Annotated in this window: 47 protein-coding genes (2 of these 47 running past the window's edge); 20 read left to right on the forward strand and 27 right to left on the reverse strand. The window is 67.0% G+C overall.

The genetic code is table 11. The features are described from left to right. Positions 1 to 366, reverse strand: the beginning of a protein-coding gene (locus tag IEX88_RS12735; protein WP_188851127.1) for a heme/hemin ABC transporter substrate-binding protein. The gene continues 528 nt to the left of window position 1, outside the view; 366 of the gene's 894 nt are visible here — the first part of the coding sequence; the start codon lies at positions 364 to 366; the stop codon falls past the left edge of the window. An 11-nt stretch (positions 367 to 377) separates the two neighbouring features. Then, positions 378 to 569 carry a hemin uptake protein HemP gene (hemP, locus tag IEX88_RS27050; RefSeq protein ID WP_188851129.1) on the reverse strand — a complete coding sequence of 64 codons (192 nt, stop codon included), beginning with the start codon at positions 567 to 569 and terminating at the stop codon, positions 378 to 380. 210 nt (positions 570 to 779) lie between these two features. On the opposite strand from hemP, the gene IEX88_RS12745 reads away from it, so the two are divergent. After that, entirely contained in the window at positions 780 to 2,993 is a 2,214-nt protein-coding gene (locus tag IEX88_RS12745) for a TonB-dependent hemoglobin/transferrin/lactoferrin family receptor (RefSeq protein ID WP_188851132.1), read from the forward strand. A gap of 49 nt (positions 2,994 to 3,042) precedes the next feature. Next, the gene (gene hmuQ / locus IEX88_RS12750) at positions 3,043 to 3,384 is read left to right on the forward strand and encodes a heme-degrading protein HmuQ (RefSeq protein ID WP_188851134.1); all 342 of its coding nucleotides are present in this window, start codon (positions 3,043 to 3,045) and stop codon (positions 3,382 to 3,384) included. A gap of 117 nt (positions 3,385 to 3,501) precedes the next feature. On the opposite strand, the gene IEX88_RS12755 is transcribed toward hmuQ, so the two are convergent. From IEX88_RS12755 to IEX88_RS12765, 3 genes are all read right to left on the reverse strand, one after another. Then, positions 3,502 to 4,518, reverse strand: a complete 1,017-nt coding sequence (locus tag IEX88_RS12755; RefSeq protein WP_188851136.1) for an ABC transporter permease — start codon at positions 4,516 to 4,518, stop codon at positions 3,502 to 3,504. Beyond that, positions 4,515 to 6,041, reverse strand: a complete 1,527-nt coding sequence (locus IEX88_RS12760) for a sugar ABC transporter ATP-binding protein (protein ID WP_373289583.1) — start codon at positions 6,039 to 6,041, stop codon at positions 4,515 to 4,517. The genes IEX88_RS12755 and IEX88_RS12760 overlap by 4 nt, the downstream gene beginning before the upstream one ends. Positions 6,042 to 6,172: 131 nt before the next feature. Further along, positions 6,173 to 7,126 carry a substrate-binding domain-containing protein gene (locus tag IEX88_RS12765; RefSeq protein ID WP_188851140.1) on the reverse strand — a complete coding sequence of 318 codons (954 nt, stop codon included), beginning with the start codon at positions 7,124 to 7,126 and terminating at the stop codon, positions 6,173 to 6,175. A 602-nt stretch (positions 7,127 to 7,728) separates the two neighbouring features. Here IEX88_RS12765 and IEX88_RS12770 point away from each other — a divergent pair. The 3 genes from IEX88_RS12770 to IEX88_RS12780 all read left to right on the forward strand — a co-directional run bounded on the left by IEX88_RS12770 (position 7,729) and on the right by IEX88_RS12780 (position 11,811). After that, positions 7,729 to 8,643 (forward strand): ABC transporter substrate-binding protein, encoded by a 915-nt coding sequence (locus IEX88_RS12770; RefSeq protein WP_244640130.1) that lies wholly within the window; start codon positions 7,729 to 7,731, stop codon positions 8,641 to 8,643. Positions 8,644 to 8,752: 109 nt separating this feature from the next. Further along, complete coding sequence (locus IEX88_RS12775) at positions 8,753 to 9,829, forward strand: quaternary amine ABC transporter ATP-binding protein (RefSeq protein ID WP_188851325.1); 1,077 nt, start codon at positions 8,753 to 8,755, stop codon at positions 9,827 to 9,829. A 5-nt stretch (positions 9,830 to 9,834) separates the two neighbouring features. Beyond that, positions 9,835 to 11,811: an ABC transporter permease gene (locus tag IEX88_RS12780; RefSeq protein WP_373289584.1), complete on the forward strand. Its 1,977-nt coding sequence runs from the start codon at positions 9,835 to 9,837 to the stop codon at positions 11,809 to 11,811. Positions 11,812 to 11,859: 48 nt separating this feature from the next. Here IEX88_RS12780 and IEX88_RS12785 read toward each other — a convergent pair whose 3' ends face one another. Both IEX88_RS12785 and IEX88_RS12790 read right to left on the reverse strand, forming a co-directional pair. Beyond that, positions 11,860 to 13,098 (reverse strand): D-arabinono-1,4-lactone oxidase, encoded by a 1,239-nt coding sequence (locus tag IEX88_RS12785; protein WP_188851146.1) that lies wholly within the window; start codon positions 13,096 to 13,098, stop codon positions 11,860 to 11,862. 10 nt (positions 13,099 to 13,108) lie between these two features. Continuing rightward, positions 13,109 to 13,876: an SDR family NAD(P)-dependent oxidoreductase gene (locus IEX88_RS12790; RefSeq protein ID WP_188851148.1), complete on the reverse strand. Its 768-nt coding sequence runs from the start codon at positions 13,874 to 13,876 to the stop codon at positions 13,109 to 13,111. Positions 13,877 to 14,165: 289 nt separating this feature from the next. Here IEX88_RS12790 and IEX88_RS12795 point away from each other — a divergent pair, with 289 nt between their 5' ends. Beyond that, the gene (locus tag IEX88_RS12795) at positions 14,166 to 15,326 is read left to right on the forward strand and encodes a fumarylacetoacetate hydrolase family protein (RefSeq protein WP_188851150.1); all 1,161 of its coding nucleotides are present in this window, start codon (positions 14,166 to 14,168) and stop codon (positions 15,324 to 15,326) included. Positions 15,327 to 15,404: 78 nt separating this feature from the next. Here the strand turns inward: IEX88_RS12795 and IEX88_RS12800 are convergent, their stop codons facing one another. Then, the gene (locus IEX88_RS12800; protein ID WP_188851152.1) at positions 15,405 to 15,953 is read right to left on the reverse strand and encodes a formaldehyde-activating enzyme; all 549 of its coding nucleotides are present in this window, start codon (positions 15,951 to 15,953) and stop codon (positions 15,405 to 15,407) included. A gap of 326 nt (positions 15,954 to 16,279) precedes the next feature. On the opposite strand from IEX88_RS12800, the gene IEX88_RS12805 reads away from it, so the two are divergent. Then, entirely contained in the window at positions 16,280 to 17,566 is a 1,287-nt protein-coding gene (locus tag IEX88_RS12805) for an MFS transporter (RefSeq protein ID WP_188851154.1), read from the forward strand. A 39-nt stretch (positions 17,567 to 17,605) separates the two neighbouring features. Here the strand turns inward: IEX88_RS12805 and uxuA are convergent, their stop codons facing one another. The 4 genes from uxuA to IEX88_RS12825 form a co-directional block, all read right to left on the reverse strand. Then, positions 17,606 to 18,799: a mannonate dehydratase gene (uxuA, locus tag IEX88_RS12810; RefSeq protein WP_188851157.1), complete on the reverse strand. Its 1,194-nt coding sequence runs from the start codon at positions 18,797 to 18,799 to the stop codon at positions 17,606 to 17,608. A gap of 6 nt (positions 18,800 to 18,805) precedes the next feature. Next, entirely contained in the window at positions 18,806 to 20,083 is a 1,278-nt protein-coding gene (locus IEX88_RS12815) for a TRAP transporter large permease (protein ID WP_188851159.1), read from the reverse strand. A 1-nt stretch (position 20,084) separates the two neighbouring features. Continuing rightward, positions 20,085 to 20,588 carry a TRAP transporter small permease gene (locus IEX88_RS12820; protein ID WP_188851162.1) on the reverse strand — a complete coding sequence of 168 codons (504 nt, stop codon included), beginning with the start codon at positions 20,586 to 20,588 and terminating at the stop codon, positions 20,085 to 20,087. A gap of 88 nt (positions 20,589 to 20,676) precedes the next feature. Then, a complete protein-coding gene (locus IEX88_RS12825; protein ID WP_188851164.1) occupies positions 20,677 to 21,663 on the reverse strand; it encodes a C4-dicarboxylate TRAP transporter substrate-binding protein in 987 nt (328 codons plus the stop codon). A gap of 155 nt (positions 21,664 to 21,818) precedes the next feature. Between IEX88_RS12825 and IEX88_RS12830 the strand changes: the two genes are divergently transcribed. From IEX88_RS12830 to IEX88_RS12840, 3 genes are all read left to right on the forward strand, one after another. Next, positions 21,819 to 22,544: a GntR family transcriptional regulator gene (locus IEX88_RS12830; protein ID WP_210319271.1), complete on the forward strand. Its 726-nt coding sequence runs from the start codon at positions 21,819 to 21,821 to the stop codon at positions 22,542 to 22,544. Positions 22,545 to 22,733: 189 nt separating this feature from the next. After that, on the forward strand, positions 22,734 to 23,891 hold the full coding sequence (locus IEX88_RS12835) for an iron-containing alcohol dehydrogenase (RefSeq protein WP_188851168.1): 1,158 nt from the start codon (positions 22,734 to 22,736) through the stop codon (positions 23,889 to 23,891). 151 nt (positions 23,892 to 24,042) lie between these two features. After that, complete coding sequence (locus IEX88_RS12840; protein WP_188851170.1) at positions 24,043 to 24,687, forward strand: alpha/beta hydrolase; 645 nt, start codon at positions 24,043 to 24,045, stop codon at positions 24,685 to 24,687. A gap of 59 nt (positions 24,688 to 24,746) precedes the next feature. Here the strand turns inward: IEX88_RS12840 and IEX88_RS12845 are convergent, their stop codons facing one another. Then, a complete protein-coding gene (locus tag IEX88_RS12845) occupies positions 24,747 to 25,679 on the reverse strand; it encodes a 3'-5' exonuclease (protein ID WP_373289579.1) in 933 nt (310 codons plus the stop codon). Between the two features lie 443 nt (positions 25,680 to 26,122). On the opposite strand from IEX88_RS12845, the gene IEX88_RS12850 reads away from it, so the two are divergent. The 5 genes from IEX88_RS12850 to IEX88_RS12870 all read left to right on the forward strand — a co-directional run bounded on the left by IEX88_RS12850 (position 26,123) and on the right by IEX88_RS12870 (position 32,501). Next, complete coding sequence (locus IEX88_RS12850) at positions 26,123 to 27,316, forward strand: MFS transporter (protein ID WP_188851174.1); 1,194 nt, start codon at positions 26,123 to 26,125, stop codon at positions 27,314 to 27,316. Between the two features lie 340 nt (positions 27,317 to 27,656). Then, positions 27,657 to 28,445, forward strand: coding sequence for an IclR family transcriptional regulator (locus IEX88_RS12855; RefSeq protein ID WP_210319272.1), 789 nt, complete (start codon positions 27,657 to 27,659; stop codon positions 28,443 to 28,445). Then, the gene (locus tag IEX88_RS12860) at positions 28,442 to 29,134 is read left to right on the forward strand and encodes an SDR family NAD(P)-dependent oxidoreductase (RefSeq protein WP_188851176.1); all 693 of its coding nucleotides are present in this window, start codon (positions 28,442 to 28,444) and stop codon (positions 29,132 to 29,134) included. Before IEX88_RS12855 ends, IEX88_RS12860 begins: the two co-directional genes overlap by 4 nt. Beyond that, complete coding sequence (locus tag IEX88_RS12865) at positions 29,134 to 30,486, forward strand: NAD(P)/FAD-dependent oxidoreductase (protein WP_188851178.1); 1,353 nt, start codon at positions 29,134 to 29,136, stop codon at positions 30,484 to 30,486. Before IEX88_RS12860 ends, IEX88_RS12865 begins: the two co-directional genes overlap by 1 nt. Beyond that, a complete protein-coding gene (locus IEX88_RS12870) occupies positions 30,477 to 32,501 on the forward strand; it encodes a dipeptide ABC transporter ATP-binding protein (protein ID WP_188851180.1) in 2,025 nt (674 codons plus the stop codon). The genes IEX88_RS12865 and IEX88_RS12870 overlap by 10 nt, the downstream gene beginning before the upstream one ends. Before the next feature lie 33 nt (positions 32,502 to 32,534). Here IEX88_RS12870 and IEX88_RS12875 read toward each other — a convergent pair whose 3' ends face one another. Genes IEX88_RS12875 through IEX88_RS12915 form a run of 9 tightly spaced genes read right to left on the reverse strand, consistent with a single transcriptional unit; the run spans position 32,535 to position 43,639 of the window. Further along, positions 32,535 to 33,356, reverse strand: a complete 822-nt coding sequence (locus IEX88_RS12875; protein WP_188851182.1) for a sulfurtransferase — start codon at positions 33,354 to 33,356, stop codon at positions 32,535 to 32,537. A gap of 32 nt (positions 33,357 to 33,388) precedes the next feature. Next, entirely contained in the window at positions 33,389 to 34,363 is a 975-nt protein-coding gene (locus tag IEX88_RS12880; RefSeq protein WP_188851184.1) for an ornithine cyclodeaminase family protein, read from the reverse strand. Further along, a complete protein-coding gene (locus tag IEX88_RS12885) occupies positions 34,360 to 36,003 on the reverse strand; it encodes a hydantoinase B/oxoprolinase family protein (RefSeq protein ID WP_188851187.1) in 1,644 nt (547 codons plus the stop codon). The genes IEX88_RS12880 and IEX88_RS12885 overlap by 4 nt, the downstream gene beginning before the upstream one ends. Then, a complete protein-coding gene (locus tag IEX88_RS12890; protein WP_188851189.1) occupies positions 36,000 to 38,027 on the reverse strand; it encodes a hydantoinase/oxoprolinase family protein in 2,028 nt (675 codons plus the stop codon). The genes IEX88_RS12885 and IEX88_RS12890 overlap by 4 nt, the downstream gene beginning before the upstream one ends. A 3-nt stretch (positions 38,028 to 38,030) precedes the next feature. Further along, positions 38,031 to 39,026, reverse strand: coding sequence for a 1-aminocyclopropane-1-carboxylate deaminase/D-cysteine desulfhydrase (locus IEX88_RS12895; protein ID WP_188851191.1), 996 nt, complete (start codon positions 39,024 to 39,026; stop codon positions 38,031 to 38,033). A gap of 27 nt (positions 39,027 to 39,053) precedes the next feature. Next, positions 39,054 to 40,397 carry a M20 family metallopeptidase gene (locus IEX88_RS12900; RefSeq protein ID WP_188851193.1) on the reverse strand — a complete coding sequence of 448 codons (1,344 nt, stop codon included), beginning with the start codon at positions 40,395 to 40,397 and terminating at the stop codon, positions 39,054 to 39,056. Beyond that, positions 40,394 to 41,308 (reverse strand): ABC transporter permease, encoded by a 915-nt coding sequence (locus IEX88_RS12905; protein ID WP_188851195.1) that lies wholly within the window; start codon positions 41,306 to 41,308, stop codon positions 40,394 to 40,396. The genes IEX88_RS12900 and IEX88_RS12905 overlap by 4 nt, the downstream gene beginning before the upstream one ends. Positions 41,309 to 41,310: 2 nt before the next feature. Continuing rightward, positions 41,311 to 42,150: an ABC transporter permease gene (locus IEX88_RS12910; protein ID WP_188851197.1), complete on the reverse strand. Its 840-nt coding sequence runs from the start codon at positions 42,148 to 42,150 to the stop codon at positions 41,311 to 41,313. 1 nt (position 42,151) lies between these two features. Beyond that, positions 42,152 to 43,639 carry an ABC transporter substrate-binding protein gene (locus IEX88_RS12915; RefSeq protein ID WP_188851199.1) on the reverse strand — a complete coding sequence of 496 codons (1,488 nt, stop codon included), beginning with the start codon at positions 43,637 to 43,639 and terminating at the stop codon, positions 42,152 to 42,154. A gap of 153 nt (positions 43,640 to 43,792) precedes the next feature. On the opposite strand from IEX88_RS12915, the gene IEX88_RS12920 reads away from it, so the two are divergent. Together IEX88_RS12920 and IEX88_RS12925 are read left to right on the forward strand one after the other, a co-directional pair. After that, positions 43,793 to 44,503, forward strand: a complete 711-nt coding sequence (locus IEX88_RS12920; RefSeq protein ID WP_188851200.1) for an FCD domain-containing protein — start codon at positions 43,793 to 43,795, stop codon at positions 44,501 to 44,503. Continuing rightward, entirely contained in the window at positions 44,503 to 46,803 is a 2,301-nt protein-coding gene (locus IEX88_RS12925; protein WP_188851202.1) for a molybdopterin guanine dinucleotide-containing S/N-oxide reductase, read from the forward strand. Before IEX88_RS12920 ends, IEX88_RS12925 begins: the two co-directional genes overlap by 1 nt. A 221-nt stretch (positions 46,804 to 47,024) precedes the next feature. Here the strand turns inward: IEX88_RS12925 and IEX88_RS12930 are convergent, their stop codons facing one another. The 3 genes from IEX88_RS12930 to IEX88_RS12940 all read right to left on the reverse strand — a co-directional run bounded on the left by IEX88_RS12930 (position 47,025) and on the right by IEX88_RS12940 (position 49,869). After that, positions 47,025 to 47,474, reverse strand: a complete 450-nt coding sequence (locus IEX88_RS12930) for a hypothetical protein (RefSeq protein WP_188851204.1) — start codon at positions 47,472 to 47,474, stop codon at positions 47,025 to 47,027. Between the two features lie 154 nt (positions 47,475 to 47,628). Further along, the gene (locus IEX88_RS12935) at positions 47,629 to 48,855 is read right to left on the reverse strand and encodes a hypothetical protein (protein WP_188851206.1); all 1,227 of its coding nucleotides are present in this window, start codon (positions 48,853 to 48,855) and stop codon (positions 47,629 to 47,631) included. Between the two features lie 123 nt (positions 48,856 to 48,978). Then, positions 48,979 to 49,869 (reverse strand): helix-turn-helix domain-containing protein, encoded by an 891-nt coding sequence (locus tag IEX88_RS12940; protein WP_188851208.1) that lies wholly within the window; start codon positions 49,867 to 49,869, stop codon positions 48,979 to 48,981. 529 nt (positions 49,870 to 50,398) lie between these two features. Here IEX88_RS12940 and IEX88_RS12945 point away from each other — a divergent pair. Continuing rightward, on the forward strand, positions 50,399 to 50,611 hold the full coding sequence (locus IEX88_RS12945) for a hypothetical protein (RefSeq protein WP_188851210.1): 213 nt from the start codon (positions 50,399 to 50,401) through the stop codon (positions 50,609 to 50,611). 360 nt (positions 50,612 to 50,971) lie between these two features. Here IEX88_RS12945 and IEX88_RS12950 read toward each other — a convergent pair whose 3' ends face one another. Continuing rightward, positions 50,972 to 51,748, reverse strand: a complete 777-nt coding sequence (locus IEX88_RS12950; protein WP_188851212.1) for a ParA family partition ATPase — start codon at positions 51,746 to 51,748, stop codon at positions 50,972 to 50,974. Positions 51,749 to 52,089: 341 nt separating this feature from the next. Here IEX88_RS12950 and IEX88_RS12955 point away from each other — a divergent pair, with 341 nt between their 5' ends. After that, positions 52,090 to 53,718 (forward strand): FecR domain-containing protein, encoded by a 1,629-nt coding sequence (locus IEX88_RS12955; RefSeq protein WP_188851214.1) that lies wholly within the window; start codon positions 52,090 to 52,092, stop codon positions 53,716 to 53,718. A gap of 35 nt (positions 53,719 to 53,753) precedes the next feature. Next, positions 53,754 to 56,567: an EAL domain-containing protein gene (locus IEX88_RS12960; protein ID WP_188851216.1), complete on the forward strand. Its 2,814-nt coding sequence runs from the start codon at positions 53,754 to 53,756 to the stop codon at positions 56,565 to 56,567. Positions 56,568 to 56,730: 163 nt separating this feature from the next. On the opposite strand, the gene IEX88_RS12965 is transcribed toward IEX88_RS12960, so the two are convergent. Further along, on the reverse strand, positions 56,731 to 57,426 hold the 3' portion of the coding sequence (locus IEX88_RS12965; RefSeq protein WP_188851218.1) for a LysR family transcriptional regulator. 195 nt of this gene lie beyond the right edge of the window; the window shows 696 of its 891 coding nt (coding positions 196-891); its start codon lies beyond the right edge, outside the window — the gene reads right to left on this strand; it ends in the stop codon at positions 56,731 to 56,733.

Consider the following 57,426-nt stretch of genomic DNA (forward strand, 5'->3'; position numbering starts at 1 on the left):
CACATGCACGACGCGCACCCCGGCCTGGTCGAGCAGCGACACCGCCTCCGGCGGCCCTGCCCCCTCCTCCAGCAGGATGAGGTCGGGCGACAACGACAAGACGCCTTCCGCCGACAGCGCCCGGATATAGCCGACATTGGGATGCGCGGTCGCAGCCGCAGGGTAGACGCTGGTGGAATCCACGGCGGCGATCTCCTCGCTCTTGCCGAGTTCGTACAGCACCTCCGTCACCGCTCCGCCGACGGAGACGATGCGCTCGGCCTCGGCCGCCTCCGCCTCGGTCGACGCAGCGAGCGCCAGCGCCAGCGTGAAGCCGAGAAGCGAGCGCGTCACCACGCGGGCGGGAATTGCATCGCGATCAACCATGGTCCGGTTCCTCATTTTGTCAGGATCAACTTGCCCGCTCGGGTCAATCTCAAGCGATAGAGCGCGCCCTCGTGCATCAGGCCCACTTCCCGTTCAGCACCCAACAGATCAGAGGCGGGGACGATACGCAGAGGATGGAGCTGAACTGGCTCCCGGCCCGGGACGCGCTCTTGTCGTTGCCGACGATCGACGGGTTCATTCATTAGAACTGTTCCGATTTAGAAAGATTCCGAAGTAAAGCGCTGAATCTTCTTTATAGTTGACTCTCATATTCATGTTTGGATAGGACCGTCAACAGCAGCAGGGGACATCGGCGAACCGACCTCCCCATCCCTGCGGCAAAGCCAGCCAGCCGCCGATCCGGCGCCCCAGCCAGCCATGCCTGTCTCATTGTTGAAAACAGGAGAGTATTCATGGATCGCCGCGGGCGCCTCTTGGCCGGACTTGTCTCCGGCCTCATGATTTCCAGCGCCTATATCGCGCCGGTCCTGGCACAGGACGCGCCCGCAGAGGACGCCATCCTCCTGCAGCCGGTGACGCTGGTCGGCGGCGAAAAGCCCGCCACCGCGACGACGGCCGTGACGCCGCTGACGCGGCGCGTCACCCGGGAAGAACTCGACGCCGCGCAGGTCGAGGACGTCGACGACATCGCGCGGCTCGATCCGGCGATCTCGTTCAGCGAGGGCTCGCAGAGCTTCAACATCCGCGGCCTCGACCGGAACCGCACGCTGACGACGATCGACGGCATCCGCGTCCCCTGGATCGAGGATGGCGCCCGCGGCGTGTCGGGCGGCGTCTCCGCCTTCGACTTCGACACGCTGTCGACGCTCGACATTGTCAAGGGCGCCGATTCCAGCGTCTACGGCGCCGGGGCGCTCGGCGGCGTCGTCAACCTGCGCACGCTCAATCCCGAGGATCTTCTACCGGGCAACAAGACGTTCGGCGGTCTCACCAAGGGCAGCTTCGACTCGAAGGACCAGAGCTGGAGCGTCGACCAGGCGCTCGCCGCTCGCATCGACCAGACCTTCCTGCTGCTGCAGGGCGGGTATCGCGACGGCCATGAGATCGAGAACCAGGGCGACATCGGCGGCATCGGCACGACCCGCAGCGAAAAGCTGCCGCTCGACTACGACAACACCAACGTCCTGGCGAAGATCCGGCAGCATGTCGAGGGCGGCCATGTCTTCGGCGTGACCGGCGAATCCTACGACCGCGACGACGATATCGAGGCGCTGACGGAATCGCCGACGACCTACGACTACCGGGCCGGCGCCCCGTCCCGCGCCAAGAGCAACAAGCGCGAGCGTCTCTCGGCCAATTACGAATATGCACCGGAGAAGACCGACGGCACGATCAAGGCGGCGGAGGCGATCATCTACTGGCAGCGGCAGTCGCTCGACGACGACTTCTTCGGCAGCCGGCTGTCGATCCCGGCGGGCGACTACCGGCGCAAGGGCGAGCGCGAGGAGACGACCTACGGCGTCAACGGCAGCCTGCTCGCCGGCTTCGACACGGGCGCGGTGTCCCACGGCGTCAGCATCGGCGGCGAGATTTTCGGCAGCAAGGCGACGCAGTTCTCCAGCGGCGAGGATAACTGCCCGGCGCCGCCCTATACCGGCCGGTTCACCACCTGCAACTTCCTGCACACCAACCAGGCCGACATGCCGGAGACCGACGGCGCGACGGTCGGCCTGTTCATCCAGGACGAGATCGGCCTCTTCGACGGCAGGGTGCGGCTGACCCCCGGCCTGCGCTACGACTGGTATCAGCAGACGCCGCAGGAGACCGACGGGTTCGCGGACAACGCGACCTATACCGGCCTACCCGAGGAATCCAGCGACTCCGCCGTCTCCGGGAAGCTGCGTGCCGAGTTCGACGCGACCGACGACGTGATGCTCTTTGCCCAATGGGCGCAGGGTTTTCGCGCCCCCACCGCGACGGAACTCTATCTCAGCTATGGCGGCCCCGGCACCTATCTGTCGCTCGGCAATCCTGGCCTCGATCCGGAAACGAGCAACGGCTTCGAGATCGGCGCCCAGCTCGGTGACGAGACCTTCGGCGGCTCGGTCAACGCCTTCTACAACCGCTATGAGAACTTCATCGACACCGTCTCGGTCTCTGCCGCCAGTGTCGGCCTTCCCGCCGGCCTCTATCCTTTCGGCATCACCGGCTACGTCAACCGCGCCAATGTCGAGATCTACGGCGCCGAAGCCTCGGCGCACTTCAAGCTGGAGTCCGGCTGGCACGCCTCGGCATCGCTCGCCGCCTATGTGGGCCGCGATCGCGACACCGACGAGCACCTGAACTCGATCCCGGCGGTGAAGGGCATTCTCGGCCTCGGCTATGCCACCGACGTCTACGGCGCCGACGTGATGCTCACCGCCGCCGCCAAGCGCGACGATGTCGAGAACGACTTGTCGAAGACGCCGGCCTACGGCATCGTCGACCTCACCGGTTGGTGGGCGCCCGAGCAGCTCGCCGGAACCAAGGTCAAGGCCGGCGTGTATAACCTGTTCGACGAGACCTATTACGACGCGCTGGACATCCCGGACTCGACCACGCTGCCGAAGGAGTACTTCACCGAGGCAGGCCGAACCTTCAAGGCCACGGTCAGCTTCCAGTTCTGACCCCGGCCAGAAACACCCAGCGCCAGCCATTACCACAGGGAGACTATCCATGTTCATCGCCATGAACCGCTTCAAGGTCGCCAAGGATTCGACCGAGGCCTTCGAGAAGATCTGGCTCGAGCGCGAGAGCCACTTGCAGGGCCTGCCGGGCTTTGCCGAATTCCACATGCTGCGCGGACCGGAGCGCGAGGAATACGTGCTCTACGCCTCGCACACGCTCTGGAACACCAAGGCGGATTTCGAGGCCTGGACGAAGTCGGAAGCTTTTCGCGCCGCCCATGCCCGCGGCAACACCAGCGGCCGGGCGCCGACCTATATCGGCCATCCCGAGTTCGAGGGCTTCGAGGTGTTCCAGCACATCGTCGCCGACCGCGCCGCCGACGCGGCCTGATTGACGGACATTCGCGGGGAACCGTCACCCGCCGTCATCGTCGCCGGTCCGGTGCTCAGCACCGGGCCGGCGACGTCGTTTGAGGCGAGGCTCGCTCCGCCTCGTCTGCCCCCGGTCCTATCCCCGCGCCCGCGATTTCAGCCAGCGGTCGAAGGCGACCGCGCCGATGAGGATCAGGCCGATCACCACCTGCTGGGTGTAGGACGAGACGTTGTTGAGGACGAGGCCGTTGACGAGAACGCCGATCAGCGCCGCGCCGATCACCGTGCCACCGACGCTGCCTATGCCACCGAAGAGGCTGGTGCCGCCGATGACGACGGCCGAGATCACCGTCAGCTCGTAGCCGATGCCGGCCACCGCCTCGGCGGAATTGAGGCGGGCGGCCAGCACGAAGGCGGCAAGGCCGCTGAAGAAGCCGACGATCAGGTAGACCGAGACGAGAATGCGGTCGACGCGCAGGCCCGAGAGCCGCGCCGCCTCGGCATTGCCACCGACGGCGTAGACCGCCCTGCCATAGCGGGTGTAGCGCAGCACCAGATGGCAGAGCATGGCGGCGAGCGCGAAGATGATCACCGGCACCGGCACCGGGCCGATCATGCCATTGCCGAACCAGCGCATCGAGGCGTCGAAGCCCGAGATCGGTCCGCCGTTCGACAGCGTCAGCGTCAGGCCGCGAAAGATGGTGAGGCCGCCCAGCGTGACGACGAAGGGCGGCACCTTCAGCCGGGTGATCACAAGACCCTGCACGCCGCCGGCGAGCGTCCCCACGGCGACTGCGGCCAGGAGCGCGGCGAACCAGCCGAACCCCTGTCCGGCGCTGGCGCCGAGCGACAGCGTGTTGGCCGTGCCGCCCTTGGCGACGATGGCCGCGACCATGCCGGAAAAGGCGACGAGCGAGCCGACGGAGAGATCGATGCCCGCCGTCAGGATGACGAAGGTCATGCCGAGCGCGATCAGCCCGGTGATCGAGATCTGCCGCATCACGTTGAACAAATTGACCGGATTGAGGAAATTCGGGTTGAGGAGGGCGAAGACCAGCATCAGGGCGAAGAGGAACATCAGCGGCCCGAACCGCATCAGGATCTTGAAGAAGTTCGGTCCCGCCTGGCCGCGAAGGCCGCTCGTGGAGCTCATCGCGTCGCTTCCTTTCCTCTGCTGAGCGCCATCAGCGCCATCAGTCTGTCTTCGCTCGCCTCAGAAGCCGGCATCTCGCCGGTGATCCTTCCCGCCCGCATGGTGACGATGCGGTCGCTGACGGCGAGAATCTCGGGGAGTTCCGAGGAGATCACCACCACCGCGATGCCGCGGGCGGCGAGTTGGACGAGGATCTGGTGCACCTCGGCCTTGGCACCGACATCGACGCCGCGCGTCGGCTCGTCGACGATCAAGACCTTGGGATCGCGCGCCAGCCAGCGGGCGAGGATCACCTTCTGCTGGTTGCCGCCGGAAAGGCCATCGATCCGCTGCCCGGCATGCGCCATGCGGATGTTGAGGAGTTTTCGAAAGCTGCCGAGCTCGTCCTGCTCGCGCCTTTCCGCCATGACCCCCATCCAGTTCGAATAGGCGTTCAGCGAGGCGACGGAGAAATTGGCGAGGATGCCGAGGGCGGGAAAGATCGCCTGGTGCTTGCGGTCCTCCGGCACGAGGCCGATGCCGAGGGCGATCGCGTCCGCCGGCGATTGCGGCGCGATCATCTCGCCGTCGAGCCGGAGCGTGCCGGCGGCAATGGCGTCCGCGCCAAAAATGGCGCGCGCCAGTTCCGTCCGGCCGGAGCCGACGAGGCCGGCAATGCCGAGGATCTCGCCCGAGCGCACGTCGAGGTCGACGCCGTCGAGGACGATGGCGTGCGGCGCCTCGGGGTCGCGCACGGTCTTCAGGCCGCGGACCTCGAGCCGCAGCCTGCCGGGCGCGCTGCGCTGGCTCGGCCGGGCATAGAGCTCGGACGCGGCCCGCCCGACCATTTTTTCGATGATCGCGGGCAGCGGGATTGGCGCGCCATCTCGCACCAGTTCGCCGGCGAGGCGCCCGTCGCGCAGCACCGTCATGCGGTCGCAGATGCTCGACGCCTCCTCCAGCCGGTGCGTCACGAACATGATCGCGACGCCCTCGCCGCGCAGCAGGTCCATGATGGAAAGAAGCCGCGTGACCTCGCTGTCCGAGAGGGCCGAGGTCGGCTCGTCCATGACGATGACGCGGGAGGAAAGGGAGAGAGCCCGGGCGATCTCCACCATCTGCTGCTCGGCGACGGAAAGCGCGGAGACCGGCGTCTGCGGATCGAGCGTGAGGCCGACGCGCGCGATGATGTCGCGGGCAGCGCTGCGCATGCCGCGCCAGTCGACCAGGCCGAACCGCCCGAGCGGCGCGCGGCCGATAAAAATGTTTTCGGCGACCGAGAGCGTCGGGATCAGGCTGAGTTCCTGGTAGATGGTGACGATGCCGAGCCGCCGCGCCGCCTGCGGGCTTTCGATCGTCACCGCCTCCCCGTCGATCAGGATCGTCCCGCTCGACGGCGGCTGCACGCCGGAAAGGATTTTGAGAAGCGTCGATTTGCCGGCGCCGTTCTCGCCCATCAGGCCGAGAATTTCGCCGCCGCTCAGCGTCAGCGAGACGTCGTCGAGCGCGGTGACGCCGGAAAAGTGCTTGGCGATGCCGCGCATTTCGAGCAGCGGCCGGTCCGGCCGGACGGCCGAGCGTGCCGCCGTGGCAGGTGACGTCATGGGCAGAAGCCTCGAAGAGAGCCGCGGTGGGGCGCGCCGAAGGACGGCGCGCCCGGCATGCCGGAGGGCTCTTAGGTCGTCTCGCCGATGCGCTCGGCCTTGTCGAGATTGTCCTTGCCGATGACGATCGGGGTCAGGAGAACCAGCGCCTCGGCCGGCTTGGTGCCGGACTTGGCGAAGTCGACGGCGATGCGCAGGGCCTGGCGCGACTGTTCGCCCGGGAACTGCTCGACCGTGCCGGCGAGCTTGCCGTCGCGCACCGCCACCAGCGCCTCGGGAAGCGCGTCGAAGCCGTAGATCTTGATGTCGGTGAAGCCGGCGCTCGCCGCCGCTTCCATCGCGCCGAGCGCCATGTCGTCATTGGCGCAGACGATGACATCCGGCTTGCCGTTGGCCGCCAGGCCGGCCTCGGTCACCGAGAGGGCCTCGGCGCGGGCGAAATTGGCCGTCTGCTCGAAGACGATCTTGTACTTGTCCTGGCCGTCGAGAATGGCGTGGACGCCCTTGTTGCGGTCGATGGCGGGACCCGCCCCCGGCTGCCCCTGCAGGTGGAAGATCGTCGCGCCGTCGGGGAAGGCCGCCATGATCGCCTGCGCCTGCGCCTCGCCGCCCTTGGCATTGTCCGCGCCGACATGGGCGAGGATGCCGTCGACGCCGTCGACGCGGCGGTCGATGGTGACGACGGGAATGCCCGCCGCCACGGCCTGCTCGACCGCGGGGGCCAGCGAGTTGACGTCGAGCGGCGAGATGACGATGGCGCCGACCTTCTGAACGATGGCCGCCTCGACGTCGCCGGTCTGCTTGGGCGCGGAGTTCTGGCCGTCGCTCTCGATCAGGTTGATGCCGCCGATGGCCGTGGCCTCGACTTTGATCTGGTTCAGCATGTGGACGAAGAACGGAAAGCTGAGGCTCGGCACCGAGGCCAGCACGCTCAGATCACCGTCCGCTGCCCGGGCGACGACACCGGTCGCGGCGAAAACGCCGACGGCGGCCGAAGACAGCAGGAATGTACGCCTGTTCAACATGGATTTTCCTCCCCTGACGGACCGGGACGCGCTCTTCGGCGGGCCTCTCATGTCCTTCGGGAAGGTTAGCGACGGGCGAAGAACTCGGCAAGAGCGCTGCGTCGGGAGAACACGTCCCGCCGTTCCGGCCGGCCGGGCATCGTCCAGCACGGCCCGGCAAAAGCCTGGACGGAAAGAAATGCCTCTTCGATGCGCAGCCCCTGCCCCAGAGGAAACCATCCTGCCTTTGCCGCAGGCGAGAACGAGCCTGCGCACCGCGGAAAGCCCCCAACTGACCGCAAAATGCCGATTTGCCCAACGCATGCCATTGCGGAAGATTACTCTTGGTATATAAATTTTCTTCATATGAATGTCGCCCTGTCGCTTCGCCCGGGTTGCGGGTGGCTGGAACGGGACAACAGGCGACAAACGACAGAGAAATTCGGAGGATCGAGGGCCAAGCGTCTGCGAAAAATACTGCCGAGGGAAAGATGATCCGGACGTCCTGCGGAGCAAGACAGCCGGTACGGGCATGAATTTCAGCTTGCACCATGGGGAAATCTGGTATGTCTATTGTCTGCTCGTCTTTCAAAGGCTCGTTGGCCGCCCTTGGTCTGGTCGCCATGACAGGCCTTCCCGCAGCCCATGCCGAGGCGCCGGAATCGAACGATCCGATCAAGATCGCTTTGTTCGACTGGACCAGCGTCAACCTCAACGCCAAGATCATGGGCGGCATAATGGAGAAGCTCGGCTACACCGTCGAGTATCCCACCGCCGACTACCTCTCCAGCCTCACCACCGGCCTCACCAATGGCGACCTGACGCTCGGCGCCGAGTTCTGGGCGACGACGGCCGGCGAGGCGATGGCGGCCTCCGACGCCACCGGCGAGACCGAGAACCTCGGCCCCCTCGGCCCCAAGGCCAAGGAAGAGTGGTGGTTTCCGGAATACATGAAGGAAAAATGCCCCGGCCTGCCCAACTGGGAGGCGCTGAAGGACCCGGCCTGCGCCGAAGCCTTCTCCACCGCCGAAACCGCGCCGAAAGGCCGCTATCTCGGCGGCCCGGTGACCTGGGAAGGGTTCGACGACGAGCGCGTCGTCACGCTCGGCCTGCCCTTCACCGTCATCCACGCCGGCACGGATGCGGCGATGTTCGCCGAACTCGACTCGGCCTATCAGCGCCAGGCGCCGATCATCCTCTGGGTCTACTCGCCGCACTGGGCGCCGGCCAAGTATAAGGGCGAATGGGTCGAATTCCCGGAATATACCAAGGAATGCTACACCGACCCGAAATGGGGCAGCAATCCCGACGCCCTGTATGACTGCGGCAAGCCGTCTGGCGACATCTACAAATATGCCTGGGCCGGCATGAAGGAAAAGTGGCCGGTCGCCTACAAGGTCGCCAAGGCCTACACCGTCGACACCGACACGCTGAACAAGATGAGCGGCGAGATCGACCTCGAGGGCAAGGCGCCGGAAGACGTCGCGGCCGAGTGGATCGCAGCCAACGAGGCGACCTGGAAGGCCTGGGCGCAGTAGCGCGATGCTGCGCCGGCCCTATGCCGACTGGACCTCGGCGCTGCGCCTTGCCGATGCGGGCGCCGCGCCTCCTCCCTTCGAAGGCAAGCGAGATCCGCGCGTGAACGCCATGACCGACCAGGCCCGCCTCTTAATCCCATCGGCCGCCGCCGACGTCCGCCCGGTCAAGCTCGCCTGCCGCAATGTCTGGAAGCTCTATGGCGAAGGCGGCGGCGAGGAATTTTTGGCCTCGCGCGACGGAATCGCGAGTTCCGCTGACCTCGCCGCGGCCCAGCTGATCGGGGCTGTCCGCAAGGTCGACCTTGAAATCCGCGCCGGCGAAATCTTCATCATCATGGGCCTCTCGGGCTCGGGCAAATCCACCCTGGTGCGCTGCATGTCGCGCCTGATCGAGCCGAGTTTCGGCAAGGTCGAGTTCGAGGGCCGCGACCTGATGACCATCTCGCCGGCCGAGCTGATCGAGATGCGGCGCCACCGCATGGGCATGGTGTTCCAGAATTTCGCTCTCCTGCCGCATCTCACCGTCCTTCAGAACATCGCCTTTCCCCTCGCCATGCAGGGCGTCGCCCGGCCGGCGCGCGAAGCGCGGGCACGCGAGATGATCCAGATGGTGAGCCTTTCCGGGCGCGAGAATTTCTACCCGCGCGAGCTCTCCGGTGGCCAGCAGCAGCGCGTCGGCATCGCCCGCAGTCTCGCCACCAATCCCGAGATCTGGTTCCTCGACGAGCCCTTCTCCGCTCTCGACCCGCTGATCCGGCGCGAGATGCAGGACGAGCTCCTCCGGCTGCAAGCGATCCTGCGCAAGACCATCGTCTTCATCACCCATGACTTCGACGAGGCGATCCGCATCGCCGATCGCATCGCCATCATGAAGGACGGCGAGATCATCCAGATCGGCACGCCGGAGGAACTGGTGGTGCGCCCGGCCACCGACTATGTCGCCGCCTTCACCCGCGACGTGCAGCGCGCCAAGGTCGTCTCGGCCCGCCATCTGATGCAGCCCTGCAGCGGCGCCGCCGCTGCCGGCACCGTCGCGCCCGACGCCCGCATCGCCAGCTTTTCCGCCGGCATTGTCGCCGCAGGCCGTCCCTATGCCGTCCTCGATGCGAGCGGCACGCGCCTCGGCGAAGTGACGCCACAGGCGGTGATCGCGTTGCTCGCCGGCCTCGAGAGCGCTGCGACATGACGGTGATGGCGGGCAGCCCTGCCCTCCCTTTCAGGCCGGCGCGGCTTTGGCCCTTGGTCTGGGCCTGTGCCCTTCTGGCGGTGGCGGGGCTCTCTCTCGCCCGCGACCACCTCCCCTTCGCCGTCGCCTTTCCCGCCGATGCCGTCGTGCCCGTCGCCGAATGGATCGGCGCCCTCATGGCCTGGCTGAAGACGAACCTAAGCTGGCTGACGCGCGGTATCACTGCGGTCTTGGGCGTGCCGCTCGATGCGGCGCTGAATCTCCTGGCGAAGAACTTCAAGATTGGCCAAGGCCTGACCGCGACGACGCTGCCGCGCCTCTCCTGGGTCGGCGTCGTCGCCGCCGCCTTCCTTGCCGGCCGGGCCTATGGCGGCAACCGCCTCGGCTTTCTCGTCGGCGGCTGTTTTCTCTACATCGCGCTGTTCGGCAAATGGACGAGCGCTATGCTGACACTCGGGCTCATCGCCATCGCGGTGCCCTTCTGCATCGTCACCGGCGTCCTCGTCGGGATCTGGGCGTTCCGCCACCCCAAGGCGGACCGCGCCATCGTCTCGCCGGCGCTCGACCTGATGCAGACGATCCCGACCTTCGCCTATCTCATCCCGATGCTGCTCCTCTTCGGCAACAGCCCGGTCTCAGCGATGATCGCCACTGCGATCTTCGCGACGCCCCCCATGGTCCGCGCGACGCTTCTGGGGCTGTCGCGCGTGCCGCCCGAGATCGGCGACTTCAGCGACATGGCCGGCTGCACGCCGCGGCAGAAACTCTGGCGCGTGCTCCTCCCCTCGGCGCAGCCGACGCTGATGCTGGGCGTCAACCAGGTGATCATGCTGGCGCTGAACATGGTGATCATCGCCTCGATGATCGGCGCCGGCGGCCTCGGCTACGACGTGCTGCTGGCGCTCCGGGCACTGAAGGTCGGGGCGGCGATGGAGGCGGGCCTCGCCATCGTCGCGCTCGCCATCGCGCTCGACCGGCTGAGCCAGGCGATGGCGGCGCAGAACGCTCGCGGGCACCTCCATCGAGACGCCGCCGGCTTCCTCGGCCTGCGCTCGCCGAACCTCGTTCTGGCGCTCGCCCTCCTGGCGCTGACCACCACGGCGAGCCTTTTCGTCCCCGCCTTTGCCGCCGTCCCGAAGGCGATGACGCTGACCACCGCCCCGCTCTGGACCGGCGCGGTGAACTGGATCACCGTCAACTTCTTCGACGTCATCGAAGTGTTTCGCGTGACGCTGATCCTTTATGTGCTGAACCCGCTGCGCGCCTTCTGCGAGGGCTTTCCCTGGCTCGGCGCGGTCTTCCTGCTCGGCCTTGCCGGCTACCAACTGGGCGGCCTCAGGCTCGCCGTCACCGTGGCGCTGCTCACCGCCTTCTGCGCCGTCACCGGCCTTTGGGAAAAGACCATGGCGACGGTCTATCTCTGCGGCATCTCGGCCTTCGTCGCCTGCCTGATCGGCATTCCGATTGGCCTCTGGGCCTCGCGCAGCGACAGGGTCGCGCGCATCGTCACGCCGATCATCGACACACTGCAGGTGATGCCGTCCTTCTGCTTCATCATCCCGGTGGTGATGCTGTTTCGCGTCGGCGACGTCACCGCGATGATCGCCACCATCGGCTTCGCCGTCGTGCCGGCCGTGCGCTACACCAACCACGGCCTCCGCAACATCCCGCCGGCGCTGATGGAGGCCGCCATCGTCTCAGGCTGCACGCCGCGCCAGACGTTCTGGCGCGTGCAGCTGCCGATGGCCCTGCCGGAGATCATGCTGGGCGTCAGCCAGACCATTTTGATGGCGCTGGCGATGATCATCATCTGCGCCATGATCGGCACGCGCGATCTCGGGCAGGAAGTGTTCATCGCTCTGTCCAAGGCCGATGCCGGCCGCGGCATCGTCGCGGGCCTTGCCATCGCCTTCATCGGCATCATCGCCGACCGCCTCTTTGGCGCCTGGAGCGCCAGGGCACGGGCCCGCGTCAGCGCCTGACGCCATCGGCGGCCGCAGGCCGACCCGGCGCCGCGCTCGCTTGCGGCTTCACCCCAACAGCATCGCCACATGCTCGTTGAGGAAGCGCCCGTTGGGATCCAGCTTGCGCCGCAGCGCGCGAAAATCGTCGGCGCGGGGATAGAGGTTCGTGACGTCCTCGGTGTCGAGGAAATGCAGCTTGCCCCAATGTGGGCGGGCGTGAAACTGGCGCAGGATGGCATCGACGTCGCGCAAAAAGTCCCAGTAGTCGAAGCCGGGATGGCCGGAGACCGAGACGGTGACCGAATCCTGCTGGTGGAAGGGGCTGAGCCAGGCGCCGTCGCCGGCGGTGAAGCGGTATTCGATCGGGAAGATGCACTTGGTATGCTTGGTCAGCATCAGCTCGCGCACGGCCCGCACCGCCGCCTTGCCGTGCTGGACCGGCACGGCATATTCGAGCTCGTGAAAATTCGGCACGTATTCGATCGGGTAGACGTCCGAGGAATAGGCGATGTTTTCGAACGGCGACTGCATTTCCGGCAGGTCGGTGACGTCCATCACCTTCATCTCGCAGACGTCGGCGGTGTTTGTCGTCGTCGTCAGCGGCGCGTCGGCGGTGTCGCCGAGGCAGTAGAGATAGCGGCTCTCCGGCATCGGGCACCAGAAGAAGCCGAAATGCCGGTGCGTGGCGGCGAGCTCGTCGTGCCGCTCCATGCAGGTCTCGAAATCGTCGCGCCAGAGCTTTTCGTGCAGGTTGTAGGCCGGCAGGGTCTCCAGCGTCATCTCGGAGATGATCCCGAGCGTGCCGAGCGAGACCTGGGCCGCGGCCAGAAGGTCGGGATCGGAGCCGTCGACGACGAGGATGCTGCCGTCCGGCTGCACCAGCCGCATGCCGGCGACCTGCGAGGCGAGGCAGCCGAGCGTGGCGCCCGTGCCATGCGTGCCGGTGGAGAAGGCGCCGGCGACGGCCTGCGTGTCGATGTCGCCCTGGTTGGCGAGCGACAGGCCCATGCCCTTCAGGGCCCGGCCGACATCGCCGATCCGTGTTCCCGCCGCCACGGTGACGCGGTTGCCGTCGCGACCGAGGATGCCGCTCAGGCCGGCAAGCGACAGGCGCAGGCCGGAGGTCGCGACGACCGGCGTGAAGGAATGACCGGAACCGGCGACGCGGATGGAAAGATCCTGCGCGTCGGCCTCGTGCACCATCTCGGCCAGTTGCGCCTCGCTGGTCGGTGCCGCCTTATAGCGCGAAATGCAGGACTGGTTGCCGACCCAGTTGCGCCAGTGGCCGCCCTTTTCGAACTGCATGCTGTTCCCCTCAAACTGCCGTGAAACCATTGTCGACGAAAAGATGCGTGCCGTTGACGAAGCTCGCCGCATCGCTGAGCAGGAAGAGCGCCGCCTCGGCCACTTCCTCGGGCCGGCACATGCGCCCCTGCGCCGCGGCGATGGCGGCATCGGAGACGTCGACGCCAAGCTTGGAGAGCGCCTCGACCTCGCGGCTGCCGTGCGCGGTCTGGATGAAGCCGGGGCAGACGGCATTGCAGCGGATGTTGCGGTCGCGGAACTCGACCGCGATGGCGCGCGCGAACATGTGCACGGCGCCCTTCGTCATCCCGTACAGCACCTCCATCGGCGTCGCCGCCACCGCCGAGATCGACGAGGTGCAGACGATCCGCCCGCCGCCCGCCTCGAGCATGCCGGGCAGGACGGCCCGCGTCATCAGGAACATCGACCGCACGTTGACGTCCATCAGCCCGTCATAGTCCGCGTCGGTGGTTTCGAGAAACGGTTTCACCACGATCGTGCCGGCGTGATTGAAGAGGAGCGTCGGCGTGCCGAAACGCGCCTGCGCATGCGCCACCGCCGTCTCGACGTCTGCGCGCTGCGAAACGTCGGCGTAGACGAAGCTCGCCTCGCCGCCTTCGGCGACGATGGCTTCGGCCAGCGCGGCGCCTGCTTCCTCCTGCCGGTCGACGATGGTCACGCGAGCGCCTTCGGCAGCGAACAACCGCGCCGCGGCGCCGCCGCAACCCGTCGCGCCGCCGGAGATCAGGGCGCTGCGCCCGTCCAGTCGTCCGGGCATCGGAGCTTCCCTCGCAAGATGACGATGGTCCACTCTGACGGGATTGTGACCGGACTTCAACCGAGCGCACGGGCCTGCGACAAACCGGGCGCACCGCATCCGGGCGATGTCACCCGCCTTCGACGAAGGCCGCCGTCGGCCGGCGCGAAAATCCCGGTGCGACCGGCTTCGAGCGACCATCACCGGGCGTCCGCCTCTGGACGCCGGGCCCGTCAGAGGAAATAGTCGCCCTCCGCAGACCGGCGCCCCAAGCGCCACCCTCGGCTCACCAGCACAGGCAGATTTCATTTTGACCCCACATGACATTCTTCCCCACGACGCAGCCCAGGCCGTTCTCGTCGGCCGCCTCTACGACCCGGAAGTGAAGGGTCCGAGCGTCGTCGTCCTAAAGGGCGACCGCCTTGTCGACCTGTCGGCGATCGCGGCGACGATGGCCGACCTGCTGGAGGCGGAAGATCCGGTGGCGCTTCTGGCCGGCGCGACCGGGGCCAAGAGCTGGGACCTCGCCGCGGTGCTCTCGGCCAGCCCGTCCGACGTCTCGGCGCCGCATCTCCTTGCGCCCTGCGACCTCCAGGCCGTCAAAGCCTGCGGCGTCACCTTCGCCCGCTCGATGATCGAGCGCGTCATCGAGGAGCGCGCCAAGGGCGATTCGGCCCGGGCCAACGAAATCCGCGAGGAGATCGGCCGGATCATCGGCGGTGCCCTGTCCGACATCAAGGCCGGCTCGCCGGAGGCCGCCAAGGCCAAGGAAGTGCTGATCAAGGGTGGCTACTGGTCGCAGTATCTGGAAGTCGGCATCGGGCCGGACGCCGAGGTCTTCACCAAGGCGCCGGTGCTCTCCTCCGTCGGCCACGGCGCCGAGATCGGCATCCTGCCCGCCTCGGCCTGGAACAATCCGGAGCCTGAAGTCGTGCTGGCGGTGGACTCCAAGGGCCGGGTGCGCGGCGCGACGCTCGGCAACGACGTCAACCTGCGCGATGTCGAAGGACGCAGCGCGCTCCTCCTCGGCAAGGCCAAGGACAACAACGCCTCGTCGTCGATCGGCCCGTTCATTCGCCTGTTCGACGATCACTTCACCATCGACGACGTGCGCACGGCCGAGCTGACGCTGACGGTAACCGGGCCCGAGGGCTACGTGCTGGAGGGCCGCAGCTCGATGAAGGAGATCAGCCGCGATCCGCTCGACCTCGTCGGCCAGACGCGGAGCCGCCACCACCAGTATCCCGACGGTTTCCTGCTCTTCCTCGGCACCCTGTTCGCGCCGACCGAGGACCGCGACGTCAAGGGCCAGGGTTTCACCCACCGGGTCGGCGACCGGGTGGAGATCGCGAGTCCCCGGCTCGGGCGGCTGATGAACACCGTGACCCACACCGACAAGGCGCCGGAATGGGTGTTCGGCATCCGCGATCTCATGCGCAATCTCGCCGGCCGCGGCCTGCTGAACCGCTAGACAGCCGCACGATAGGACCGCAGACGCGGGCGGGCGCTCCGGAAACGGTGCCCGCCCGCGTCTGTCTGGGCGGGGAAGCTAGATCTTCCCGTCGAGCCCCATCTGGTGGTAGCGGTGCATGATCTTGTCCTGGTTCTCGAGCAGCCAGTCGATCGAGGGCTCGTTCGCCATGGCCTTGCGGATCGCCTCGGTGGTGCCGCGGCGGTGCAGGTCGAACAGGATCTTGTGGTCGAGATTGTCGTCGTCGACGACGCTCGGCGCCAGCCAGACCGAGCAGATGATGCCGAGCTCGTTCGCCTGATCCTTCGGGATGTAGCCGGCCCGCACCGCGTCGAGCACGCCGTTGGCGATGGCGAACTGCACCGTACCCATGAGTATGTTGGTGTAGCGCAGGCTGGTGACGGTGACCTTGGAGACGCAGAGCGTCACCGGCCGGACCATGATGTCGGTGTTGAGCAGCGCGAAGACGCGGGTGTGGCCGGCGACCTGGTCGCCGGTCAGGGTCGCCAGCGCGATGCCGACCGGGCCGTCGAGCGCGCCGATGACGATTTCGGGCTCCGCCGCCGTGCCGGGAGGGCCCCCGGCGATGAGGGCTTCGCCGGTCCGCATGACAATACGCTCGCTCATGGATCTTCCTTTCCAGGGTGGTGTCTTCTCAGCGGTACGCGCTCAGGGCCTCGCGGCCAAGCCTGATTGCCCGGCGACGCATCGCCGGCTCGGCCGGTCGGTCGCGGCGATCCCTGACGGAGGGGCGATCGCGGGGCCGCGGCGGATCGGATGCGCCAGGCCCGGCACGCCTCCCGGCATCTTCCCGCGGCAGTTTTCCATCGCCCACGAGGATGTGGTCAGCGCCGTCGACAAAGTCGCGGGCGTTCCCTTCCCGGCCAACAACCGTGTCACATATAGCCGGAGGGATCGACAGGGCTGCCCGGCCGCATTGAGAGACGGCCGACATGGCAGATGCAAGCTTCGCCCGCCCCGCGGTGACCGCCGGGGCGCGGCACCGTTCGGTCAAGGCGCTGTCGGCGCTGAACTTCTTCCTCGCCGACGTGCGCGACGGGCTCGGGCCCTTCCTCGGCATTTTCCTCATCGGCGAAGGCTGGAGCCCGGCGACGATCGGCTATGTCATGACGGTCGGCGGCATTGCCGGCATGCTGGCGACGACGCCGCTCGGCGCGCTCGCCGACGCCACGCGGGCCAAGCGCGCCATCGTCGCGGTCTGCGCGGTGCTCGCCATCATCGCCTCGGTCTTCATCCTGTTCGTGCCGACGGTGCCCTTCGTCGCGGCGTCGCAGATCGCCACCGGCATTGCGGGCGCCGCGATCGGCCCCGCCATCGCCGCCCTCACCCTCGGCCTCGTCGGCCAGAGCGGCCTGGCCGGCCAGCTCGGTCGCAACGAGGCCTGGAACCATGGCGGCAATGTCGTGGCGGCGGCGCTGTCTGGCCTGTTTGGCTATTGGTACGGCCTGCCCGCGGTCTTCCTGCTGATGACCCTGATGGCCGCCGGCTCGCTCGTCGCCCTCGCCCTGATCCGCCCGGGCGACATCGATCATGCCACCGCCCGCGGCCTCGAGCCGAGCCGCGACGAGACAAAGGCGAGCGCGCCCGAAGGCCTGCTGATGCTGTTGAAGAACCGGCGGCTGCTGATCCTGGCGGGAACGCTGATGCTGTTCCACTTCGGCAACGGCGCCATGCTGCCGCTGCTCGGCCTGCGGGTCGCCGCGGCCGGCGCGATCGATCCGGCCGCCTATACGGCGGCGACGATCATCATTGCCCAGCTGACCATGATCCCGCTGGCGCTGGTCGCGGCCGGCGTCGCCCGCCGACGCGGCTATTTCATCGTCCTCCTGGCCGCGCTGCTCGCTTTGCCGATCCGCGGGCTGATCGCGGGGCTCTGGGGTGATCTCTATTCGGTGGTGCCGGTGCAGATCCTCGACGGCGTCGGCGCCGGGCTGCTCGGCGTCGCGGTGCCCGGGCTCGTCGCGCAGATCATGCGCGGCACGGGCCGGGTCAATGTGGCGCTGGGCGCGGTCATGGCGGTGCAGGGCATCGGCGCGTCGATCAGCCCTTCCGTCGGCGGCTTCGTCGCGGCGCAATACGGCTATGCCGCGGCCTTCTTCACGCTGGGCGCCATCGCCGTCCCGGCGCTCGTTCTGTGGGTCGTCTTCGGCGCACTGTTTCGGCAGGCGGATGCGGAGCACGCCGCTGCACAGTCGATGCGGCCGGCGGCTGCAGGCTGACGATTGCAGCCCGGCCGGGCTCAAACCCGGCCCCGCCGCTCAGGCCCTGGCGGTCGCCGCGCGCCAGGACAGCGCCGCGGCGACGCCGCGCAGTTCGGCGAGGCCCTTCAGGCGGCCGATCATGGAATAGCCGGGATGGAACGGCCGGCCGATGTCGCCGAGGAGTTCGTGGCCATGGTCGGGTCGCATCGGGATCGCCGGGCCGCCGGCCGTCCTGCGCCGCACTTCGGCGTCGAGGATCGCGGCGGTGACGGCGACCATGTCGGTATCGCCGCCGAGATGCGCCGCTTCCTGAAAGCTGCCGTCCGCTTCCTTGGCGACATTGCGCAGGTGGGCGAAGTGGATGCGGTCGGCAAAGCGCCGGGCGATGGCGGCGACGTCGTTGTCGGGGCCGGAACCCAGCGATCCCGAGCAGAGCGTCATGCCGTTGGCCGGCGACGGGACGCGCTCGAAGAGAAAGGCGAAGTCGGCCTCGTTGGACACGACGCGCGGCAGGCCGAAGACCGGCCGCGGCGGATCGTCGGGATGGATGGCGAGCGAGATGCCGCACGCCTCCGCCGTCGGACAGACGGCCTCGAGAAAACGCACGAGATTGGCGCGCAGCTGCGATGGGCTGACCGCGCCGAAGCGCTGGATCAGCGGGCGTAGTTGCTCGACGCTGTAGCGCTCGTAGGCGCCGGGAAGGCCCGCCATGATGCTGGCGAGGAGCGTATCCCGATCGGCCTCGGTCGAGGCGTCAAACCAGGCCCTGGCGCGGGCCAGAACGTCGTCGCTGTAGTCGGATTCCGCGCCAGCGCGCTGCAGCATGAAACAGTCGAAGGCGGCGTGCTTCTCGATGGCAAAGCGCACCGTCCGCCCGCCGCCCGGCAGGACCACCGCCAGATCGGTACGGATCCAGTCGAGGAGCGGCATGAAGTTGTAGCAGATCGTCCGCACGCCGGCGCCCGCGAGGTTGCGCATGGAGAGGCGGTAGTTCTCGTAGAGAGGTTCGAGATCGCCTTCGCCCAGCTTGATGCGCTCGTGCACCGGCAGGCTCTCGGCGACGTTCCAGGACAAGAGGCCGCCCGAGCCCTCGTCGATCAGCCGGCAGCGCTCGGCGATGGCCTCGGGCGTCCAGACCTCGCCATAGGCGACGTCGTGCAGCGCCGTGACGACGCCGGTGGCGCCGGCCTGGACGATGTCGGGAAGGGCGACGAGGTCAGCTGGACCGAACCAGCGAAAGCTTTCTTGCACGTCGCCTCACATCAGAAGGTTGGGAAGGAAGAGCACCAGGCCGGGCGTGAAGGCCAGGAAGGCGATGAGGGCGAGAATCGTGGCGACGAAGGGCAAGGATTCCACCAGATATTCCTCGATCGGACAGTCGAGGATGCTGCAGACCGCGTACATCGCCACCCCCACCGGCGGGGTCATGCCGCCGAGCGTGACGATCGTCATCATCAGGATGCCGAAATGCACGGGATCGACGCCGAGCGGCGTGATGATCGGCACGAAGATCGGGGTCAGCAGCAGCACCAGCACGGTCGACTCGATGAACAGGCCGCAGATGAAGATGAACAGAAGGATCAGGAAGACGACGAGGATCGGCTCCTGCGTCAGCCCGAGCATGAGCGCGGCGATGCTCTGCGGCGCCTGTTCGAAGATGATGGCATAGCCGACCATGCCCGAGAGCAGGATGATCAGCGTGATCACGCCGATGTCGACCACCGCCTCGCCGAGCGCGTCCATGCAGGCCGAGAAGGTCAGTTCGCGGTGGACGAAGACGCCGATGACGACGGCATAGACCACGGCGAAGGCGCCGACCTCGGAGGGCGTGAAGATGCCGCTGCGGATGGCGACGAGCAGCGCCACGGGAAAGATCAGCGCCCATTTGGCATGCCACATCGCCGCGCCGATGGCCTTGCCCGTCGGCCTGACGCTGCTGGCGGCGCGGTAGCCGCGGCGGCGGGCGATGAACCAGACGGTGGTCATCAGCGCTACCATCATCATCAGGCCGGGGATCACGCCGGCCAGGAACAGCCGGCCGATCGAGACATTGCCGACGAAGCCGTAGAGGATGAGGCCGAGGCTCGGCGGGATGGTCGCGGTGATCAGCGACCCCACGGCGATCGCCGCCGAGGTGAAACCCTTGGAATAGCCGGACCGGATCATTTCCGGCCCGAGAATGCGCGCCTCCATCGCCGCGTCCGCCACGGCCGAGCCGGAGACGCCGCCCATGAAGGTCGACAGGAGGATGCAGACCTGGGCGAGGCCGCCCGACATCCAGGAGACCAGCACGTTCGAGCAGCCGATCAGCCGGTCGGTGATGCCGGTGCGGTTCATCATGTGGCCAGCCAGCACGAAGAGCGGCACTGCCAGCAGCGGAAAGCTCTGCGAGGCCGTCGCCACCTGCTGGATGCCGATCGAGGCGGGGATGAAGGGGCTCGTCAGGAAGAAGCTGAAGCCGGCAATGCCGATGGCAAACGCGATGGGCATGCCGAGGAGCATCAGGCCGAAGAACAGGACTGTCAGGAGGATCATCTCAAAGCTCCTGATGCAGGCTGTCGTCGGCCCGGCTCTTGGCGAAGACGAGGGTCTTGTCGCGCAGGGCGACGAACACCTGGGCCGCGAGGACAAGCGCCAGGATCGAGGCGCCGAGCGGGACCGCACCGGTGACCCAGGCATAGGACAGGCCGCTGTCGCCAAAGATGCGCTGCGCGTTCATCACCGTCAGCTGGAAGCCGAACCAGGCGAGCACCGCGAGGAAAACGACGGTGATGACCGCCATCGCGAGGTCGACGCCGCGACGCCAGCCGAAGGGCATTTTCTGCACGAAATAGTCGACGCCGATATGGGCGCGCTGGCGCAGCGCCTTCACCGCGCCGGTGAAGCAGAGCCAGACGAACAGGGCCTGGGCCATGTCGACCGACCAGATCAGCGGATAACCGGCATTGCGGGCAATGGCGGCAAAGAAAATCAAAAGGACGATCGCGGCAAGCAGCAGCTTGCCGAAGAGGTCCTCGATCCAGACGAGGATGGAGAGCATCGCGGGAACCCTGGGGAATGTGAGGGGCCATGGGGCCCGGGCCGTCCGGAGGACGAGGGGCGGTCTTCGACCGCCCCTTGCGACGCGCCTACTTGGCGAGGATGGCGTCGACTTCCTTCTTCAGCTCGCCGTAGCCGAGCTTGTCGTAGACGCCGGCCGTGGCTTCCTTGAATGGGGTGACGTCGATCTCGTCGATGCTGAGGCCCTTGGAGACCATGTCGGCATCGACGGTGGCGGTGGCGTCTTCCGTGCCCTTCGAGGCGGCGTCGCCGGCCGAGAGGGCCTCTTCCCTAACGATCGCCTGCAGGTCGGCCGGCAGGCCGTCGAACCAGGCGGCGCTGGTCACGAGGCCGGTGATCAGGCCGATATGGTGGGTCTTGGTGAGGTGCTTGACGACCTCATAGAGCCGCGCGCCGTGGGTGGCGGTATCCTGCGCCTCGGCGGCATCGATGACGTTCTGCTGCAAAGCGGGATAGACCTCGCCAAAGCCCATCGGCGTCGGCGTCGCGCCCATGGCGCTGATCGTCTCCATCCAGACCGGCGCGCCGGGGGTGCGCATGCGAACGCCGGCGAGATCGGCGGGCGTCGTCACCGGCTTCTGGGTCAGGAGGTTGCGCTGGCCCTGCCACCAGTTGAAGGACAGGATCTGGTGGCCCGAGGTGTCGTGCAGCTGCTTCGACCAGCCCTCGAACAGCGGCGAGGTCACGACCTTGCGCATGCCCTCAAAGCCGTCGGCGAGGTAGGGGCCGCCAAGAACGCCGAAATCCTTGACGAAGACGGCGAGGCGGCCGGGATCGACGAGCACGGCGACATTGGCGCCGGCGCGGGCCTGCTCGAGCACGTCCTCGTCCTTGCCGAGCTGCGAGCTCGGGAAGATGCGAACTTCGAGCTTGCCGGCCGAACGCTCGGCGACCTTGTCGCGGAACTGCTCGAGGCCCTTGTAGATCGGGTCCTCCGGCGTCAGCGCGGTGCTGACATTGAGCTGGTAATCCTGGGCTGCGGCGAGCGGCGCGCCGAGACCCAGCATCAGGCCGGCGACGGCGAGCGCGGAAAGACTCTTGCGTAGCGTGAACATGTGTTCTCCTCCCATGACGTGAGCCATGACCTCCCATGGCGAGAACCGCGTCGCCCCTCCCGGGCATGCTCGCCCTTTCGGGTCCAGCTTGCGGTAGTCGACTTGTATGGTAGTATGAAGGAATGAATTTGCAAGCGCCTTTTCAGAAGCCCGAAATGCTCGACCCCAAGCTCGCCAGCGCCCCGCAGATCTACGCGCTGTTGCGCAGCGACTGCATCCGCATGAAGCTGGCGCCCGGTCAGGCTCTGTCGGAAAAGGAGATCGCGGCGCGTTTTGGCACCAGCCGGCAGCCGGTGCGCGAGGCCTTCATCAAGCTCGCCGAGGCCGGCCTCGTGCGCATCCTGCCGCAGCGGGGCACCTTCGTCATGAAGATTTCGCAACGGGCCGTCGGAGACGCCCGCTTCGTGCGCGAAGCCGTCGAGGTCGCCGTGGCGCGCACCTGTTGCCGGCTCGCGCCGCCAGCGGCGATCGATTCCGTCGCCGCCATCATCGACGCCCAGAGTGCGGCCGCGGCGCGCGGCGACCACGAGGGATTCCTCGCCCTCGACGAGCAGTTCCACCGCGCCCTGGCGGAGGCGATCGACTGCGCCGAGGCCTGGCGGGCGATCGAGAACGGCAAGGCGCAGATGGACCGGGTGCGCTATCTCAGCCTGCCCGAGGCCTCGCCGATGACGCTCCTGATCGAGCAGCATGCCCAGATCCTCGGGGCCATCCGCCGCCGCGACGAGGCGGCCGCCGCCGGCGCCATGCGGGTGCACCTGCGCGAGATCCTCCTCGCCCTCCCCCGCCTTGCCCTCGAGCGCCCCGACCTCTTCGAGGCCGAGCCGCTGCCGATCCACGCGACGGACCTCAACCCGGCGACGCCGCCGTCGTCGGGCTGATCGGCGCCTATCGAGGGTATCCCTTTCGAAGGTCAGCGCAGTCAACGGCCGAAGAGCGCTTGGCGATCCGCTTGACCTGGAGCGGCAGTCCGTCGACGCTGTGAGGCATCGACCGGGCGCACCGCCGTGATCCGCAACACGCGGCCCATTGCGCTTGCGCTGCCCGGTTCGGTGCCCAGGGGAGACAGCATGCCACCGTTCCAGTTCGATACCACCGCCTCCATCGTCTTCGGCGAAGGCGCCGTCGCGCGGATCGGCGAGATCGCGGCGGCCCGGCTGGGGCGGCGGGTTCTCGTCGTCACCGATCCCGGCATCGTCAGGCTCGGCCTGATCGAGCCGGCGCTGGAGGCGCTGACGACAGCGGGCGTCGCCTTCTCGGTGTTTTCCGCGGTCGAGGCCGATCCGCCAGAGGCCGTGGTCATGGCCGCGGTGGCGGCCGCCGCCGACATCGAGGCCGAGGCGATCATCGGCTTCGGCGGCGGCTCCTCGCTCGACGTCGCCAAGCTCGTCGCGGTGCTGGCGCTGGGCAGCGAAACCCTTCCTGGGATGTACGGCGTCGGCAAGGTGAAAGGCCCGCGGCTGAAGCTGATGCTGGTGCCGACCACGGCCGGAACCGGCTCCGAGGTGACGCCGATCGCCATCGTCACCACGGGCAGCGCCGAGAAGATGGGCGTCGTCTCGCCGGTGCTGCTGCCCGATATCGCTTTGCTCGACCCCGAACTCACCTATGGCCTGCCGCCGCACATCACCGCCGCCACCGGCATCGACGCCATGGTCCATGCGATCGAGGCGCATGCCTCCGCCGGCGCCAACAACAACCCGATCTCGCAGGCCTTGGCGAAGGAGGCGCTGCGGCTGATGGGCCGCTCGCTTCTGAAGGCGGTGCAGCACGGCGAGGACCGGGCGGCACGGTCCGGCATGTTGCTCGGCTCTCTCCTGGCCGGCCAGGCTTTCGCCAATTCCCCGGTCGCGGCCGTCCACGCCCTCGCTTATCCCATCGGCGGCCATTTCCATGTGCCGCACGGCCTGTCGAACGCGCTGGTCCTGCCGCATGTGCTGCGCTTCAACGCCGGGACGGCGGCAGGCGCCTATGCCGACATCGCGCCTTGCGTCTTTCCGGACATGGAGGCGATCGGCCGGCCGGCGCGGGCCGCGCATTTCGCCGAAAGGATGGCGGCGCTGTCGCTGCAGTGCGGCCTGCCGCAGCGCCTGCGCGACGTCGGCATACCGGAGGATTTTCTGCCCCGGCTCGCCGCCGACGCGATGAAACAGACACGGCTTCTCGTCAACAATCCGCGTCCCCTGAGCGAGCAAGACGCCCTCGCCCTCTACCGTGCCGCCTTCTGAGCCCTTCCCCGGCTCTTCCTGCAACGCGCGGGCCGAGCCGGTCGGGATTTCCGCATTGGTCCCGGAAATTGGTAGAGCGTTCTTTCCCCTGTCCCGCGCCGTCGCCTAATCCTGGCCTGCAAGCCACGTCGGACGGACAGGGACAGGCGCCATGGTCACCACACTCATCATCCCGGGCTATCGCGGTTCCGAGGCTTCGCACTGGCAGCGCCACTGGGCGCGCGACCTGCCGGACAGCGAGGTGGTGGAGCAGGAGGATTTCGGCCGGCCGATCCTCAGCGAATGGCTGCATGCGCTGGAGGCGCGCCTGGCGGCGGCGCCGGGCGCCATCCTCGTCGCCCACAGCCTCGGCTGCGCCCTCGTCGCCCATCTGGCCACGCGCCCGTCTGCCGCCCATGTCGGCGGCGCCCTCCTGGTCGCGCCCGCCGATGTCGATCTCTTGGCGCGGGACCATCCGGATTTCGAGGATTTCGCTCCGATGCCGCGGGAGACCCTGCCCTTCGCCTCCATCCTCGTCGCCAGCCGCAACGATCCCTTCATGCGCTTCGGCCGGGCTGCGGCGCTGGCCGAGGATTGGGGTTCGGGGCTCGTCGATCTCGGCATGGCCGGCCACATCAACGTCGCCAGCGGCTTCGGCCCCTGGCCGGAAGGCGCGATCCTCGCCGCCGCGCTGCGCGGCCGCCGGCCATCGGGCGCCGGCAAGGCGGGCGCAATCGCCGGCGTGCCGACCGCTCGGGACAGCACGCCGATTGTCCGGCCAGCAACCATGGTGGACCGGCCTTCCATCGGCTGCTGACCGCCCACACTTCGACGGCGCAAGCGACCGGATGCCCCCCCGACCGCTGCCCGGACCGGCTACCGCTTGAAGCGCTCCGCCGCGCTCATCCATTGCACGAAGGGATCGACCGGCGCCTGGTAGACCTCGGTCTGCAGGAAGGCCCGCTCGGCGTCGAAATCGGCTTCGTCGACCTCCCGCCACCAGCTCTTGAGCTGGCCGTTGCTGCCGTCGCTCCAGCGATAGCCGCGCGCCTTCAGGAGATCCTTGGTGTGAAACGGGCTGCCTTCGGCCCAGATCCGGCAGCGCCGCCGCGCCGATTTTTCGACGAGTTCCGAGAAGGCCGAGGCGCGCCCGGCCGTGCTGGGACGGTCGAGCACTTCGAGCAGCGCATGGCAGTCGTCGACGGCGCGGTGGCCCTGGTGGAACCAGCCGCACTGGCCGACGATATAGCCAAGCTTGGCGCCCTCGAAGCCGCGGCCCGACCAATCGACCTCGGCGACCGAGCAGGCCCACGGCTTGACGTCGAAACCGCCGGTCAGGCGCTCGCAGAAGGGACGGTCGAAACCGGCATTGTGGGCAATGACGAGATCGGCGGGCGCGATGAAGGCGGCGACGGCCTTGAGATCGAGCACCTGCCCGGCCACCATCGCGTCGGTGATCCCGGTGATGCGGGTGATCTCCGCGCTGATCGGCTGGCCGGGCTCGCGCAGCGCGCTGAACACGCCGATGACCTCGCCGATCCCGGCCGCGTCATAGGTGAAGGCGACCATGCCGAGCTCGATGATCTCGTCTTTCGCCGGGTCGAGGCCCGTCGTTTCGGTGTCGAGAATGACGCCGATGCGCTCGCCGGCGCGCGGTGGCGCCGATGCGCGCGCAGCCACCGGTCGGGGCACGAGGCTGCGCAGGATTTTGAACCGCCCGGTCTCCTCCAGCCGCCGAGCTGCGGCATCCTCCTCGTCCTGCCGATTCGGGGTCGAGACGGCCTGCCGCGGCCCGCGGGCCGCGGACATCTTGGCGCCCCTTTGCGTCCGGGCAGGTTCGGACGGCGGCGAAGACGGGTCCTGCCATGGCAGGAACAGATCCGCCTGGGTCGCTCGCGAAAGGGTCATGGGCTGGACGTCTCACTGGAAGCTGATGGCATCGCGGGAGGATCGATCGGCGCGCACGCCGTCGGTGATCACCGGACAGAACAGGAGGCGGACGCAGCTGTCCAGAGGTTCACGTCCTCAGCCGCCGCATCACCCCGGTATTGACCAGATCTTGGCCCGTCGCGCCAAGTTGGACGAAGGCGGCATGCGGCTCTCCACGCAATCGCGGTCACGGCCTGTTCCGCCGTCGCCGCCGGAGTGCTAGGTGAATTTGCATGCCTCCCTTGGGGGTGAGACAGGAACTGCCGCCACCGCCATCGCACCGGTTTCGGCGCGAAGGCAGGTCGGCAGGACGGGAGCCAGGCATGACTACGATCGACACGGCTGCGGCAAAACTCCCCACCGCAACGCTCTCCGTTCTCCTCGCCGTCAGCGCCTGCCACATGCTGAACGACGTCATGCAGTCGCTGCTGGCCTCGCTCTATCCGTTGCTCAAGGCGAATTACGGCCTGGACTTCGTACAGATCGGCCTGCTCACCATGGCCTTCCAGGTCACGGCCTCGCTGCTGCAACCCGCGGTCGGCGTCGTCGCGGACCGCTGGCCGATGCCCTATGCGCTGCCCGTGGGCATGGCCAGCACCCTGGTCGGATTGCTGCTGCTGGCCAAGGCCGGCAATTTCGCGGTGTTGGTCGGCGCCGCCTGCCTCGTCGGCCTGGGATCGGCGATCTTTCATCCGGAGGCCTCGCGCGTCGCCCGTCTGGCGTCCGGTGGACGGCATGGCTTTGCCCAATCCCTGTTCCAGCTCGGCGGCAATGCGGGAACGGCGATCGGCCCGCTTCTCGCCGCCTTCATCGTTCTTCCCTACGGCCAGGGAAGCATCGCTTGGTTTGCCGGCATCGCGCTCCTGGGGATGGTCATCCTCACCCTGACGGGCCGTTGGTACGCCGCCCATCGCCGCCTGAATGCCGGCCGCCCGGCCGTGAGCCGCAGCCTGCCTTTGCCGCGGGGCGACATCCTCATGGCGCTCGGGATCCTGATCCTTCTGACCGCGACGAAGAACGTCTACATGGCGAGCTTTTCCAGCTACTTCACCTTCTACACCATCGAGCGCTTCGGCCTCAGCGTCCGCGACGCGCAGCTGATGCTGTTCCTGTTTCTGGGCGCGGCCGCGGCCGGCACTTTTGCCGGCGGGCCGATCGGCGACCGCTACGGCGCCCGCTTCGTGATCTGGTTCTCGATCCTCGGCGTCATCCCCTTCGCCCTGATGCTGCCCTATGCCAACCTGTTCTTCACGGGCGTGCTCAGCGTCGCGATCGGCATGATCCTGGCCTCGGCCTTCCCGGCCATCGTCGTCTTCGCGCAGGAACTGCTGCCGGGCCGCATCGGCCTCGTGGCCGGGATCTTCTTCGGTTTCGCCTTCGGCGCGGGCGGGCTCGGGGCCGCGCTTCTCGGCACGCTCGCCGACAGTCACGGCATTGCCTACGTCTATCAGGTGATCTCCTACCTGCCGATCCTCGGCGTCGCGACCATCCTGCTGCCCAAGCTCGCCCGTCCATAGGCTCGCCGCGCGCCATCAGCGCCGTTGCCTCGCTCGGCTCGAACCCCTGTAGGCCTCGGCTCGGCAAGCCGGGGCCGAGCGCCGTCTGGACCGATGGACGCACGACAGCGATGCGGCTCGGCGGCGCGTCCTGAGCGGGCTTGATGGAAATTCTTCGCACATAATCGAGACCGGCTCGTCCCTGAAGCACCTTCAGCACAGGCCGTGTCGAAGAGGCGGAGCCTTGGCGGCTTGGCCGTTCGCTTTCGCATTGGCCTATGTCCGCGCGATCCCAAGACGGAATTGACACCCAGGAGCCATTATGTGAAAGTTATCTGATTATCTCATAATGTGAAAATACGTGACGTCCGGAACTCAGCTGATCGACCGAGCGGTCGCCGTCATGGACGTTGTGGCCGCTTCAGGAGCGTCCGGGGCACAGCTCAAGGACATCGCGCTGGAGAGCGGGCTCAACACGGCGACGTGCCACCGCGTTCTGACCAGCCTCGTCAGCCATGGCCTTTTGTCCCGCGACGCGGCGCGCCGCTATGTCCTCGGCAACAAGCTGATGGTCCTCGGGGCCCGGGCGTCCAATGGTCCGGGACTTCGGGGCCTGTGCGCGCCGACGCTTGACCGGTTGCGCCAACACAGCGGTGAAACCGCCGTCCTGATGCTGCGCAATGCCGGAATGTCGGTCTGCGTCGACCGACGGGAGGGCGACATCGCCTTTCGCACCCTGACGGGATCGATCGGCGGCGCCGTCCCTCTGGGCGTGGGTCCCGGGAGTCTCGCCATGCTCGCCTTCCTGCCGGCCGAGGAGGTGGCGACCCTGATCCAGGCCAACGCCGCGCGTTATGCCGAGTTCGAGCGTCTCTCTCCCGCCAAGGTCCTCAACCTCGTCAACGAGACCCAGCGCCAGGGGTTTGCGCTGGACATGGGCGAACTGATCGACGGCGTCGGCGGCATGGCGATTCCCGTCCGCTCGCCTGCGGGCTCGCCGGTGGCCTCGCTCGGCCTGACTTTCCTGGCGACCCCGGCCAACGCCGCCCGCTTGCCCTCCTTCGAAGCCCTGTTGCGCGCCGAGGCCTCCTCGATCGAAGCGCAGCTCAGCCCGTTCGACCTGCCCTCCGACAATGGACTTCCGCGATGACCACTCCGCCCCCCGTCGCCATGATCAGCGGCGCTTCGCGCGGCATCGGCGCCGCCATCGCGGCGGCGCTGCGTGAGGGCGGATGGCGGCTCAGTCTCGGCGTCCGGAATCCCGGTGCCCTCGACGCCGCAGCGGGGGATCTCGTCTGCCGCTTTGACGCGCTCGACCCGGAGAGCGAGCGCGCCTGGGTGGCGGCGACCGTCCGCCATTTCGGTCGGATTGACGGGCTCGTCCACAATGCCGGCATCATGTCGTCGAAATCCGTGCTGGAAGCAGACGACGCGGATTTCGACCAGCTCTTCGGCGTCAACGTGAAGTCGCCGCTCCGCCTGACGCGTCTCGCCTGGCCGCACCTCGTCGCCTCGCAGGGCCGGATCGTCATCTTGGCGTCGCTCTCGGCCAAGCGCGTCAAGGCCCCGCGTTCGAGCCTCTATGCCATGTCGAAGTTTGCCGTTCTGGCGCTCGCCCATGGCCTGCGCCACTGCGGCAAGGAAGACGGCGTGCGCTCCACCGCCATCTGCCCGGGCTTCGTCGCCACCGACATGGCGGCGGCCGTCGACGGTGTGGACCTGGACGTGCTGACACGACCGGAGGACGTCGCCCGCATCGTGCGGATGGTGCTGGAACTCCCGGCCACGGCCAGCATCGCCGAAATCCCGATCAACTGGACGGTCGAGGACAGTTTTTGATGCGCGCCTATGGCGAGAGCGCCGACGGACCGCCGCTGGCGAGACTGCCCTCTTCCGATGCTGTCCCAGAGCGGTGCGACATCGCGATCATCGGCGGCGGCATCATCGGGCTGAGCACGGCACGCGAGCTGGCGAGGGCGGGGGTCTCGGTCGCCCTGTTCGAGAAGGGCGAGATGGCCGGCGAGCAATCGAGCCGCAACTGGGGCTGGGTCCGCCGCACGGGGCGCGACCTGCGCGAACTGCCGCTGATGCAGCTCAGCGGCGACATCTGGGACGGCCTCAATGCCGCCACGGGGCATGAGACCGGCTACCGCCGCAGCGGCATTGCCTATGCCGCCCGGTCGCTCGCGGCGGTGGAGCGGTATCGCCGCTGGGCGACGGCGGCGGCGGATTATGGGGTCGAGAGCACCGTCCTCGACGGGGCGTCCATCGCGGCGATGGCGCCGGGTCTGACGCGCGAGGTCGCTGGTGGTCTCTTCACCGCAGCCGATGGCCGGGCCGAACCGCAACTGGCCAATCACGCCATCGCCCGCGCCGCCGCCGCGCACGGCGCCCGGCTCTTCGGCAACTGCGCGGTCCGCACGATCGATGTCAGCGCCGGCCGCACGAGCGGCGTCGTGACGGAGCGGGGCCTGGTGCGCTGCGGCGCAGTCGTGGTGGCCGGCGGCGCCTGGTCGCGGCTCCTGCTTCAAGGAGTCGGCGCCACCCTGCCGCAGCTGAAACTCCTGTCCTCGGTGCTACGCACCGCGCCCGTGGAGGCCGGGATCGAGCCCTGCATGAGCTTTTCCGACTTCGCCCTGCGCCGGCGGCTGGACGGGGGCTATTCCGTCGCCACCTCGGCGGTCAGCGTCTCGCAGATCGTGCCGGATTCGCTGCGGTTTTTCCGGACCTTCCTGCCAGCCTATCTTGCCGAGCGCCAGAACATCAGACTGCGCCTCGGCCGCGCCTTCCTCGCCGAGGCGCTGGACTGGCGACCGGGCGTCGCCGACCGGACCTCCATCTACGAAGCCGTGCGCCGGCTTAGCCCCCGGCCGGACGCCGCAACGCTCACGAAGGTGCAGAAGGACCTGGCGAAGGCGCTGCCGGTTTTTGCCGGCGTTCCCGTGGTCCAGAGCTGGGCCGGCATGATCGACAGCACGCCGGACGCCATCCCGGTGATCTCGGAAGTGGCAAGCCTGCCCGGCTGCTTCGTCGGCACCGGTTTTTCCGGCCATGGATTCGGCATCGGGCCGGGCGCCGGCCGCGTGCTGGCACAATTGGCGACCGGGGCGACGCCCACGGTCGACCTTGCCGCCTTCGATCTCAACCGGTTCGCGGCGGACCCGAAACTGGAGTTGCAGCAATGGCTTTGACCGCAGAACGCCGCCGCGCGCCCGCCGCCGGCACCTCTCAGGCCTTGCTGACCATTGAGGGGCTGAACGTCGCCTTCCGCAGCGGCGACGATCTCGTGCCGGTTCTGCGCGATGTCGATCTCACCGTCGGGCGGGGAGAAATCGTCTGCCTCGTCGGCGAGAGCGGGTCGGGCAAGTCGCTGACGGCGCTGTCGATCGCGGGTCTTCTGCCCGACAGTGCGGTGACGCCGTCCGGCCGGATCGATCTCGGCGAGCGACGCCTGGTCGATGGCATCCGGCACGATTTCAAGAACATGCGCGGCAAGCGCATCGGCATGATCTTCCAGGAGCCGATGACCAGCCTCAACCCGGTGCTGCGCGTCTCCGAGCAGATTGCCGAGTCGCTCGTCCGGCATCGCGGGCTCGATTGGCGGCAGGCGGGCGCGGAAGCCGTGGCGCTGCTCGAACATGTCGGCATCGCCGATGCCGAAAGGCGGGCGCAGCAATACATCCACCAGCTGTCCGGCGGCATGCGCCAGCGCGTAATGATCGCCTCGGCGATCGCCGCCGAGCCGGAACTCCTCATCGCCGACGAGCCGACGACGGCGCTCGACGTCACCGTGCAGGCACAGGTGCTCGACCTCATCCGCAAGCTGCGGGACGAGCGGGGCATGGGTGTTCTGTTCATCACCCATGACCTGGGCGTCGTCGCCGACATCGCCGACCGAGTCTATGTCATGTATGGCGGCCGCGTGGTCGAGGCGGGATCAGTTCGCGATGTCCTGAAGCGGCCGCGAATGCCCTACACGCGGGGTCTACTTCGGGCGCTGCCGCACGAGGAGGGCCGGGTCGCCGAGCTCTACGCCATCCCCGGAACCGTCCCCTCGCCGCGCGACATGCCGGCGGGCTGCGGCTTTGCCCCCCGGTGCGAGCATGCTGAAGACGTCTGCCGGCTGGCCCTCCCGGTGCTGGAACCGGTGGCGGCGGGCCATGCCGTGCGCTGCGCACGCTGGCGCGATCTTTCGAGCGAAGTCGTGTCGCCGGTCCTTCTGCCGCCGGCCCAGGACAGGGCGGCCCCGGCGCTCCTCCTGCAGGTCAGGAACCTCGTGAAACACTTTTCCGTCGGCTCCGGCTTTGGCGGTGGCGGCACGGTGCGGGCGGTGGACGGCGTCAGCTTCTCGGTCGGCAAGGGCGAGGTCCTGGCGCTGGTCGGCGAGAGCGGATCGGGCAAGACCACCCTCGGCCGCTGCCTGCTTCGGCTGATCGAGCCGACATCCGGCGAGGTGAGCCTCGACGGCGTCGATCTGGTCGGCCTCGGCGACAGGGAGATGATGGCGATGCGGCGGCGCATGCAGATCGTTTTCCAGGACCCCTTCGCCAGCCTCAATCCCAAGATGACGGTCGGCGCCATCTTGTCCGAGCCGCTGAAGCTGCACCGGCTGGTGCCGTCGGCACAGGTCGCGGCCCGGGTGACCGAACTCCTCGGCCAGGTCGGCCTGCCGCCCGAAGCCGCCCAGCGCCGGCCTTCGGCCTTTTCCGGCGGCCAGCGCCAGCGCATCGCCATCGCCCGCGCGCTGGCGCTGGAGCCCGACCTGATCGTCGCCGACGAGGCGGTGTCCGCCCTCGACGTCTCGGTTCGGGCCCAGGTGACGAGCCTTCTGCAGGAACTGCGCCGCAGGCTTCAGCTGTCGATGGTCTTCATCACCCATGACCTGGCGCTGGTCCGGCAGGTCGCCGACCGGGTCGTCATCCTCTATCTCGGCAAGGTGATGGAGGAGGGCAATGTCGAGGAGGTCTATCACCATCCCCGCCATCCCTATACGCGGGCGCTGCTGTCGGCGGTGCCCCGGCCCGACCCCGATGCCGACCGGCAGCGCATCATGCTGGAAGGCGACATTCCCTCGCCCATCGATCCACCGTCCGGCTGCGTCTTCCGCACGCGCTGTCCGCGCGCGACCGCGGAATGCGCGGCCATCGTGCCGCCGACGATCGCTTTCGGTCCCTCGCACAGCGTTGCCTGCCTGCACCCGCTTTAAGCGGACCGTTCGCGATTGCAGGCGGCCGGATCGTCAGACGCCGGCGGCGACCGGCAGCCGCGGGTCACCGGCCCATTCGTGCCAGGATCCGACGAAGATCTGGAGGCGGCAGAAACCAGCGAGCCGCAGGCCATAGAGCGCCGTCGCGGCCCGGGCGCCACGGTGGCAATAGGTGATCACCGTCCGCTCGGGCGAAAGCCCGGCGGCGGCGGCGCGGTCGGCGATATCGGCCGGCCCACGGTAGTGCCCATCGATGAGGAAATCCTCGTAGAACAGGAATTTGGCATCGGGAATACGGCCCGGCCGGGCGCAGCAGTCGTGGACGAAACTGCCGTCGAATTCGCTGCGGCGCCGCACGTCGAGGAGATCGCAGGCCGCCGGATCGCGCCCGAGGACCTCCTCGGTGCTGGCGACGAGATCGCGGCGGAAGGCGACCGAGCGATGGCCGCCTCTGGCCGGCGCGACGACGATCTCCGGTGATGCCCCTGGCTGCACAGCGCCGCCCTGCGCCTTCCAGGCCATGAAGCCGCCGTCGAGAATGGCGCCGGTCGAATGGCCGAGAAGTTCGTGCATCCACAGGCCGCGGGGCGATCGCATGCCGGTCTCTTCCTCGAAAAAGACCACCTTCGAGGCGCGGTCGATCCCCGCTTGCGCGCAGGCCGCGGCAACGGCGGTGGCCATGGCGGCAATGCCCGCCTCGTCGGATTGCGCGATGAAGAAATCGTAGACATTGAGGCTGATCGCGCCCGGGATCGTCCCGGCGAGATAGTCGGCGTGCGGCCGCGTGTCGATCAGGACGCAGCCGGGTTCGGCGGGCCGCGCGACGAGTTCGGCGGCATTCTGGAGAAGGGTCAAGGCATTGTCCTCCGCTTCAGGGGGGATGAGTGTCAGAGCGGCAGCACGGTGCCGATCCCGGCCACCTCGGCGTCGCGCAGCACACGGGCGGCGAGCGCGATGTCGAAGAGGTTGAGGCCGAAACTGGAAAAATAGCTGGACGTGCCGGGCCTCGGGACGAACGCGCCGGCGGCAAGACCGGCCAGATCGACGGCGACGTCCCGCGGGTCGAAGCGACCGGCGCGGTACATCTGGAACAGGCTCTTGGCGCTCTTCTCTGCGAAATCGCCCCAGAGATCGACGGCGACGACGTCGCTCGCCGCGATCGCCTCGAAGCCCACCTCGTGAAACCCTGCCTGGATGATCAGCCGGTCGGGCCGCACGGCTTCCGGCCCGAGCAGCGGGGTCGGCGAAGAGGTGCAGCAGAGAACGACGTCTGCATCGTCGAGCGCGTCGGCCAAGCCGTCCACGGCACGGGCCTTGGCGGCGCCGGCAACCATGGCCCGCGCCGCTTCGCCCGTCCGGTTCCACACGGTGACCGACGCCAGATCGGGGAACAGCGCGCTTAGCATGGCGAAATGGGCTTTCGCCTGATCGCCCGCGCCGAGGATGGTGACGCGGGTCGGTGCCGCCGCCAGCAGGCCGCGCATGGCGAGGGCGGAGACGGCGGCGGTGCGCATGCGGGTCAGGTGACCGCTCTCGACGATGCCGATGGGGCGGCCGTCGCTCAGGCGATTGACGATGGTGAGGCTGCTGCTGCCCGGCTGGTCGCCGAGCGCGGCGGCGCGGTGGACCGTCCATTTCAGCCCGGCCGCATCGTAGGTCCCCGAGAGGCTCGCCGGCAGGCCGTAGGCCTTCTCGCGCGGATCGGCGCCGACCGGCATGACGCTTTCGGCGACCATCTGGGCGCGCCCCTCCCCCAGCAGCAGCAGGGCGGCCCGGATGTCGGCCAGCGCCTTTTCCCAATCGCCGCCACCGGCACGAAGCACATCCTGCCGGCCGAGATATCGAAGCTGCGCTCCCCTCACGGCAAAGCCTCGCCTCTCGCCTCGAGCCCCTGCCGGCGATCAGCGGCGCGGGCCGCCTCCGGCCGCAGCTCCCAGGATCCCGCGCCGCCACCGCCGGCGGTCCGCATGACCACCACGGTGCCGGCGGGAACCTCGACGGTGCACTTGCCGGAGAGCGTCGTCTCGCCGCCCTCGGAGCGCAGCATCGCGCTGGCGAAGGAGCCCTCGCTGCCGCCGTCCACGGCCCAGGGCCGGTGACGGGTGCGATCGAGATGCACGGTGAGCGTGGCCTTCTGCTCCATGCGGATCTCGCGGGTGAGGCCGTGTCCGCCGCGATGGCGCCCGGCGCCACCGGTTTCCGGCAGGATAGCATAGCGCAGGACCGTCATCGGGTAGGCCCGTTCCATCGTCTCTACCGGCGAATTGGCGGTGTTCGTCATGTGACAGTGCACGGCGTCGGCGCCGTCGCGGTCGGCAAGGGCACCCTGCCCGCCGGCATAGGTCTCGACATAGGAATAGGCGCGGCCGGTGCGGCTGTCCTCGCCGCCGATGATCAGCGCATTCATCGACCCGGTCGAGGCCGCCATCGCGGCTTCCGGCATCAGCAGATTGAAGGCGCCCATCAGGGCATCGGTGATGCGCATCGACGTGATCGAGGTGCAGAGCGCTACTGCCGCCGGCGGGCGCGCATCGACCAGCGTGCCGGCTTCGGTGACGATCTCGACCTGTCGAAACAGGCCTGCATTGGAGGCCAGACCCGGGTCGAGCATCGCCTTGGCGACATAGAGGAGGCAGCTCATGGTGAGCGGCCGCGCCGCGTTGATCGGCCCGCGCACCTGCGGCGCGGTTCCGGTAAAGTCGGCGGTCAGACGCCCGCCGGCGACGCTGAGGCGGACCTTGATCGCCAGATCGGCGTCGGCGCCGTCCTCGTACCATTCAAGGCTGTCCTCGAAGCGGGCGACGCGCCCTTCCAGCGGCGCGAGACGGTGCGCGAGGCGGTTTGCCGTCGCCGTGGCCAGAAAATCCACCGCGTCATCGAACCGGGCCTCGCCGGTGCGCTCGACGAGTTCGGCCAGCCGCGCCGCGCCGGTGGTGTTCGCCGCCACCTGCGCCAGGAGATCGCCGAGCACCATGTCGGGGGTGCGGCTGTTGATGCGGAAGAGCTCGACGATCTGCGGATCGACCTTCCCCTCGCGCATCAGGCTGAGCGGCGACACCCGCAGGCCTTCCGCGTAGATCTCGGAGACGCCGAGCGACAGCGAACCCGGTGCGACGCCGCCGATGTCGACCTGATGGGCCATGTTGGCGACATAGCCGATGCGCCGTCCGTCGCGGTCGACGGGGGCGATGACGACCACGTCGGGCAGGTGCGAACCGGTGATCCAGGGGTCGTTGGTGACCAGCATCTGGCCGACCGGGATCTTCTGGCCGAGCCGGGCCTCGGTCCGCTGCACGACTTCGGCCAGAAGTCCGAGATGCACGGGGATGTGCTCGGCCTGGGCCGCGAGGTCCCCCGCCGCGGTAAACAGGCCGCATGAGAAATCCCGGCGGTCGCGAATGTTGACGGAGTGCGCGGTGTTGACGAGGGCCGCGCCCATTTCCTCGGCGACGGCTTGCAGGCCGTGGCGGATGACTTCGGCAAGGATCGGATCGGCGCTCATGCAAGGACCTCGATGATGAGATTGCCGACGGCGTCGACGCGCGCCGTCTGGTGGCGCAGCAGCATGGTGGTGTCCTGCTGCTCCAGGAGAGCCGGGCCGACCAGCGACGAGCCGGGCACCAGCCGCGCCCGGTCGATGACGGGAACCACCACCTCGGTCCCGTCGATCGCGGAGAGGGTCGTGCCGATCTGCGGCTCGCCCTTGACGATCCTGGGCAGCGGCAGGGCCGCGGCCGGGGGCGGACTGGTGCCGATGATGCGCAGGTTGACGATCTCGACCGCGTGATCACGCCGGTCATAGCCATAGCTGCGGGCATGGACTTGGTGGAAGGCTTCGACCGCGGCCGCGACGTCCTCGACGTCGAAGGCCACCGAGAGGGCGTGACCCTGGCCCTGGTAGCGAAGGTCCGCCGTGAGGGAGACCTGAACCTGCTCCGGGTCGATCGTTTCCGCGTCGGCCTGGGCGTGAACATTGGCGATCAAGGGAGCGACCAGCCGATACAGGTCGGCCGTCGGAAGGTCGGCGACGGTGATCCCGAGGCTCAGCGTCTCGTCGTGCCGCCAGGGCGACAGCAAGAGCCCGATGGCACAGAGCAGGCCCGGCGACGGCGGGATGATGACGGTGCGCATCGACAGCGCCTCGGCCAGGTCGATCGCATGCATCGGCCCGGCGCCGCCGAAGGCGAGAAGCGCAAAATCGCGCGGGTCGTAGCCGCGCTCGACGGTGACGCGGCGGATGCCGCGAACCATCGCGGCGGTCACGACGGCGATGATCCCGGCGGCGCTCTCGCTGACCGACAGGCCGAGCGGATCGGCGACATGCTGGCGGATCGCCGCTTCGGCGGCGGTCCGGTCGATGCGCAGCCCGCCGCCGAGTGGCCGGTCGGGCCGCAGCCGGCCGAGCACGACATTGGCGTCGGTGACCGTCGGCCGCGTCCCGCCGCGGCCATAGGCGGCAGGTCCCGGCACGGCGCCGGCGCTTTCCGGCCCGACCCGCAACAGCCCGCCCGCGTCGACCGCGGCGATGCTGCCGCCGCCGGCGCCGAGCGTCACGATGTCGAACATCGGCACGCGCAGCGGCAGGCCTTCGAGATCGCCCTCGTAGCGGGTGACGACTTCGCCGTCGCGGATCAGGCCGATGTCGAAGCTGGTGCCGCCCATGTCGACGGTGACGACGTTGGCAAAGCCGGCCGCCCTGGCGAAAGCCCGCGCGCCGGTCAGGCCGGCGGCCGGCCCGGACAGGCAGGTCTGGACGCTCTTGGCGGCGCCGGCCGCCTCGGCGCTCATCAGCCCGCCATTGGATTGCATGATGACCGGGGGCTGGGCGAAGCCGAGCCCCGCCAGCCCCTCCGTCAGGAGCGTCAGATAGCGGCGCAACGGCGGCATGACATAGGCGTTGATGACGGTGGTCGAGGCCCGCTCGAACTCGCCCGGCTGCGGCAGGACGTTGACCGACAGCGAGACGTCGACATCGGGCAACAGCGCCTTCAGGAGCGCCCCGACGCGCCGTTCGTGCGCGTCATTGGCGTAGGAGTGCAGCAGCACCACCGCCACCGACTCGACGCCTGCGGCCTGGAGCGCCGCGGCGATCGGCTCCAGCGCCGCCTCGTCCAGAGGGCGGCTGACCGAGCCGTCGACAGCGATCCGCTCGGGCACCTCGAAGGTGAGATCACGCGGCACGATGGGCGCCGCGCGCCGCACCGTCGCATCGTAGAGATCCGGCCGGGTCTGCCGGGCGATCAGCATCAGATCGCGAAATCCCTTGGTCACCAGAAGCGCCGTCTTCGCGCCCTTACGCTCGAGGATGGCATTGGTCGCCACCGTCGTGCCGTGGGCAAAGCCTTCGATGTCGCCACTGCCGTGCCCGCACTGGGCAAGGGCGAGAGCCGCGGCCTCGACCACGGCGGTTGCCTGGTGCCCGACGGTCGTCGGAATCTTGACGAAGGTCGACACGCCCGTCCCGGTGTCGACGACGCAGAGGTCGGTGAAGGTGCCGCCGACGTCGCAGCCGATGCGCAACGCCATGGTTCAGTTCCCGACGAGCTGCTGGGTGAAGGGATAAAGCGCCGGCGAGCCGCCGCAGTGGACGAAGAGGACGTCGGAGCCGGCGGGGATCTTGCCGGACGCGATGATGCTCATCAGGCCGCCGACCGCCTTGCCGGTATAGACCGGGTCGAGCAGCAAGCCTTCCTTTTCAGCGGCGGCATGGATGGCGGCATTGCCGGCCTCGCTCGGCACGCCATAGGCGGGGCCGACGAAATCGGTCTCGATCCAGATGTCGTCCGACTGCCATTCGCGCGTGACGTCGATGAGTTTCGCGCCGGCATTGGCCATGACCGCGATGCGCTGGGTGAAGGGCACGGCGCTGCCGGTCACGGCAATTCCGACGACCTTCGTCTCCGGCCAGAACAGGCTGACGCCGATGGTGAGACCGGCGATGGTGCCGCCCGAGCCGACGGGCGCGACGATGAAGTCCGGCGCCTTGCGGCCGGTCTCGGCATATTGCTCCGACAGCTCCTTGACCGCCTGGACATAGCCGAGGGACCCCAGCGGCGTCGCGCCGCCGACCGGGATGATGTAGGCGGCCTCGCCGCGGGCCTCGGCGGCATCGGCATGGGCCTGCATGCGCGGGGCGATCTCGGTAAAGTAGGCGTCGGGATCGAGGAATTCGAGTTCCGCGCCGAACAGCCGGTCGAGCAAGAGATTGCCCTGAAATTCGCTCGGTCTGTTGCCGCGCAGGACCAGAACCGGGTGCATGCCGAACTTGCGGGCGGCAGCGGCGCACATGCGGGCGTGGTTCGACTGGTGGCCGCCGGTGGTGATCAGCACCTTGACGTTCTTGGCGATCGCGTCGGCCATCAGGAATTCGAGCTTGCGGACCTTGTTGCCGCCGCCGCCAAAGCCGGTGAAGTCGTCGCGCTTGACCGAGAGCGTCACGCCGAGCTCACGGCTGAGCCGCGGCATGGCGTCAATCGGGGTGGGCAGGAAGCCCAGCGGGATACGCGGAATGTCTTCAAGGCGCATGGGAAGTCCTAGCGGTTTCAGGAAAGGTCAGTCGGCCATCGCGCCGAGCCAGCGCGTCAGCGAGAGGAGAAAGCGCCCGTAGCCGTCGAGCGCGAGGAATTCGTCGATGCCGTGGGCATTGCCGCCGCGGCCCAGTCCGGCGAGCAGAAAACTGTCGGCATGGGGAGCGAAGGCATAGGCCGGCGCCGCACCGATGGCCCAGGGCCAGGTCTGCGGCGGCAAGGGCGCGTCACGATAGGCTTCGGCCAGCGCTGCCACGCCGTCCGCCGTTCCGCCGAAGCGGTGGCCGGCATAGCAATCGTCCAGCGTGATCTCGATCCCGTCGAGCCTGGCCCGGTCCAGCCGGGTTCGATAGGCGCCGAGAAGCGCGCCGGGATCGAGGCCGGGCGGCGCGCGCAGCTCGAAGCGGGCATGGGCGGCCTGGGGAATGACACCGTCGGCATCGGACGGCTCGGTCGACAGGCTCGACAGACTGCCGCTCGCCGTCGTCAGGACATGCGTCAGGAGCGCGCGCGGCGTGCCGGCGAGCGAAAAGGTCTGCGTATGGCGAAAGCGCAGTTCGGCGGCGGGATCGAAGGTCTCGGCCAGGGTATCGACGATCGCCGCAGCCTCTGCGTCGAGGGCGATATGGCCCAGGGCGCCGGTCGGCGCGGTGCCGAAGAGGCCGAGCGCCTCGACGAGGCGGCTGGCCGGATTGGCGATCCAGGGCGCATTGCTGGAATGGATCGCGCGCTGCGGCCCGCCCCAGGCGCCGCCGCGCGCGGAGATCGCGCCCTTGGCGATGCCGGAAAAGCCGAGATAGATGCGCGCCGGCCCGCCGCCATATTCGCAGAAGGACGGAAACAAGGCCGACCGTGCCGGCCGCACCCGGCAATCGGGATCGGCCAGATAGGCGCGCAGGCCGGCGCTGCCGCTCTCTTCCTCGCCCTCGACCAGGATCTCGACATTGACCCGCAACAGGCCGGCGTCGCGCAGGCTGGCCAACGCGCACAGCATGCCGGCGAGCGGTCCCTTGTTGTTCTCGGCGCCGCGCGCGACGAAGGCCGGACCGACGCCGTCGAGGACCACGTCTCCGCCCGTGAAGGGCGGCACGCTCCAGCCGAGGGGATCGGCGGGCATGACGTCGTACATGTTGTACAGGATGACCGTGTGCGCCGCCCCGACATCCAGCCGGGCGTGGATGACCGGCGCCCCTCCGGTCGGAGAGGCGATCGCGACGATCTCGGCACCGAGCCGGCCGATCAGCCAGCTGCGGATCGCTTCGACCTGCGCCGCGAGGGCCTGCCTGTCGCCCCTCACCGAGGGTATCCGGCACCAGGCGGCGGTCAAAGCCAGGGCTTCGGCCCGCAGGCTGTCGTGATCGAGCGTCACAGCCGGATCCGCGGATTGAGCCAGGCATAGGCCATGTCGACCAGGAAGTTGACGACGACGAAGACCGCTGCCGCAAACAGCACCGTCGCCTGCACCACGGCAAAATCCCGGTTCTGGATCGCCTCGACCGCCAGCCGCCCGATGCCGGGCCAGGCAAAGACGATCTCGGTGATCAGGGCGCCGCCGAGGAGCGAGGCGAAATACATGCCCTGGACAGTGACGACCGGGATCAGCGCATTGCGCAGCGCATGGCGGACGGTGATGCGCCATTCCGACAGGCCCTTGGCCCTGGCGGTCCGGACATAATCCTGGCCGAGCGCCTCGATCAGGCTGGCGCGCACGATCCTCGTGATGGCGCTCATATAGTAGGCGCCGAGCGCCACCGAGGGCATGATCAGCTGCTGGACGGTGCCGATGCCGCCGGTCGGCAACCAGCGCAGGTTCAGCGAGAACACGATGATCAGGAGCAGCGCCAGCCAGAAGACCGGGATCGCCTGGCCGAGCAGAGAGACAACGCGAATGGTGAAGTCGAGGGCGGAGTTTTTGCGCAAGGCGGCGACGACCCCGAGGCCGAAACCGAACAGCGAGCCCCAGAGCAGCGCGGCAAAGGCCAGCAGTGCCGTCGCCGGAATGCGCTCGAGGAGAAGGCCGAGCGCCGGGCGGTGATAGCGCAGCGACTGGCCAAAATCGCCGGAGAAGGCCTGACCGAGAAAGCGCAGATACTGCACCCAGATCGGGTCGTTGAATCCCATGGCGACGCGGAAGGCATCGATCTCGGCGCGCGAGGCGTCCGGCGACATCATCAACGCCGCTGGATCGCCTGTCAGGAACAGCGAGAAGAAGACGATGGCCGACACGCCGAACATCACCAGGATGCCCTGCAGCGCCCGGCTCAGGATGTAGGCGGCCATGCTCAGACGCCCCGGATGTCGTTCTTGCGCACCAGCCAGTCCCCGAGGAGATTGCAGGCGACGACGAGCGCGGCGATGACGATGCCGGGATAGAGCACCAGCCAGTTGGCGTTCAGGATGAAGCTGCGGCCCTCGCCGATCAGGTTTCCAAGCGTCGGCGTCGGCGGCTGGACACCGAGGCCGAGAAAGCCGATCGAGGCTTCGAGGATGATCAGCCGCGGCAGATCGAGCGTCAGGAGAACGGTCTGCGGCACCAGGATGTTGGGCAGCACGTGGCGGAACAGGATCGAGCGCCTGGGCAGGCCGATCGCCCGCGCCGCCTCGATGTATTCGAGCTCCCGCACTTCGAGCGTCCGGGCGCGCGCGACGCGGGCGAAGATCGCCCAGCCGGTGACGCCGAGGACGACGATCAGATTGACCAGATTGGGACCGACCACGGCGACGATCAACAGGATCAGGAGGATGAAGGGGATCGCCAGCTGGATGTCGACGGTGCGCATGATCACCGCGTCGACCCAGCCGCCGAAATAGCCGGCGATCATGCCGAGCGCCGTGCCGAGAACCACCGAAATGGCGGAGGCGACGACGACGATGCTGAGCGAGATCAGGGTCCCCTGACCCAGCCGGGCGAGAAGGTCCCGCCCGAGCTGGTCGGTTCCCAGCGGATGCAGCTCGGTGCCGATGGTGGTCATCGGCGGCTTGAACGTCGCGGTGAAGACGCCGCGAAGGGGATCGAGCGGCCAGAACAGCGGCACCCAGACGCACAGGGCGGCCACGGCTATCACCAGAGCCCCGACCAGGACGAGGTCGGCATTTGCCTTGAGCGTGCGCGCCAGGGCCATCTTACTTCTTGTCGATTTCGAACACGGGGATCCGCGCGTCCGGACGGCCGGTGAAGGTCACGTCCTTGGCTTTGCCGTAGATCGAATCTTCCTGGTAGAGCGTCAGAAGCGGCACCTCGTCGGCCGCCAGCTTCTGGATGTCGGCCAGAATGGCCGCGCGCGCCGTCGGATCGACTGTCGAGCGACTCTGGTCGAGAAGCGCGTCGAGGGCGGGGATCGAGACGGTCGAATAGGGCTCGCCGCTGCGCATGATGGCAAAGATCGCCGCATCCGCATCGAGCGTCTGGGTCGAGCCCCAGGCCAGCATGAAGACCGGTCCCTTGCGCGGCACCTGCTGGACGTAGACCGACCAGTCCAGCACTTCCAGCTCGACCTTGACGCCGACCTCGCCGAACATCTGCGCGATCGCCTGGGCGATCTCGCCGTCCTTCATGTAGCGGTTGGTCGACTGCATCTTGATCGAGAAGCCGTCGGGAAGCCCGGCTTCAGCCAGCAGCTGCTTTGCCTTTTCCGGATTGTATTCGGGCGCCGGGATGTCGACATAGCCGAAATCGGCGGGGCCGACCTGCGTGCCTTTGACGCTCGCCATGCCCTGCAGGATATTGTCGACCAGCGACTGGCGGTCGATCGCCAGATTGAGGGCCTGACGGACCTTCAGCTCGTCGAGCGGCTTTTCGCTCATCACCAGGCCGAGATAGATGGTGTTGCCGCCGTTCTTCACCTGGACGAGGTCGGCGTCGGGGCTTTCCCGGACCATCGGCACGAGATCGACCGGCACGTTCTCGATGATGTCGGCCTCGCCGGTAAGGAGGGCCGTGGCACGGGCCGTGCCTTCCGGAATGGCCTTGAAGGTCACCGTCTCGATCGCCGGCGCGCCGCGCCAGTAATCCTTGTTGGCTTCGAGGATGACGTGCTGGTCGGGAATGAATTCGACGAACTTATAGGCGCCGGTGCCGACCGGATGGGTCGCGAAGCCGTCGTTGCCGACCTCCTTCACGTATTTCGGCGGCACGATATAGGCGGGATAGCGGCTCATGCGGGTCGGCAGCAGCGGGTCCGGCGCCGAGGTCGTGATGCGGACGGTGGACGGGTCGACGATGTCGACCTTGGTGATGGTGCGGATGTAGGACAGGGTCGGCGACTTGGCGGCCGGATCGAGCACGCGATCGAGCGTGAACTTGACCGCCTCGGCATCGAAGGCCTCGCCATTGTGGAACTTGACGCCCTGACGGAGCTTGAACTCCCAGGTGTTGTCGTCGATCGACGTCCACGATTCCGCCAGGCCGGGGACGAGCTGCATCTTGTCGTCGCGCATGACCAGGGTGTCGAAGATGTTGTCGACGATCGTGGCGGATTCCCTGAGGAAGCCCGGATCCATCGCCACCGTCGAGGCGGCACGCGCGATCACGATGTCCTTTTCCTGCGCGAAGAGCGGCGAGGCCGGGAGCAGCACCGTGGCTGCCATGAGCAGGGCGAAGAGGCTTTTCATGCGACGGCACCTTCATTGCGGGGTTGTACCAAGACGCGCTGACGATCTCGGCCGGACACTTGTCACCGGATGTTCGATATAGGATATATTCTTTGAGTGCAACATCTAGGCGCTTATGGTAGGTGATGCAAAAGTGAGCATTGGATTGGAGCGATGGCATTGACGGTTGTTTTTCAGGCGGCACAGCGCCGAAGCCTTGTCAGCCAGGTGGAGGGAGAACTGCGCAGTGCTTTGATCGAGGGCCGCCTCAAGCCCGGCGCCCGGCTGGTGACGCGCGACATCGCCGAATCGCTGGGCACCAGTATTACCCCGGTACGCGAAGCCCTGGTTCGTCTGGTCGCTTCCGGCGCCCTGACGGCCGAGCCGGCGCAGTCCTTCCGCGTCCCTGTCCTCGCCCATGCCGACTATGCCGAGATCGCGGAAATCCGCAAAGCGGTCGAGGGATTGGCCGCCGGCAATGCCGCCCAGCGCATCGGCCCCGCGGATATCCGGCGCCTGGAGGCTCTGCTCGCCGACTATCTCGCCGCGCGCTCGGGAGAGGAGCCGGCCGAGGCCCTTCAGGCCAACAAGGCGTTCCGATTTGGTCTCTACAAGCTGGCCGACATGCCCAATCTGATGGACGTGATCGAGACCCTCTGGCTGAAGACGGGACCCGGCTTCAACTATCTCTTCCCGCAGCAGCGCAACGACTTCAACGGCCACCGGAACTACGAGGACCTGCTGAGCGCCATGCGCCAGCGCGACGCCGCAGCCGCCCGCGCCGCCATCGAGCACGCGATCGATGACGGCACCCGGGTGGTGCTGCGGGCTTTGGAGGAGCGCGACCGGTCGCCTCGGGACCCGCGCCCGGCTCAGGCGTTCTGATGGCATACACCACGGCGCATTGGGGCATCTACGAAACGCGGAGCGGCGAGGACGGGCTGGAGATCCTGTCCTGGCACGAGGATCCCGACCCCTCCCCCATCGGCCTGTCCATGGCGGCGCCCGAACTCGACGCCGTGCGCATCACGCGCCCGGCCGTGCGGCGCAGCTGGCTCGAGCAGGGCCCGGGCGCGAACCCTCACCTGCGGGGACGCGAACCCTTTGTCGAGGTCGACTGGGCGACGGCCACGGCGCTCGTCGGCGACGAAGTCCGGCGCGTGGCTGAGACCTTCGGCAACGAGGCGATCTTCGGCGGCTCCTACGGCTGGGCCAGCGCCGGACGCTTCCATCACGCCCAGAGCCAGGTTCACCGCTTCCTGAACCTCGCCGGCGGCTATGTCGGCCATGTCGACAACTACAGCCTGGGGGCCGGGCGGGTGATCCTGCCGCATGTGGTCGCCTCGACCGAAATCCTCCTCGACATGCACACCTCCTGGGATGTGCTGCAGCAATCGACCGACCTCTTCGTCGCCTTCGGCGGCGTTCCGGTGAAGAACGCGCAGATGTCTTCGGGCGGCGCAGCGCGCCACCGCGTGCGGCCTGCGCTCGACGCGATGGCGCAGCGCGGCTGCCGCTTCATCAACATCAGCCCGGTCGAAGACAGCGTCCCCGTCGCCGCCGAATGGATCGCGATCCGGCCGAACACCGATGTCGCGATGATGCTGGCCATCGCCCATACGCTGCTGGTCGAAGACAGGGCCGACCGCGCCTTCCTCGCCAGCCACTGCGTCGGCTTCGAGACCTTCGCGCGCTATCTCACCGGCGCTTCGGACGGCGTGGCGAAGACGCCGGGCTGGGCGGCAGAGATCACCGGCGTCGACGCGGACCGCATCGCGCGGCTCGCCCGGGAGATGCACGCCGCGCGCACGATGATCAACGTCTCCTGGTCGCTGCAGCGGGCGGTGCATGGCGAGCAGCCATTCTGGATGACGGTCGTGCTCGCCGCCATGCTCGGCCAGATCGGCCTGCCCGGCGGCGGCTTCGGCGTCGGCTACGGCGCGCTCAACTCGGTCGGGCACGGCAATGCCAAGTTTAAGGGGCCGACCTTTCCGCAAGGCGAAAACCCGGTGAAGGCGTTCATTCCCGTCGCCCGCATCGCCGACATGCTGCTCGATCCCGGCGGCACCTTCACCTACAACGGCAAGACGCAATCCTATCCCGACATCAAGCTCGTCTACTGGGCCGGCGGCAATCCCTTCCACCACCATCAGGATCTCAACCGCCTGATGACCGCATGGCAGCGGCCCGAGACGATCGTCGTCAACGAACAGTCCTGGACGGCCACGGCGAAGTTTGCTGACATCGTCCTGCCGGCAACGACGATGCTGGAGCGCGACGACATCGGCTCGTCCGGCGGCGAGGAGCATGTCGTGGCGATGAAGCAGGCGGTGACGCCCTTTGCCGAGGCCCGCGACGATCACGCCATCTTCGCCGCGATCAGCGCCCATCTCGGCTTCGGCGAGGCCTTCACCGAGGGGCGGACGGTCGAGCAGTGGCTGGCGCATCTGTACGAGGCCGCGCGAGACCGGGCCGGCGACAAAGCGCGCCTGCTGCCGCCTTTCGCAAAATTCTGGGAGCAGGAGCTCGTGGATCTCGCGCCCATGGCGGCGCCCATCGTCATGCTCTCGGCCTTTCGGGCCGACCCGCAGCGCCACCCCCTGCCCACGCCCTCCGGGAAGATCGAGATCTTCTCCGAAACAGTCGCCGGCTTTGCGCTCGAAGACTGCGCCGGCCACCCCACCTGGTACGCGCCCCCGGAATGGCTGGGCAGCCCGGCCGCGCAGACGACGCCCCTGCATCTTGTTTCCGACCAGCCGACGCGGCGCCTGCACAGCCAACTCGATGCCAGCCCGCACAGTCGGGCCGGCAAGATCGACGGCCGCGAGCCCATTGACATCCATCCCTCCGACGCCGCCGCGCGCGGCGTCGTCGATGGCGACTGCGTAGAAATCTTCAACGCGCGCGGGCACTGTCTTTCGACCGCCCGCGTGACGGCGGGCATCATGCCGGGTGTTCTGCGGCTGTCGACCGGGGCGTGGTTCGATCCGGATCCGACCAGCGGCCTCGAGCGCCACGGCAATCCCAATGCCCTGACGCTCGACCGCGGCGCCTCGACGCTCTCCCAGGGTTGCAGCGCCCAGACCTGTCTGGTGGATCTGCGGAAATGGGCCGGCGAGGCGCCGGCCACCACCGCCTTCGACCGCCCGCCTTTTGTGGCTCCGTCCGACCGTCGGCCGGGATAGGGCGGCACCCAAGCCGTAAGGCGGGCCTCGAATGACACGGCATCGCCCGAGACGGGCCGACGCGGAAGCCCTCCGCCGAGCGCTTCGACGGTCGCCTGCGCGACCGTCTGATCAAAACGCTGCTCTCGTCGCCGCAGCAAGCGCTGGCGATCCCAGCCCGGTGGCCGCCCGACGACAACACGCTTTGCCCCCATTGGAGCTCTCCGCTGGTCTCGCCATCGTCAGCGCCCGTACCGCTGGCGAAACCCCAGCAGCGAAACGTCCCGCTGCATCTCCATCACGTTGGCATTCTGGACTTCGACATGGGCCGTCTTGCCCCGCTCGAAGGCGTACAGGAATTTGCGAAAATGATCGCTGTCCCGTCCGAACGAGAAGCGACAGGAAGATCCGCTGTCGGAATACTCGCAGTCGTCCGTCGTCAAAATCCGGGAATGCAGCGGGATCGAGCTCCGGTCGATCCAGATCGAGATCTTCGCCCCGGGATTGCCCAGCCGACGCGTCGTCACCACCAGTTCGACAGGCTTTCGGTTCTTGTCCCGCTGGAAGCTGAACGTGACGTTCTGCCCGTTGCGCTCGCCGACCATCAGGTCGACGGAATCCGCCTTCGCCATGGAGAGAGGCGGCATCGACAGGATGGCGCAGAAGACAAAGAGTAGCTTGGCACTGTACATCTGCGATGGCCTTTCGTGTTGAGATGGAGAGATCTGCACCGCCTCGAGCCGAGGCTCCGCTTCTTGCCAGCCAGAGATATCGAAGCGCGGGCAACCGCGCTTCGATCCGGCAGGGCGTTCCATGGCGGGTGGGTCGGAGAGCCGCTGGCTGCCGCTAGTTCACGCGGTAAACCACCGGGCAGTTCACGATGAAGCCGAGAGGTTTTGGCGGGCCGCCCTCCAGGCTTTCGATGATGCCCTTGGCGCCGGCATCCTCGATGGCGATCGCGTCGGTCAGCTTCGTGCGATAGCCTTTTTCGATGGCCGCATCAGTCCACCTGACCGGGAACAGGCGCCACATCGGGCTGTAGTCGAGATTGATCGTCGGGATGCCGCCGAGGACGTTCAGGGGCCCATGGCTCCCCGCATCCGACAGCGCGCTGTTGACGCCCTGCCGGAACGGGTTGTCGATGCCCGTAGGGCCATTGGCGATGGCGTAGATGCGCTCGGCGGATTCGCCCGGCGCCGCATCTTCGAGCGCAAACGGCAGATCGCCGGTCGCCGGCGCCAGCGTCGCGGTTTCCAGGCTGGCGATCAAGGGATGGTTCGACTCGGTCGAGATGTAGAAGATGGGTTTTCCGAACGTGTAGCCGAGCGTCATCTGGAGCGTCACCGTCCCATCGCGCGGGCAGATCTTCCTGACCTTGTCGTGCACCTTCGCAAAATCCGGGCTGCCGTCGCACATCGTGTCCAACGTCTCGGCGGAGACGTCGAAGGCGATTGTCGGCATGTTGAAGACGGCATTCTTCGCGTTGTCGAGCGCGACCAGCGGCGAGTAGTCGGCATCGCCGACCGATCCAGGCTGGAAGGCTTTGGGCGGAAAGAAGTTCGGCGCCTCGCCCGGCGTTACGCTGTGCGCGGGCGAAAAGTCGACCTTGCCGGCATCGAAGGTGAATGTCCCGTCCCTCTCGAAACGGCCTGTGCGGGCCGCTTTCCCCGTGATGCCATAGGCCAATTTGGCCGAATAGTTGATGCCGTGGAGGTTGGCGAGATTTTCGTCCGTGACGTCTGTCAGGATCGACCAGACAAGCTCTCCGCTGGCGAGCTTGCCCTGGCGCAGCGGCAGCGTCACCGTTCCCGCTTCCAGATCGACGATGGCCGACTTCATCAGCAGGACCGGCCCCAGAAAGGACGGATTGACCTCCGACGGCGACGGCTGCGCCACCACGATGTGCTGATCGGGAAAGATCGATTTCGGCGCCGGGCGCGCCTCGTGCAGGGGCAGGCCCTCGATCCCTCGGTTGATGACTTCAGCCTCTGCGTTCTGAAAGGACGAGGCGATCCCCAGTCCCGCAAGGGCGATCAAACCAGTTCTGTGTAGACTTTCATGTCCAAGTTTCATGCCGCTATCCAGTCTCGATTGGACCACGCGTCACTTCGCGCCCCCCATAGCTAGCCGAGACAGGAAGGCCGCTATTCCAGGAAGATCCGGTCGTTTACGGATCTTTCCGGTGATCCTTTCGCTTCACGAGTTTATCAATGACAGCCAGGCGCCCGGCGGCATGGTGGTGACGCGGCGAAACATCGACGTGAAATGCTGCTGCGAGCTGAAGCCGCAATGGAAGGCCACATCGGCCAGGCGTTCGCCTTTGAGCATCAACTCCTTCGCCTTCTCGATCCGTCGCATCAACAGGTAGCGGTGCGGTGTCACGCCCATCGAGCGGGTGAAGGACGTACAGAAATGGCGGGGCGACAGACCGGCGACGCGTGCGATCCGCGCCAGGGGCACTTCGTCGGCAAGATTGGCTTCGATGAAGTCGAGAACGTCCTGCAAAACGCGGGACGGCAAGCCCCGGGCTGCGCGCCGCGGAGGGGCGGCCCGATTTGAGTGGTGGCCGAGGAGGTGAAGGGTCAGGAGCACGCCATAGCTCTCCGCCTCCAGAACAGAGGCCGGATTCTTGGTGTCGCCGGCGCGCCTGACATAGAGGTCGACCATTCTGCGCAAGGCCGGATCTGTCGCCAGAATGCGGTCGTCCCGCAGTTCGAGCCCGCTGGCGGAGGCGCCACTGTCCTCTTCATACACCGAGGCGACAAATTCCGACGTGAAGTAGATCTGGCAAATCGCGACGGCTGAATCTGCTCGGTAGCGCCGGGAAAGACCGCCGGGATACAGCATGAAACTATCGGGATGCGCTCCGCCCTTCCGGCCGGTAAAACGGCCATCCAGACGTTCCACAGGCCCCCCAGAGCGAACGAAGCTCAGGGAGGCGTGGTCATGGGGCCGGTAGGTGATGTCGAACCCGCGCCGCGCCCGCCACAGGCCGAAGGGCATAGTCCATCCACCCGGGATGCCGAACAACCCCTCAGCCTGCATCGAGGGGTGGTTCTTCAATAGATCCGATGCCTGGTCGGGCACTCCAGTGAATCCGACCCTCTTCATAGCAGCCGACCTCATTTTTCTCCTCGAAAGCCTCCCATGCTATGAGCTTCAGCGATGTTCGCCGAAATGATCTGCGTTCTGGGCCTGCTGCAACTTTGATCCATCGTTCAGAATCACCGGATGGACATGCCGTCGCGGCCGGCCAACTGACTCCAGTACGCGCCGCAAGGATCAAACGTTACAGAGATCAGAATTTTGAGCCGTTGCTTGTCGCAGCTCCGCAGATCTCAGCATGTCGCCAACGGGCCGAGTTTCGACTGTCTCCTGCTAAAGAGCCCTCGAGAACTGCTGCCCGTCTGCATACGACCCATCACGGCTGTTCAGCGGCCCGCGTGCTTGGTCCCAAAGCGCTCATTCGTTTGCCGTCGAGACCGTCCTTTTCGCCTCCGAAAAGGCAGCAGAGTTGGAACACGCGGCGCACCTGTTGCCGGCCACCGAATTTGCTCTCTGAATTGATAGACCCTCGGCCCTGGTCCGTGCTTGAAGCGCGGTCATGTCGAGTACAATGATCCTGCTCCTGGTGGTGGCAACGCCGATCGCCCTGTCGTCGCTTGCGTTCTTCTACGCGTCGCTCCAGCCCCGCCGCGATGCCCGCCGGTGGCGGAAGCGCGCGTCTTCATCGGACCGCTGGCCGGGCTTGCCCGAGACCGACGACAAGCCGCCGGAAGAGGCCGACGCCCCGCGGCCCCGTCACCGGCCACGTCACATTGATGAATGAGAAATCTGGTAGGCCCGGAGGGACTCGAACCCCCAACCAAAAAACCGTTATCCTGCAACCACTTAGCCTACGCCACCTTTTGCATGTTATGCAGTTTTCTCTGCAGTGCAAGGCCGATTAAGATGGTGCCACTCCCGTCTTCGCAACCGCCGTAGTCTTCGGACTCGAAGGTGTGTCGAACTACGAACTCCCAGGTTGCGCCTGCAAGAACGAACTCAAAACACCTGACTAACTGAAAATGCTGCCCAAAAAAAAATGAAGGCGAAACCATAAAAGACAAGTTTCGGGGCTACGGCAGCTCTGCGCCCATTTCGGCCCTCTATGGTTCTAAGGATGCTCCCGAACTCGCCATTCGAGACCTCAAGCGGCCACGCGTCGGTCGTGGCGAATGGTATCGGCAATGCGAGATGCGAGGATCGAGCCCGCGGAGTGTAGAACCCCGAGGTTCGCTGCCATCGCTCTTGCCTCGTCCTGCGCACGTGCAATACCTGGTGCGGTGTCGTCACTGAGCGTGAACAGGGTACCCCCGAACATGAATGGCGCTTCGTAGGCGGCTCGCTGCGCTAGGCCAACCGGAAAGCGCTCAGTTGTCGAGCGCTCAACTTCAGCTTCCACGGCCCTAGCGATGCGGCTCGGGATCTGTGCAATGGCCGTTGCCACGAAGCACCGTCGTTTGGTGGTGCCTTCCAGCTCCGTTGCCAGAAGCTGATCTGTCAGTGCAGCTGCGAACGCGGACAGCGGTGAGAAGCGTAGTGGAATCAGAACCGTGGCAGCCAGACGCGTTGCTGCCCGCAGCACCTCGGGCCGAGTGCCAGCATCGATGATCACCACTGCACGGCGTTCGATGCCCTCGCGGACCAGCCCTGCCAGTTGGTTCGTCTTTTCACATTTGGCGACCTCGATCTGGATTGGCTTGCCTGGCTTCGATGCCCAGGTCGACAGATCATGAGTGTTGCCCGCGTCAATCAGAAACACGGGCGTTCTAGTCGAAGCAGATGCCGATGCGATCGTAAGGGCCAGAGTCGAAGCGCCGGCGCTTTTGACCGAGCCGATCGAAATAACGGGGAAGGCTGTACCGTGAACTGAAGAGGCGGCGCGCTCCTGCGCCATCCGAAACCTGGAGGCAAAAGCTCTCATTCAAACAGGTCCTTGGCTGGGTTTTGGCTGTCTTTGAGTTTGCCCGGAGCAGGTGGCGCGAAGCTGACCTCACGCCGGGCCAAACCTAGCGACGCAGTTCGTCTTCCTGTCGGGCCCAGCCTGCCACGACAAACATTACCGGCCGCTGCCCGCAAAAGAGAGCAGCCTGGCCACTGGCCGGACTTTACTCCGCCGTACGGCGTTTCGCCGGCGCTCCTGTGGCCTGGGTTGTCACCGCCGTGCACACAGACCCGTGAAGCTAAACCTTTGGGCGCTCTCTTAATTGGCCATTAGAGACGAGTTTGTAAGGTCCAGCCATCTTCTCGAGTTGGTGGCCAATCATGACAAAGCTGTTTCCCTTCGCGGTTGCGATCTTGGTATCGCTGATATCCGCAACGCAGTGCTGGGCGCGAGAATGGGTAGTCGATCGGGTTTCGGGCACAGCCTACGTAGTTATGTCGGCAAGTGAGCGCATCGCGATAAAGCGCGAGATGACGATCGCTGAGGGACTGACTGTCGCAACCTCCAAGAATGGCCGCGTCCGCCTAGTCAGCGAGAGCAACGTGATGACGCTTTTGCCCAATACTGCGGCGGCGGTTATCCCGAAATCGTTCTTCAGCTCGAAGACGGAGGTTCTGCAGCGGACGGGCAGTATTGAGTTCGACATCCAGAAGCGCTTGCGGCCGCATTTTACCGTGCAAACACCGTATATGGCCGCTGTCGTGAAGGGCACGAAGTTTACGATCAGCGTCAACAAGACAAAGACGGAAATTGGCGTTGAGCGCGGCCTGGTGCAGGTAAGCGATTTGCGGACCGGCCAAAGCGCCGCCGTTGGTGCGGGCCAGAGCGCCGCCATTGCTTCCTCAAAGGGCGGGCTTCGCACTGGAGGTGTCCAGGCGCCAGCCATTACTCAAGGTAAACCCGACGCGGCTTCGGTCGCCCCGGTAGGGGTGACCCTGTCTGACTTTCGCGCGCAAAACGCTGACACTAAAGCCAGCGTCTCTATTGGACAGCCAGGATCGGGCGACACAGCCAGAGGCAGTGCGGCAGGCAAGAGCAGCGAAGGGAATGCCAGCAACGCGGCGGGCAACAGCGGCAACGCTGGCGACAACGGCAACGGCAGTGCCGGAGGCAAAGGAAACGACGGCAACGGCAATGGCAACGGCAACGCTGGCGGCAACGGAAACGGCGGGAGCAACGGCAATGCCGGGGGCAAAGGAAACGACGGCAACGGCAACAGCAATGGCAACGCTGGCGGCAACGGAAACGGCAGCGGCGGGAACAACGGCAACGGCAATGCCGGAGGCAAAGGAAACGACGGCAACGGCAACAGCAACGCTGGCGGCAATGGAAACAGCAGCGGAGGGAACAACGGCAACGGCAATGCCGGAGGCAAAGGAAACGACGGCAACGGCAACAGCAACGCTGGCGGCAATGGAAACAGCAGCGGCGGGAACAACGGCAACGGCAATGCCGGAGGCAAAGGAGACGACGGCATCGGCAACAGCAACAGCAACGGCAACGCTGGCGGCAACGGAAACGGCAGCGGCGGGAACAACGGCAACGGTAATGCCGGAGGAAACGGCGAGAGCGGCAACGCTGGTGGCAACGGAAACAGTAACGCCGGCGGCAACGGAGATGGCGATGGCGCCAATGGAAACGCTGGCGGCAACGGAAACGGCAATGCCGGGAACAACGGCGACGGCGCCGGTGCCGGTGCCGGTGGAAGCGACGACAGCGGCAACAACGGCGGCAACGGAAACGGCAACGCTGGGAACAACGGCAACGGCGCCGGTGCCGGGGGAGACGGCAACGGCAATGCTGGCGGCAACGGAAACAGCGACAGCGGCAACGGCAACGGCAACGGAGCCGGAGCCGGAGGTGATGGTAATTCGGCCGGCAACAACGGCAGCGCGGGCGGAAGCGGCGGTGGCGCCAGCGGCAATGGTGGCGGGAAAGGCAGATCTTAGCTCCATTGTATAGGCCAGTTGGTCCGGAACGAAAGGTGAAGCGGTCGCTGCGCCATGGGTGGAACGGCAAGCGCGTTCTTCGGAGCGCCTGGCTGGTTGTCGTCATCTCGCTCTGTCTCCTGGCGGCAGAGCTCGGGGGCCTGTTCAGCGCTCTGGATAGCCGGCTCTCCGAACTGCGTTTTGCCAGCCATAGCCGCGCCCCCACGGGGGACGTGGTGCTCGTCGACATCGATGCGCGGAGTATTGCGGGCATTGGAGTATGGCCTTGGCCAAGGCATCTCCACGCCGATCTCCTTTCGGCTGCAGCAAAGGCCGGAGCGGCGAAGGTCGCCTTCGACATCGATTTCTCGTCGGCGTCGACCGAGGCAGAGGACAACGCTTTCGCCGCCGCGCTTAGCGATGCAGGAGTCGAAACCTACCTCGCCACCTTCGCTCAACCGGCAACTGCAGGAGATAAAATCCTCCAGCCGGCAATGCCGATCGAAAAGTTGCTCCGCGTGTCGTGGCCCGTTAGCGTCGATGTGCCTCTGGATCCAGACGGAGTGATACGCCGGTTCCCGTATTCATCCGATTCGGCCGGCGAGAGACAGGACTCGATGCCCTCGGTGCTCGCCGGCCGCGATGGCGGAACTGGCCTGTTCGGGATTGACTACAGCATTGCCGCTTTGGACGTCCCGCGAGTTTCGTTTGTGGACCTTATCGCCGGGCGCATCGATTCCGAATTTCTCGCTGATAAATCGTTGATCGTCGGTGCGAGCGCAGTCGAGCTCCATGACTTCTTCACGGTTCCAGTGTTTGGCACCGTCTCGGGATCGCTTGTGCTCGCGCTGGCGACCGAGACACTCCTCCAGGGCCGGGAACTGACTGAACAGCCGATTCCTGCCTTCTGCCTTGGCATCTTCGGCCTCCTGGCCTTCTTCAGTACCGCTCGCCTCCGTACGGGACCGGCTGTCGTCCTGCTCGTTATGGCCATCGTCTGCACCGAAGTCGCGGCCCTAGCCCTGCAGCAGTACGGATCGGTCGTCATCGCGACCGCAAGGCTCGACAGTCTCGCCCTCGCCTCGGTTGTGTGGACGTTGCTGCGCGAGTTCGACCTGGGACGCATTCGGGTGTGGATCGCCCGGATCCAGGCCGCGAACTCTCACAGCATGCTTGAGCGCGTGATTGACGAAAGTTTCGACGGCATCGTCATTCTGTCCAGAGACGGGGCCATCGCACGGGTTAATGCCGAGGCCGCCGCGCTGCTCAATGTCCGCCGGAGTGCACTCAGGCACCTTGAGGATTTGCCTAACGCGTTGTGCCAGTCGATCCGCGCCGCTATTCAATCGGCTACAGCGACGGGCGCGCCGGAAGATCGAGCGTTACGCCAGATGACCCTTTCCGGCGACGGAGCCGACGGCGGCGGTCGAGTACTTGAATATACGATCGCGCCGTTCTGGATGAAGGGCATCTCGGCCGCCACGGACGGGACCGCTGCGGACGTCCTTCACCTGTGCCTGACCCTGCGCGACGTGACCATCCGCGAGCAGGCGCAGAAGCGGATGCGATATCTCGCATTGCACGACTCTTTGACCGGCCTCGGCAATCGGCGCTCGCTCGAAGAGGCCATCGCGGAGCTCGGAACCGGAACGGAGGCAAGCGGCGTTGCGCTGCTGGCTTTTGACTTGGATCGCTTTAAGGCGGTCAACGATGCCCTCGGTCACGCAACGGGCGATGCGGTTTTGGTTGAGACCGCTAGGCGAGCCCGTAAGGTGTTCGGAGCCAGGGCTTTTCATGCGCGCATCGGAGGCGACGAATTCGCCGTCCTTCTGGATAGTAGCACAGCAGACCAGGCGGTTGAGGCGGCGTCCCGCTTTCTTCATGCGGTGAACGAGCCGTACAACATTAGAGGCCACCGGATTTCGATCGGCACAAGCGTCGGCATCGGCTGGTGGCCCTCGAAAGTGCTTGATGCTAGCGACATGATGCGCCAGGCCGATCTTGCGCTCTACCGGGCCAAGGTGGCGCCGTCGGAGCGCGTCGCCGTCTTTGAGAGCGGCATGGAAGTCGACCGTATGGCTCGGCTTTCTCTGGAGCAGGACATCGAGGGGGCGTTAGACAAAGGTGAGTTTGAGCTTGTCTATCAGCCACAGGTGATACTCGATACGGCGCAGATCATCGGAGCCGAGGCCTTGATAAGGTGGCGGCATCCCCTGCGGGGCTACGTGTCCCCTGCCGCTTTCATTCCCGTCGCCGAGGAGATGGGTCATATCCATAGCCTGGGCGCCTTTGTGCTCGAGGTGGCCTGCCGAGAGGCCACCCACTGGCCGCGTGACGTGAAGATCGCGGTCAATGTCTCAGCGCTTCAATTCGAAGCCGGCGATATAGTCGGAGCGGTTCGCCGGGCCCTGGTGAATTCCGGGCTCGAAGCACGGCGATTGGAGCTCGAAATTACCGAATCGGCGTTTGCTACGGACACGGACCGGTTGCGAGAAACGTTCACTGACTTGCTGGCCTTAGGTGTCAGCTTTGCTCTCGACGATTACGGGACCGGGTTTTCCTCCCTTGGATACCTGCACCGCTTTCCGATATCCAAGATCAAGATCGACCGCAGTTTTGTGACCGACGCTCCTACCAGTTCCCAGTCGATGGCCGTCTTACGGTCCATCATCACTCTCGGGGACGGTCTGAAGATACGCACAATAGCCGAAGGAATCGAGACAATCGAGCAAGCGCAGGCGCTTCGGGCCATTGGCTGCACCGAGGGACAGGGCTACCTATACTCAAAGCCTATCAGCAGCGTCGCCTTCCGCACGCTGGTCACCAAGCGTCCGACTGAACCTGAATCTCTCTTACTTGCGGCTTCGTAGCCGCTTGTCACGCAGCGGACCAGGGTGATCCGTGCGCCTGACAAATAGTTTTAGGCAGTGACAGTGTTATCGTGGCGCGACCGAAAAGACGCGGAGCGGAAACGATTTCCGGTGCTGTTTCGGATCGGGAGTCGAAAGGCAGCTTTCACCGGAACTCTTTTGATCATCGGCCACCCTTGAGGACGTCGATGAAGGCCCGCAGCGCGGCCGGCACGTGGCGCCTTCCAGGGTAGTAGAGGCAGAGCCCGGGGTAAACCGGACACCAATCCTCCAGCACTTTGACAAGGCGCCCTGCCCGGAGATCGGCATCGGCAAATGATTCCCAAACGAAGGCCATGCCAAGGCCATCTGCCGCTGCTCGAACCATCAGACTATTGCCGTCGAGTGTCATGGAGCCTGGCACGTCGACGACGATCTCCACCCCCCGCCTCTCGAACTCCCATCGGTATAGTTTTCCGCTCGGCATCCGGTGGCGAATGCAACGATGTGCCCGCAGGTCGTCGGGCACGACCGGGCTTCCATGACGCTCCAGATAAGCGGGGGCTGCGACCACCAGGAAGCGGACGTCGCCGCCGAACGGAACAGCGATCATGTCCCGAGGCACAGTTTCGCGGAGACGGACGCCTGCGTCGAACCCCGCCTCGACAATGTCAATCATCCGTCCGTCGGTGACGAGATCCAGCGCGACCCCGGGACAACGCTCTGCGAAAGTCGGAACGGCCGTCTGCAGGAGCGCCTGCGCGGCTGCCTCGCCGCAATTTATGCGCAAGGTCCCGCCAACGGCGCCCGCTTCCCCCGTCACCGCGTCGAGGGCCTCGTCGAGATCCTGAAGCACCGGAACGATGCGGCGCAGGAGTTC

The sequence above is a fragment of the Aureimonas glaciei genome (assembly GCF_014643375.1).
In the GTDB taxonomy this organism is placed as follows: Bacteria; Pseudomonadota; Alphaproteobacteria; order Rhizobiales; family Rhizobiaceae; genus Plantimonas; species Plantimonas glaciei.

What these genes read in the sequence shown, in the direction of transcription:
- IEX88_RS12915 (WP_188851199.1), bottom strand. Translation starts at nt 43,639, where the DNA reads ATGAAAAGCCTCTTCGCCCTGCTCATGGCAGCCACGGTGCTGCTCCCG.
- IEX88_RS12755 (WP_188851136.1), bottom strand. Translation starts at nt 4,518, where the DNA reads ATGAGCTCCACGAGCGGCCTTCGCGGCCAGGCGGGACCGAACTTCTTC.
- IEX88_RS12820 (WP_188851162.1), bottom strand. Translation starts at nt 20,588, where the DNA reads ATGCTCTCCATCCTCGTCTGGATCGAGGACCTCTTCGGCAAGCTGCTG.
- IEX88_RS12950 (WP_188851212.1), bottom strand. Translation starts at nt 51,748, where the DNA reads ATGAGAGCTTTTGCCTCCAGGTTTCGGATGGCGCAGGAGCGCGCCGCC.
- IEX88_RS12780 (WP_373289584.1), top strand. Translation starts at nt 9,835, where the DNA reads ATGGCGGGCAGCCCTGCCCTCCCTTTCAGGCCGGCGCGGCTTTGGCCC.
- IEX88_RS12925 (WP_188851202.1), top strand. Translation starts at nt 44,503, where the DNA reads ATGGCATACACCACGGCGCATTGGGGCATCTACGAAACGCGGAGCGGC.
- IEX88_RS12845 (WP_373289579.1), bottom strand. Translation starts at nt 25,679, where the DNA reads ATGTCCGCGGCCCGCGGGCCGCGGCAGGCCGTCTCGACCCCGAATCGG.
- IEX88_RS12825 (WP_188851164.1), bottom strand. Translation starts at nt 21,663, where the DNA reads ATGTTCACGCTACGCAAGAGTCTTTCCGCGCTCGCCGTCGCCGGCCTG.
- IEX88_RS12760 (WP_373289583.1), bottom strand. Translation starts at nt 6,041, where the DNA reads ATGCGCGGCATCGCCAAGCACTTTTCCGGCGTCACCGCGCTCGACGAC.
- IEX88_RS12840 (WP_188851170.1), top strand. Translation starts at nt 24,043, where the DNA reads ATGGTCACCACACTCATCATCCCGGGCTATCGCGGTTCCGAGGCTTCG.
- IEX88_RS12790 (WP_188851148.1), bottom strand. Translation starts at nt 13,876, where the DNA reads ATGCCCGGACGACTGGACGGGCGCAGCGCCCTGATCTCCGGCGGCGCG.
- IEX88_RS12830 (WP_210319271.1), top strand. Translation starts at nt 21,819, where the DNA reads ATGCTCGACCCCAAGCTCGCCAGCGCCCCGCAGATCTACGCGCTGTTG.
- IEX88_RS12955 (WP_188851214.1), top strand. Translation starts at nt 52,090, where the DNA reads ATGACAAAGCTGTTTCCCTTCGCGGTTGCGATCTTGGTATCGCTGATA.
- hemP (WP_188851129.1), bottom strand. Translation starts at nt 569, where the DNA reads ATGAATGAACCCGTCGATCGTCGGCAACGACAAGAGCGCGTCCCGGGC.
- IEX88_RS12860 (WP_188851176.1), top strand. Translation starts at nt 28,442, where the DNA reads ATGACCACTCCGCCCCCCGTCGCCATGATCAGCGGCGCTTCGCGCGGC.
- IEX88_RS12890 (WP_188851189.1), bottom strand. Translation starts at nt 38,027, where the DNA reads ATGGCGTTGCGCATCGGCTGCGACGTCGGCGGCACCTTCACCGACCTC.
- IEX88_RS12935 (WP_188851206.1), bottom strand. Translation starts at nt 48,855, where the DNA reads ATGAAACTTGGACATGAAAGTCTACACAGAACTGGTTTGATCGCCCTT.
- IEX88_RS12865 (WP_188851178.1), top strand. Translation starts at nt 29,134, where the DNA reads ATGCGCGCCTATGGCGAGAGCGCCGACGGACCGCCGCTGGCGAGACTG.
- IEX88_RS12770 (WP_244640130.1), top strand. Translation starts at nt 7,729, where the DNA reads ATGACAGGCCTTCCCGCAGCCCATGCCGAGGCGCCGGAATCGAACGAT.
- IEX88_RS12850 (WP_188851174.1), top strand. Translation starts at nt 26,123, where the DNA reads ATGACTACGATCGACACGGCTGCGGCAAAACTCCCCACCGCAACGCTC.
- IEX88_RS12835 (WP_188851168.1), top strand. Translation starts at nt 22,734, where the DNA reads ATGCCACCGTTCCAGTTCGATACCACCGCCTCCATCGTCTTCGGCGAA.
- IEX88_RS12785 (WP_188851146.1), bottom strand. Translation starts at nt 13,098, where the DNA reads ATGCAGTTCGAAAAGGGCGGCCACTGGCGCAACTGGGTCGGCAACCAG.
- IEX88_RS12920 (WP_188851200.1), top strand. Translation starts at nt 43,793, where the DNA reads ATGGCATTGACGGTTGTTTTTCAGGCGGCACAGCGCCGAAGCCTTGTC.
- IEX88_RS12905 (WP_188851195.1), bottom strand. Translation starts at nt 41,308, where the DNA reads ATGGCCGCCTACATCCTGAGCCGGGCGCTGCAGGGCATCCTGGTGATG.
- IEX88_RS12945 (WP_188851210.1), top strand. Translation starts at nt 50,399, where the DNA reads ATGATCCTGCTCCTGGTGGTGGCAACGCCGATCGCCCTGTCGTCGCTT.
- IEX88_RS12930 (WP_188851204.1), bottom strand. Translation starts at nt 47,474, where the DNA reads ATGTACAGTGCCAAGCTACTCTTTGTCTTCTGCGCCATCCTGTCGATG.
- IEX88_RS12815 (WP_188851159.1), bottom strand. Translation starts at nt 20,083, where the DNA reads ATGATCCTCCTGACAGTCCTGTTCTTCGGCCTGATGCTCCTCGGCATG.
- IEX88_RS12745 (WP_188851132.1), top strand. Translation starts at nt 780, where the DNA reads ATGGATCGCCGCGGGCGCCTCTTGGCCGGACTTGTCTCCGGCCTCATG.
- IEX88_RS12775 (WP_188851325.1), top strand. Translation starts at nt 8,753, where the DNA reads ATGACCGACCAGGCCCGCCTCTTAATCCCATCGGCCGCCGCCGACGTC.
- IEX88_RS12765 (WP_188851140.1), bottom strand. Translation starts at nt 7,126, where the DNA reads ATGTTGAACAGGCGTACATTCCTGCTGTCTTCGGCCGCCGTCGGCGTT.
- IEX88_RS12895 (WP_188851191.1), bottom strand. Translation starts at nt 39,026, where the DNA reads ATGCGCCTTGAAGACATTCCGCGTATCCCGCTGGGCTTCCTGCCCACC.
- IEX88_RS12910 (WP_188851197.1), bottom strand. Translation starts at nt 42,150, where the DNA reads ATGGCCCTGGCGCGCACGCTCAAGGCAAATGCCGACCTCGTCCTGGTC.
- hmuQ (WP_188851134.1), top strand. Translation starts at nt 3,043, where the DNA reads ATGTTCATCGCCATGAACCGCTTCAAGGTCGCCAAGGATTCGACCGAG.
- IEX88_RS12805 (WP_188851154.1), top strand. Translation starts at nt 16,280, where the DNA reads ATGGCAGATGCAAGCTTCGCCCGCCCCGCGGTGACCGCCGGGGCGCGG.
- IEX88_RS12870 (WP_188851180.1), top strand. Translation starts at nt 30,477, where the DNA reads ATGGCTTTGACCGCAGAACGCCGCCGCGCGCCCGCCGCCGGCACCTCT.
- IEX88_RS12800 (WP_188851152.1), bottom strand. Translation starts at nt 15,953, where the DNA reads ATGAGCGAGCGTATTGTCATGCGGACCGGCGAAGCCCTCATCGCCGGG.
- IEX88_RS12885 (WP_188851187.1), bottom strand. Translation starts at nt 36,003, where the DNA reads ATGAGCGCCGATCCGATCCTTGCCGAAGTCATCCGCCACGGCCTGCAA.